A 56,609-nucleotide genomic window follows, 5' to 3' on the forward strand; every position below is an offset into this window, starting at 1 on the left:
CTGCTCCGGTTGAAACCCGGCCCGGCCACCAGATGGACGACAATGTCGATGATCTCGGGCACAAGGGTGACAAGGAAAAACTGGAACAGCCAGTCGATCCCAAGAAAAAGGCGCCCGACGGCGAACGGCACTGACAGCGATTTAAGTGCCTTGCAGGTGCCGATCCCCAATGCTAAACGGCGCTCGATGTGCCGGTATAGCTCAGTTGGTAGAGCACCTGATTTGTAATCAGGGGGTCACGGGTTCGAACCCTGTTGCCGGCACCACATCTCCCCATCACCGCGCATGATCCGCCCTTGAAAAACGGGGCGCAGAATTATTTTTGCGCGTGGGAGGCCCGTCGCGAGCGGCGCGGGGGCGTGGCGGGCGTTGTGGTGGAGAGGTTTGTCAGTGCGCGAAGCAGCGCCGCACTATTTTGCCCCAAGCCCCTGAAACCCCAGCGTTTCGGGCATTTTCTACCTTGCTGGGAAGGGGGCTACACAAGTAGGTACAAGCTGAATAGGCCGGATCGCCATCTCAACAGGCTGGACCAACGTGACCCCAACTCGTCTCACCCATCTTCAATCTCTGGAAGCGGAGAGCATTGAGATTTTGCGGGAGGTTGCGGCGAGCTTTGAGCGGCCGGTAATGATGTATTCCATCGGCAAGGACTCGAGCGTGCTGCTGCATCTGGCGCGCAAGGCGTTTTTCCCGAGCAAGATTCCGTTTCCGCTGCTGCACGTCGATACGACGTTCAAGTTCAAGGAAATGATCGCGTTTCGCGACAGGACGGCCGAAGAATATGGGTTTGATCTCATTACTCACACCAATGCGGATGGCGTCCGAGATGGCATCAATCCCTTCGACCATGGCTCCTCGCGCTATACCGACATCATGAAAACTGCGGCTTTGCGTCAGGCACTCAATGCCGGGCGCTATGATGCGGCGATCGGTGGCGCGCGGCGCGACGAGGAAAAGTCGCGGGCCAAGGAACGCGTTTTCTCCCATCGCAATGCCAGCCACGCCTGGGACCCGAAGAATCAGCGGCCGGAACTGTGGCGGACGTTCAATACGCGCCTCAATCCGGGCGAGAGCATGCGCGTCTTCCCGATCTCCAATTGGACCGAATTGGACGTCTGGACCTATATCTACGACCAGAACATTCCCATCGTGCCGCTCTATTTTGCCAAGCCTCGACCCGTGGTGGAGCGCTCGGGCACATTGATCATGGTGGACGACGAGCGTTTGCCGCTCGAGGCTGGCGAGGCGCCGCGCCTCGAGACCGTGCGCTTCCGCACCCTTGGTTGCTATCCGCTGACCGGCGCCATTCGTTCCGACGCGGCCGACCTGCCGTCGATCATCATGGAAATGCAGGCAAGCCGCACCTCCGAGCGCGAGGGCCGGCTAATCGACAGCGATTCCGTTGGCTCGATGGAAAAGAAGAAGCAGGAAGGCTATTTCTGAGTATGACCCTCGCCATGGCCACGCCCGATACCAATCTCGACCTCTGGCTCGCCCAGCAGACGGACAAGTCGCTCCTGCGCTTTCTGACCTGCGGCAGCGTCGATGACGGCAAATCGACCCTGATCGGCCGGTTGCTCTATGACAGCCAGCTTATTCTCGATGACCAATTGGCGAGCCTGAAGAAGGAAAGCCACAACCGCACGGTTGGCGACGAAGGCATCGACTTCTCGCTCCTCGTCGATGGTCTCGCGGCCGAACGCGAGCAGGGGATTACCATCGATGTGGCTTACCGGTTTTTCTCGACCGACAAGCGCAAGTTCATCGTCGCCGACACCCCCGGCCATGAGCAATATACCCGCAACATGGCGACTGGGGCCTCCAATGCCGACCTCGCGCTCTTGCTGGTCGATGCGCGGAAGGGCCTCCTTACACAAACCCGCCGGCACAGTTTCATTCTGTCGCTTGTCGGCGTGAAGCACGTGGTTCTCGTGGTCAACAAGATTGACCTTGTGGACTATGACCAGGCCATCTTTGACAAGATCGAAGCGGACTATCGCGAGTTCGCTAGGGATTTGGGTTTCCAGAGCCTTGCCGCCGTTCCGGTTTCGGCCCTGCGCGGCGACAATATCCTCGTCAATAGCGAACGCATGCCGTGGTTCACAGGCACGCCGCTCGTCCCCTATCTCGAAACCATTGAAGTGGCACAGGACAAGGCGGCGCAGCCGTTCCGCTTTCCGGTGCAATGGGTCAACCGTCCCAATCTCGATTTCCGCGGCTTTTCTGGCACCGTGGCCGCTGGCCAGGTGGCGGTTGGGGACGAGGTTCTGGTCGCCGCGTCGCGAAAGCCGGCAAGGGTTGCACGGGTCGTCACCATGGATGGCGACCTCGATAGTGCCATTGCCGGGCAGGCAGTGACGCTGGTTCTTGATCGCGAGATCGACGTGTCACGTGGCGATGTGCTGGCCCATCCTGGCGCGGTTCCGGAATTTTCCAACCAGTTCCAGGCGCGTTTGGTCTGGATGAATGACGAGCCGGCCTATCAGGGGCGGTCATATCTCCTCAAGGTTGGCTCGCAGACCGTTCCGGCGACGATCACCGACATAAAATTCCGCACCAATGTGAACACGCTCGAACACGTGGCGGCGAACAAGCTCGATCTCAACGAGGTCGGCACCGTTACGATCGCGACCGATCGCGCCATTGCCTTTGATCCCTATGCCGACAATCCGCTGACCGGCGGTTTTATTCTCATCGATCGGCTGTCCAATGCGACGCTGGCGGCCGGGACGATTTCGTTCGGCCTCCGCCGCGCGCAGAACCTGACCTACCAGTCCTTCGACGTGAACCGCCAGGTGCGCGCCGAGCAGAAGGGGCAGGAAGCGCAGATCGTCTGGTTCACCGGCCTTTCGGGCTCGGGCAAGTCCACCATCGCCAACCTCCTGGAAAAGCGCCTGACGGCGGAGGGGCGGCACTGCTACATCCTCGATGGCGACAATGTGCGCCACGGGCTCAACAAGGATCTGGGCTTTACCGAAGCCGCCCGCGTCGAAAACATTCGCCGCGTGGCTGAGGTCGCCAGGCTCATGGCCGACGCCGGGCTGATCGTCCTGGTATCCTTCATCTCGCCCTTCGAGAAAGAACGCCAACTGGCGCGCGAAATCGCCGGCGATATCCGCTTTACGGAAGTCTATGTCGATACTTCCCTCGCGGTGGCCGAACAGCGTGACCCCAAGGGCCTCTATGCCAAGGCGCGCCGCGGCGAGATCAAGAATTTCACCGGCATCGACAGCCCCTTCGAGGTACCGACCGCGCCTGATCTGACGCTGCATGGCGGTCAGGAAGAGCCTGCGGCCATGGCCGACAAGCTGCACGACTGGCTCAAAATCTGACGCCGTTTACCCGGCTCGTTCGGAGCTGGGCAGCGGCGCGAAATCGACCTGGTCGATATCGTTCAGGGTCTTCATAAGCAGGCCCTTGAAGATGGGCTCCGTTTCGTCGCGATGCGCGATGATATGGGGCGCGCCGTTTATGCTGCCGACAAGCGATGCCTTGATGGCCTGATCCACTTCCGGGCGCATGAGTTCAATGGCGCGCGCGCCCGGTCCCACGATCAGGATGTGCGAGGGGTCATAAATTGCCAGCATGCGGCTGAGGCCAAAACCGATGGCGCGGCCGGCAAGATTGAAGGCGTGGGTGGCGCTGCGATCGCCGGCTTCGGCGCGCTGCATCAGCATTTCATATTGCTGGGCCGGCACCGCCGGGGCAGGGGGCGCCGTCTCCGGCACCGAATAGGCATTGCGGAGCACCGCGTAGTCGGCTGCGTAGGCCTCGATGCAACCGCGCATGCCGCAGCGGCAAAGCGCGCCATTGGGGACATGGTTCATATGCCCGAACTCGGTGGCGCCCTCGTCGCCCCGGCCCATGATCTGCCCGCGGAATGTGACGCCCATGGCCACGGTCGAGCCAACGAAAACGGTCGCGACACTGGCTTCGTGGAGTGCTGGATCGAGCCAGCGGGCGCCTTCCGCGAGGAGGCGTCCGCGCTTGTGCAGCGTCACCGGCAGGTCGCGCGCATCTGAAAGCTCGGAGGCGAAGGGGGCACCCGCGAGATGCTGGATCGGCGACCAGCGCAGGCCACGTCCGTCGCGTTCCAGAATGCCCTGAACTGAAATGGCGACGCGTCGCAGCGTCTTTTTGGCCGCAGGCGTGCGCGCCAGCAAAGCATCGAGGCGGTCAGACAGAAACTGGCATGGCGCTAGGCCTGCAAAGGTGGTCGGGCTCAAATCGGTTTCGATGCGGTCCACCAGCACGCCACCATAGTCGATGAGCGAAAGCCGCGCCCGGTTGACGTCCAGCTCGAAAAGCGCGGCATGGGCGGCGTTGCGTGCAAAATTGACGAAGGTCGCCGGACGTCCACGCGTGCGGCCATCAGGCCGGTCGGCTATCAGCTCGGCCACGAGGCCCTGCGTGAGCAGGTCCGACATGATGGCGGTCATGCTGGCGTGGCTGAGGCCGGTGAGGCTTGCGAGAGCCGTGCGCGACTGAGCGCCCTGCATACGCAACGCACTCAGCACCAGTCCGCGGTTTTGTCGCCGGACGCTGTCGCTATCGCTGACGGTTCGCGTCAAGCACTCAACTCCCTCACTCCGCCCCCAAGACATCAAAGCTGCTGTCCCGACGCAACAAGGAATTTATTCGGAGCTCGAAATTGACGTTGACACGTCGCGATCCGACATGCGACTTCTTTTTTCGAGCATTGAAAATAATGCTCTAGTGCGTGCCGCTGGCCTAGGGATGTGAAGGCTGCGGATGGCATTTGGGCTCAAATGGCCCATTGGGAGGACATTGATGAATAAGCTCTTTGCAACGGTCTTGCTTGCCTCGACCGTGTTGACTGGTGCCGCCATGGCACAGGACCCCATCGTCGTGGGCGTTTCCTGGAACAATTTCCAGGAAGAACGCTGGAAAACCGATGAGGGCGCGATCAAGGCCGCTCTGGAAGCAGCTGGTGCGCAGTATATTTCGGCTGACGCTCAGTCGTCCGCCTCCAAGCAGCTCACCGATATCGAGAGCCTGATCAGCCAGGGTGCAACTGCACTGATCGTTCTGGCTCAGGATAGTGAAGCCATCGGGCCTGCCGTCGCCGCTGCCGTAGCCGAAGGCATTCCGGTGGTCGGTTATGACCGCCTGATCGAAAACCCCGATGCTTTCTACCTGACCTTCGACAACAAGGAAGTCGGGCGCATGCAGGCACAGGGCGTGTTCGCCGTGAAGCCTGAAGGCAACTATGTCTTCATCAAGGGCAACTCGGCCGATCCGAACGCCGACTTCCTGTTCGCCGGCCAGATGGAAGTCCTGAAAGCCGCCATCGATGCTGGCACCATCAAGAATGTCGGCGAAGCCTATACCGACAACTGGAACCCTGAAGTCGCCCAGGCGAACATGGAACAGTTCCTGACGGCGAATAACAACGAAGTCGATGCTGTCGTTGCGTCCAACGATGGCACGGCAGGCGGCGCCATCGCTGCGCTTGCCGCTCAGGGTCTTGCCGGTTCTGTGCCGGTTTCGGGCCAGGACGGCGACCATGCAGCTCTCAACCGCATTGCGCTCGGCACCCAGACCGTTTCGGTTTGGAAGGACGCTCGCGAACTGGGCAAAAGGGCTGCTGAGATCGCCGTTGAACTTTCGGGCGGTACGGCTCTCGACGGCGTCACCGGGGCGACCAAGTTCTCCGATGGCCCGAAGGGCGTCGAAATGAACGCTGTGCTGCTCCCGCCGATCCCGATCACCCAGGAAAACCTCGACGTCGTGATCGACGCTGGTTGGGTGACCAAGGATGTCGTGTGCCAGGGCGTTGCCGCTGGTACGGTTGCCGCCTGTAACTGAGCCCATTAAAGGCTAAACTGGTTGCCTAATCGCAACCGGACTGCGCCCCGGCCTCGTGCTGGGGCGCCGTTTCCACGGGAGACCTGAATGGCTGATCAGCCTGCCATTTCCACGCCGGCCCATCCGAGCACATTCACGCAGAATCCCATTCAGCGCTTCCTCATAGCGACTGAGGTGGATACTCGCCTCCTGGGCATGATTGGCGCATTGGCGGTCATCTGGATCGGCTTCAATATCTTTTCCGGCGGCCTGTTCCTGACCCCGCGCAACCTCTGGAACCTGTCGGTACAGACGGCTTCCGTGGCTGTGATGGTCACGGGCATGGTGCTGGTTATCGTCACCCGCAATATCGACCTGTCGGTGGGATCGATTCTGGGTGTCGTCGGCATGGTCATGGGCGTTATGCAAACGCAGATCCTGCCGGTACAGCTGGGCCTCGGCCTCGGTCATCCGCTGATCTGGAGCCTGTCGCTGCTGGCCGGTCTTGTCGTCGGCGTCGGGATCGGCGCGCTGCAGGGCACAATCATCGCCTATCTGCGCGTGCCGGCCTTCATTGTTACGCTTGGCGGCTATCTCGTCTGGCGCGGTGCTGCCTGGTGGGTAACCATGGGCCGCACCGTTGCGCCGATGGACCCGACTTTCCAGTTGATTGGCGGCGGACCAGCCGGTTCCATTGGCTTCACCTGGAGCTGGATCGTTGGCGCTGTCGCATGTGCGGCCATCATTGCCGGGCTTTATTTCGGGCGGCGACAGCGTCATCGCTTCAATTTCCCCCAGCGCCCGCTCTGGGCCGAAGCCTCGCTCGCCGTTCTTGGCTGTGGTACCACCATTGGCGCGATCTGGGTGGCGAATGCCTATCCCTGGCCGGTGCGTATTGCCGAGAATTATGCCAAGGCCAACGGCATCGCCGTGCCGGAGACTGGGCTATTCATCTCGCATGGTATTGCAGTGCCGGTGCTGATTGCCCTTGGGGTCGGGGTATTGATGACCTTCCTCACCACGCGAACGCGTTTCGGCCGTTACGTCTATGCCATGGGCGGCAATCCGGAGGCGGCTGAGCTGGCGGGTATCAATACGCGCTGGGTGACCGTCAAGATATTCATGCTGATGGGCGGTCTTTGTGCCGTCGCAGCCGCCATTTCGAGCGCGCGTCTCAATGCAGCGACCAATGCTCTCGGCACGCTAGACGAACTTTATGTGATCGCGGCGGCCGTTATCGGCGGCACGTCTTTGGCTGGCGGCGTTGGCACGATTGCCGGCGCACTGCTCGGCGCCGTGGTCATGCAATCGCTGCAATCCGGCATGGTGCTGATGGGGCTCGACAGCCCGCTTCAGTCCATCGTTGTCGGTATTGTTCTGGTTTTCGCGGTGTGGCTCGACACGCTTTACCGCCGGAATAAGCACTAGGAGTGCCCGTCATGCTGGATGCCAGCACACCCCTGGTCGAAATGACCGATATCTCCATCGCTTTCGGTGGTATCAAGGCCGTCGATCATGCCTCGATCAACCTTCACCGCGGTGAAGTTGTTGGTCTCCTCGGCCACAATGGTGCGGGAAAATCGACACTGATCAAGATATTGTCGGGCGCCTACAAGCGCGATGCCGGCGATATCAGGATCAACGGCGAACCTGCCTCCATCAGCAATCCGCGCGATGCCAAGGCCTATGGGATCGAGACGATCTACCAGCAGCTTGCAGTGGCCGACAATGTCGATGCCGCCGCCAATCTCTTTCTCGGCCGAGAACTGGTAACGCCGATCGGCACGCTGGACGATGCGGCCATGGAATCGCGCGCTCGCGAAGTGATGGGGCGTCTCAACCCCAATTTCCGCCGCTTCAAGGAGCCTGTGAAGGCTCTTTCCGGCGGGCAGCGCCAATCGGTGGCCATTGCCCGGGCCATCCTTTTCAATGCGCGCATCCTCGTCATGGACGAGCCAACCGCCGCATTGGGTCCGCAGGAAACCGCGCAGGTCGGGGAGCTGATCAAGCAGCTCAAATCCGAAGGCATCGGCATCTTCCTCATCAGTCACGATATCCACGACGTGTTTGATCTCGCGGACAGGCTCGTGGTGATGAAGAACGGCCAAGTTGTGGGCGAAGCGCGCACCAGCGATGTCACCAAGGACGAGGTCCTGGGCATGATCATTATGGGCAAGGTGCCGCCAGGGGCACAGCCGGGGCCGGGAGCCATCAACGGCTGAAGGCGTTTCCTCCGCGTCAGTTGGCGGAGGAAATAGTCAAATGCCGGAGAAGGCCAAACGGAATCTGCGCGCGGCGGCAGTGGGGCATGTCATGCCCCGGCACGCTCCATTCTATTTCGGTCTTCTGCTCGGCATGATCGGATTGGTCGTGTCATTGCTGATCGTGCCGAAATACGCGGTCAGCGTCGGTGCCAATTGCCTTTTCGCCGCCTATCTCGTCCTGACTTCGCTCAAACTGCCCTATCTGACGGCGGACTACCTGCACGAACACGCCCGCGAAGAGGATACGCCCGGCAAGGGCATCCTGCTCATTGTTCTCATTGTCGTCGCCGCTTCGGTGGTTTCGCTGTTCCTAGCGCTCAATCAGGACGGGGGCACGGATCTGGGCGAGATCGTCGCCAGCATTGCCTCGGTCATTCTGGGGTGGTTCACGGTGCAAGTCATGGGCGCACTGCACTACGCCTATGAATATTACCAGGTGCCGGACCGTCCGCGCAGCAAGAAGGTCGAGGGAGGACTCGACTTTCCGGGCGATGAAGCGCCTGATGGCACGGCTTTTCTCTATTTTTCCTTCACGGTCGGCACGTCGGTTGCGACCTCGGACACCAAGGTTTCGAGCAACGTCATGCGCCGTCAGGTCATGGTGCATCTGATCTTTTCGCACTTTTACAACACGATCCTCCTCGCCGCCGCAGTCAATGTGCTGCTTGGCGCCGGGCAGGGGTAAGGGGCCTCGAACGTCGCATAATCCCGTTGGCGCCTGAGAATTGAACGAAGCGTTTTCCAAAGCTTGGGGAAATTCATCGGGCCTCGACAATCCTGTTGCATCGCCCCAAGAGGTCAAATAGGTACAGACGCAGAGGCCGCGTGGCGGAGTGGTTACGCAGCGGATTGCAAATCCGTGCACTCCGGTTCGATTCCGGACGCGGCCTCCAATTTCCTTACATCTTGTATTTTGCCTGTTGGTCCATTGTCTTGGGGTCATGATTTCGGCCGCGTCGGGACAATCGCTGTCCGGCATGGCTTGCCAGTTGATCGGTCCATCTATATTCACGTCCAGCATATCAATGAGCTTCGGGCCGCTGGCTGATGGACGATTTTCGAAGCGCAAGAATGGCTATGATCGATAGCCAGTTGCGCAGCAGCGGAGTGACGGAGCGGCGGCTGCTTGCCGCTGTACTCGAGGTGCCGCGCGAGATTTTTGTCGCCGAGGGCCGCCGGTCTGTTGCCCATGTCGATGATTTGCAGCCACTGGCCGGCGGAAAGCGATTCATTCTGTCCCCGGCCCATTTTGGACGCATGGCGCAATTGGCTGAGATCACCGGCAGTGAGAGGGTCCTCGATGTCGGGGCGGCAAGCGGCTATTCGACTGCTGTGCTGGCCGGCGTTGGGCAACAGGTCGTTGGCATAGAGATCGATGCGGGCCTCGCCTCCCGGGCCAATGATCGTCTGGCTCAGCTCGGAATCGAGAATGCTCGGGTGCTCGCTGGAGGCGTCGAGGCTGCGGCAGGCCAGTTATTTGATGCCATCGTTGTTGAGGGCGCGGTCGATTCGCAGCCCGACGACTTGGTAGAACTTTTGGCACCCGGCGGGCGGCTGGTTGTTCCTATTCTGCGGCGTGGTGTTGCGGTCATCCATGTTTTCCGTAGGAACCCGGATGGCGTAATGTTCACGTCAGCGTTCGATGCAACCATGCCACGCTTGTGGAGCTGGGCGCAGAAGGACGATTTTGTGTTCTAGCGATCGATTTGTTGCCAAACGGCCACGAGTCGAAACGAAGCGTACGTGAAAATTTGGTAGGCATGGGTATGGCTGGTTGTAGACCCCATATGCCGGGCGTATTGGTAATAGGGTCGGAATGCGGGGTACCTATGGTAAATAAGTTCGTGACGGCGAGCGCGGTCGCCATTCTTTTGGCGCTGGGGGCGGCAGGCGGGGCACATGCCCAGTCGATCACCCAGGCGTTGACCGCTGCCTATGATCACGCGCCGGACCTGCAAGCGGCTTTGCTTGAAGCAAAGGCGTCTGCCGAGAACATCGCGCTGGCAAAATCGGCCAAATTGCCGACGATCGGAGCCTCGATTGGTGGCTCCGAAAGCTGGAGCCTCGTCGGTGGCCAGTTTTCCGGTGGTCCGACGATCACCACTGGCGTCTCCTACAACCAGACCATATTCGACAACTTCAAGACCGAAGCGCAGGTCGAGTCCGCACGCGCTGCGGCTGAGTTGTCCGAATATCAAATCCGCAATTCCGAGCAGAACGTGCTGCTCTCGGTCGTTCAGGCCTATATGAACGTCCTGAGCGGCCGCCAGCTCGTCGCTTTGCGTGAAGAGAACATTCGCTTCTTCCAGGCGCAGTTCCAGTCGGCGCAGGACCGTCTGGATGTGGGCGAGGGCACGCGCATCGATGTGGCCCAGGCCCAGGCCCGCCTTGCACAGGGCGAAGCCGCTTACCGCGCCGCGCTCAGCACGCTCGAAGTCAGCCAGGCGACGTTCCAGCGTCTGGTCGGCGTGCGGCCGCAGCAGCTGAATTCGGCGCATAATTATGCGCGCCTCATTCCGAACTCGCTGGATTCGGCTCTGGCCGAAGCCGAAGTCGGCCACCCGGCGATCATGATGTCCAAGGCGGCGATCCGTGCCGCTCAGGCGGGCACAGACGCCGCGGAAGCTTCCTTCGGGCCGACGGCTTCCGTAACGGGGCAGGTTGGCAGCCGCTGGACCAATGGCGGGATGACCGATGGCCTCAGCGGTTCGGTCGGTTTCCAGGTTACCGTGCCGATCTATGCCGGCGGCGCGATGGGCGCCAGCGTTCGCAAGGCCAATCTCGGCCAGATCAAGTCCGAGGTAGAAGCCATGTCTACCTATGACCAGGTCCGCGAGGCCGTCATTTCGGCATGGGCAGGCATCCAGAGCGCAGATGCGCAAATCCAGGCCGCCCAGGCTGCCGTGCAGGCGGGCACCACCGTGCTCGATGGCACGATCCAGGAGCGCGACCTCGGCACCAGCACCACGCTGGATGTGCTGAATTCGCAGGCGGAATTGACCAGCGCCAAGGAAGGGCTGATCAACGCGCAAACCTCGAAAGTGGTCGCGACCTTCTCGCTGCTCTCCGCCATGGGCCGGTTGACGGCGTCGAGCCTTGGCTTGCCGGTCACGGTGAAATCCGCGGTCAACTATACACAGGCCGTCGAGGACGTCTGGCAGGAACTGCGTTCCGTCGCCGAGTAACTTTTGCAATTAATCCAAGTCTTGTGGCCGGGCATGTCCCGGCCACAAGTTTTTGTGGAAGTCGTCCGTCAAGTCGTCCTGTGGATTCCTATACTCGACAGAACCGGTTAAGCTGTCGGTAACGAATCGGGTTGGGTGGCATGCGGAAGCCCTCTCGAGCGTCGCGCATGAGTTTAAGAGGCACTTATGAACAAGCCGGCCGCCAAAGAACCGTCCATGGACGAGATACTGTCTTCCATTAGGCAGATCATTGCCGATGACGACGAGAGTGCTGCGCCGCGCCGTCCTTCGCTGCAGGTTTCGCCTGACCCCATGGAAGCCGTGAGCTTTGGTGCGGATCAGGACAATGAACCGCTGGAGCTCTCGTCCGCGCAGATCGTGCCGGAAAACGAAGCCGCCGCGGATATGGGCTTTGATGCGCTGCTTGCCGACGCTCAGGCTGAAACCGCAGAGCCGAAAGAAGCTCCCGCCTTGGTGGTGCCCGATGACATCAGCTTCTCTCCGGCGGAGCCCGATGTCGGCATTGCCGAATTGCCGAGCTTCAATCCTGCGCCGAGCGCTGCCGAAGAGACCGAGGCAGAAGCCGAACCCGAATTTTCGCCCGAACCAGAAGTTGAGGCTGCCCCCGTGCTTTCTGCTGTCAGTATCGATGAAGACCGCTCCGTGGCCGAGTTTGCGCCGGAACCGACGCCGTTTTCCCGCCCGTCCGTCGCCGCTGCTTCGCCCATGCCTGATGCAACGCTGAGCGCCGACATTGCCGAGGGTCTGTTGGAGACAACGACCAAGGCAGCTATCCGCAGCTCCATCGACAAGCTGGGCGCTGCCGGCATTGGCATTGTGCCGTCGCCGGCGCTGGGCAATGCCAATCTGACCATCGAAACCATGGTTCGCGAGATGCTTCGCCCGATTCTGAAGGAATGGCTGGATGAAAATCTGCCTTCCGTCGTCGAGCGCATGGTGGAAAAGGAAATCTCGCGCGTTGCGCGCGGAGATTGATCCCAAGCTGAGGGGCAGGGTGCTTTTCCTGCCCCGCCGCAGTTGACCCTGCGGCGCGCTTTTGCTTGAAGTTGCCAACCCTGTTTGGGCCCGCCATGTTCTGCTTGGCGGGTCAATGTTGTTGCGAGTGACCTATGCTTGAAAAGACCTACGAACCCGCTGAAGTCGAAGACCGCATCTATACGGTCTGGACCGACAATGAGGCGTTTGCCGCGGGTAAGGGAGCAAAGCCGGGCGCGGAGACTTTTACCATCGTCATTCCGCCGCCCAACGTTACGGGCTCGCTGCATATCGGGCACGCGCTCAACAACACCATCCAGGACATTCTCATCCGCTTCAACCGCATGTTGAAGAAGGACGTGCTCTGGCAGCCGGGCACCGACCATGCCGGTATCGCCACCCAGATGATCGTCGAGCGTCAGCTTGCCGAAAAGCAGATGGACCGCCGGTCGATGGGCCGCGAAGCCTTTATCGACCGTGTTTGGGAATGGAAGTCCGAAAGCGGCGGCACCATCATGAACCAGCTCAAGCGCCTCGGCGCTTCGGCTGATTTCTCGCGTGAACGCTTTACCATGGGCGAGCGCGGGGCGGCGGACGACCAGATGGTGCGCGCCGTGACCAAGGTGTTTGTGGAGATGCACAAGCGCGATTTGATCTATCGCGCCAAGCGGTTGGTGAACTGGCATCCGGGCCTTGAAACCGCCATTTCCGATCTCGAAGTCGAGAATATCGAGATCAAGGGCCATATGTGGCACCTGCGCTATCCGCTGGCTGATGGTGTCACCTATCAGTTCCCGGTCAAGGACGAAGACGGCAATGTCATCGGGTCCGAGACGCGCGACTACATCATCGTCGCGACGACCCGGCCGGAGACCATGCTGGGCGACGTCGCCGTTGCCGTGCATCCAGAAGACGAGCGCTATCAGTCGCTGGTCGGCAAGTTCATCGAACTGCCGCTCGTCGGCCGCCGCATTCCGGTCGTGGCCGATGAATATGCCGATCCGACGCTTGGCACCGGCGCGGTGAAAATCACGCCTGCGCACGATTTCAACGACTTCGAAGTCGGCGCGCGCGCTGGTCTTGACCCGATCAACGTGTTCACGACCCGCGGTGCCATCATCGATGCCGAGTTCATTCCGGCGCAATATCGTGGCCTCGACCGGTTCGAAGCGCGCAAGGCTATCGTTGCGGATCTGACGGCACTCGCCGAAGAAAACGCGACACGCGGCCTTGATCATATCGAAGACAAGAAGATCATGGTGCCGCATGACGAGAAATCAAAACTCGTCGTCATCGAGCCGTTCCTGACCGACCAGTGGTGGGTCAAGGCCGACGTGCTGGCCCAGCCGGCACTCGCTTCGGTGCGCGAAGGCCGTACCAAGTTCGTGCCGCAGCAATACGAAAACACCTATTTCGCCTGGCTCGAAAACATCAAGCCGTGGTGCATTTCGCGTCAGCTCTGGTGGGGCCATCAGATTCCGGCTTGGTACGGTTTCGGACGGAGTGAAAACGGGGACTATCGCGAAGACGTGGACCCTGCGGCTTTCGTTGCCTATGACGCAGACGAGGCAATTGCGGCCGCCGGTAATTTCTATGGGCATCGTGTCCAGGTGGTCGATGATTTTGCCGCCGCCGTGCGTCTCTGGCAGGAAGCGTTGGACGCGGGGACGACAATGCCATTCATGCCGATTTGGCGCGATCCCGACGTGCTCGACACCTGGTTCTCTTCTGCCCTCTGGCCGTTCTCGACGCTTGGCTGGCCAGACGAAACGGCCGACCTCAAGCGCTACTATCCAACCGACGTGCTGGTCACAGGCTTCGACATCATCTTCTTCTGGGTTGCCCGCATGATGATGATGGGTCTGGAATTCCTCGACGAGGAGCCGTTCCATACCGTCTACATGCATGCCCTGGTCCGCGACGAAAAGGGCCAGAAGATGAGCAAGACCAAGGGCAATGTCATCGACCCCCTCAAGCTCGTCGATGAATATGGTGCCGATGCTACCCGCTTTACGCTGGCGGCCATGGCGGCGCAGGGCCGTGACCTGAAGCTCGCGATTTCGCGCGTCGAAGGCTATCGCAACTTCGTCACGAAGATCTGGAATGCAGCGCGCTTCCTCGAGATGAACGAATGCCGCCGCGTCGAGGGTTTTGATCCCAAAGCCAACAAGCTGCCGCTCAATCGCTGGATCGTCGGGTCCACGGCGCGCGCGCTCGCGACCGTTCGCCAGGGTATCGAGGATTACAAGTTCAACGAAGCTGCCAACAGTTCCTATGATTTCGTCTGGGGCACGTTCTGCGATTGGTATGTGGAATTTGCCAAGCCCGTGTTCAACGGCGAGGATGAAGCGGCAAAGGCCGAGACGCGGGCAACGGCGGCCTGGGCTCTCGATCAGATCCTGATCATGCTTCACCCGATGATGCCCTTCGTCACCGAAGAGCTGTGGGCGGAAACCGGCAAGGCCGGCCCGAAGCGCGATGACCTGCTTATCCTCACCGAGTGGCCGACCTATCAGGGCTTTGAAGATGCGGATGCTGATGCGGAATTGGCTTGGCTGATCGACGTCATTTCCAACGTTCGGTCCGTGCGCGCTGAAATGAACGTGCCGGCCGGAGCCAAACTCCAGCTGGTCGTGACCGGCGCGGGTGAGCAGACTTTGGCCCGCCTCGTGGCGGGTACGTCGCTGATCAGCCGGCTGGCACGGCTTGAGCAGATATCGCCGCAAAACCAGGTGCCGGGCGAATCGGCCCAGTTCGTCGTCGGTGATGCGACCTATGCCTTGCCACTGGCTGGCGTGATCGACATTGCTGTCGAAAAGGCGCGCCTTGAAAAGGAAGTGGGCAAGCTCGACGGTGAAATAGTCGGGATCGACAAGAAGCTTGGCAACGAGCAGTTCGTTTCGAAAGCGCCGGAAGAGGTGATCGAAGAACAGAAGGCCCGTCGTGAAGCTGCCATCGATCGGCGTCAGAAGATCCTCGAAGCCCTGAAACGTTTGAGCTGACAACATGGACGGCACGCCGAAGCAGCCAAGTGACCGCGCTCAGCATAACGGTCTCATAGGCGTCGGCGCCGTCCTTGTGTTTGATGGCGATGGCGGCATGAAGCGGTACGAACCGAGCGAAAGCCTGCCGGTCGTACCGCCTCGCGGCTTCAAGCTGGTCGTGGGCAATTCCAAGGCACCAGAGTTCAAGCTGTGGCTGCGCGGCGAGCTGGGCGAGTTCAATTCAGGGCTTCTTACGTCCCCAACTTCGCGAGCGCGATGCACCGTCATGGACGATCGGGCATTGGTGATGTTGCGTGTGGTTCGCCCGGGCGCTGCGCCGCATGATGTTGGTCGTCAGTTCCTGACATTGTGGATCGAACAAGGCCGCGTCATCATCGCGTCAGAGCTCAACATTCTGGATTTTTTGGGCATGTCGAAGTGGGAGCAACCCGTCCATGCTCCCGTTTCTCCGGCCGATCTGATTGCGCGCCTCGCACTCAGGGCGACCGACCGGCTGGAGCCGCTGATCGAAATGTTGGGCGACCGGCTCGATGAGGTCGAAGAAACGCTCATCACCCATCGCACGGAAAAGGCGCAAGACAATCTCGAGCATCTGCGCCGAACCCTTATCAACTTCCGCCGCCTCGTCTGGCCACAGCGGGACGCGCTGACCACGCTCGAAATCGAGGATCTGTCCTTCTTTTCGGACCGGGATCGATTGCGTCTGCGCGATGCGGCAATGCGCACGGCCCGCATCGGCGATGAATTGCAGGCCCTGTCCGAGCGGGCAGTGCTGGTCCATGAAGAGATCGTCGATGACCGGGCCGAACAGATGAACCGGACCATGCTGCTGCTGGCGGCGGTGACCGTGGTGTTCTCGCCGTTGACCCTCATCAGCGGCATGCTCGGCATGAATGTCTCGGGCATCCCCCTGGCCGACTCCGGCGGCGCGTTCTGGATCGTTTGCGGCATTCTGGTCGTGCTGGCCAGCGGACTGGTCTGGTGGATGCGCAAAAGCCATCTGTTTTAGGCGGCCGCCCCTCCCCAGCGGGGAGGGACGTTTGTGAAGATCCTAGATGCTGGCCTGCACCGCCTGGAGGCGAGCATAGTAGCCGTTCGCCGCTATCAGTTCATCATGCCGGCCTTCTTCCACGATCCCGTCCTCAGTGAGGACGAGGATGCGATCGGCATTGCGAACGGTCGTTAGCCGGTGCGCGATCACGAGGGTAGTGCGGCCCCGGGCGAGGGATTGCAGCGCCATTTGCACGGCGCGTTCGCTTTCATTGTCGAGGGCGCTGGTTGCTTCATCGAAAATGAGAATGGCCGGGTCCTTGAGGAAAGCCCGGGCGATGGTCAGGCGTTGCTTCTGCCCGCCGGATAGTTTGACGCCGCGCTGCCCCACGTCGGTGTCGTAGCCCCCAGGAAGTGCCATGATGAAGTCGTGGGCATTGGCTGCTTTCGCCGCCGCTATGACCTCGTCCTGGCTGGCCTCTGGGCGGCCATAGCGCAGGTTTTCGGCGACGGTGCCCGAGAACAGATAGGTGTCCTGCTGCACGACCCCGATCTGGCGGCGAAGAGAGGCCAGTTCGAAATCCCGGATATCCTCGCCATCCACGGTGATTTCACCGCTTTCGATCTCGTAAAAGCGCGGGATAAGGGCACAGAGCGTGCTCTTGCCGACACCAGAGGGACCAACCAGCGCCACGAACTCGCCCGGCGCAATATCCATGGTCAGGTTCGAGAAGACCGTCCGGCCATCGCCATAGCCGAAAGTGACGCCGTTGAAGCGGATATTGCCGCGGAAATGCGGGGCAGGGCGGGCGTGAGGTGCGTCCCTGATGTCAGGAACCTGCTCGAGGATTTCCATCACGCGGGTGAATCCAGTTGAGCCCTCCTGCCAGAGACGCACGATATTGGCGAGACGGTTTACAGGATCGACCAGCACACCGACGCAGAGCAGAAACGTCAGCAGGTCGGGCACCGACAGGTCTGCGGCGAGGATACGCAGGGCGCCGGCGGTGATTACGATGATCGTCACCAGATAGACGAAGACTTCCATGCCCACGAAGAACCAGGCCTCGCTCCGGTAGCCATCCTTGCGGCTTTCGACAAAGGTGCGGTTTTCCGCTTCGAACCGGGCCAGTTCAAAACCCTCATTGGCAAAGGATTGCACCACGCGAATGCCGCCCAGCGCATCCTCGACCCGCTCATTGACCGCGGCGATTTTCTCCCGGCTTCGTGCCATGGCCTTGTTCATGCGCCGGTTGAAGTAGAGTGCATAAACTACCGCAAACGGGAGAAGAATGGCGATATAACCCGTCAAGGTCGGATCAATGAAGAACAGCACGGCGAGGGCTCCGGCGAACTTCAGGAGGCCAATGGCGATATCCTCGGGCCCATGGTGGAACATCTCCCCAAGGGCAAAGGTGTCATTGGTGATGCGGCTCATGAGTTGCCCCACGCGGCTACGATCATAAAAACCGAAGGACAGCTTTTGGCAGTGCTCAAAAAGCTCGCGCCGCACATCGGCTTCGATGCGGGCGCCCATGGCGTGGCCCTGATAATCGACAAAGAACGTCGCTCCGGCCTGGGCAATGAGCACCAGCACCATGACGCCACCCATGGCGAATATCTGCGAGATGGCCTCGGCATGATCGCCGAGGATCAGCAGGCGCGTGGTCACATAATTGGCGCAGAGCGGCAAGGCGATGGCCGTGGCCGCGATCAACGCTGCGGAAGCCAGGTCCATGACCAGCAGGTGCCGGTAGGGCCGATAGTAGGAGACGAATTTACGAGCCCGCTCAAATCCGGGTCGCGCAAAGAAGTTGGAAAGAGTGTTGCGAAGAGAGCGGCTAGTGCTGTCCTGGCGTGCCTCGTCCGAAGGATTTTTCGAATGCATGAACGATCATGTCCTGATGGATTTCCGTGTGGTTGATCGGGAACAGGATCGCTTTCATGTCGAACTCCTTTGCATGCGCCGCAAAAAGCAGGCGAAGTATGGGTGCTTCGCGCCTCCTTCACAACGCCGTGTTCGCGCTATTTTGCTTCGCGGGTGACGTCTGTGACGAATTGGCAACAGCATGTGGGATTCACCGCGGCGTCGTCCGGCATAAAGAGTTTGGCGATGTTTCCCGCCACAATCTGATCTTAAACGAGATGGCTAGGCATTCGGGGGCGGGTGTCGGCAGTTCAGGGAGGAAACGCGAGGTTTCGTCCTGGGCCTGTCTGTGGCGCGCCAGACTGCTTGAAAATAGGCGGGAATCCGCCGGTTCTTGGTGAGCACGTGCACAAACAGGATACGACGAGTTCGAGCTATTTGAGTAGCCCAATGGCCGCCGCTATTGCCCTCGGGGATGTGATGTCCCCGGCTCAAATCCTGCCGCAATGGGAGTTTACCAAAACTTCACACTTCGCTTTTCCTCGAGCGGCATCGGGATCAAATTGGCCCCGCATGTCGATCGCACAGCAGATATTTGTAGCACCCGCCCAGGCCGTTATGGGCAAAAGGAGTAAGATGCGGAAATCGCCGGCTTTTTATCTGGCATCCGCGGTAACCGGACTTGCGCTGTCGGTTCTGACAGCAGCGATCCCCGCACAGGCACAGACAGCGGCCGAAGCGGCGCTCGATCTAGCCAATATGCTGGATGGCGCAGGCGGCGGCGTGTCTGGCGACGCCTATCTTTCCGCGCTTGAAAATGCCGCTGCGGCTGGCCAGCCAATGGCCATGTGGCAGCTCGGGACCATGTATGAAAATGGCGAGGGCGTCGCCAAGGACCCTGCAAAGGCCTTTGGATACTTTGCCCAGATCGCCAATCAGCATGCCGACGCGGCGCCGCGTGGCGTCGAATCTGATATCGTGGCGCAGTCTTTCGTGAAGATGGGTGACTACTATCGGCAGGGTGTGCCCGACGCCGGCATTCCGGCCGATATCGAGCGCTCGCATGCGCTGCTTCTCCACGCCGCCACCTATTTCGGTGATGCCGATGCGCAATACCGCGTTGGCCTACTTTATCTGCAGAATGAAGGTCTGGGCGTAAATCCCTTGCAGAGCGCCCGCTGGTTCTCCCTTGCCGCCCGCAAGGGCCACTGCCTGGCACAGGCTCGTCTCGGCGACCTGCTCTTCAATGGCATGGATGGCATCGAGGCCCAGCCGATCGAAGGCTTGATGTGGTTGAACCTGTCCCACGACCGGTGCAGTGGCACGGCCGATCAGGCGCAGGTCGACGAACTGCTCAATCGGGCATCCTCAATGGCCCGGCCAGAGGATCGTGCCAATGCAGCGGCGCTGGCCGAGTCCATCGCTCCGCAGTTTGCTGATTTCTGAAAAGCTTTGCCGCAGCGGCTTAACGCTGCGGCATCAAACCCTTAAAGGGTGAAGCAGTCGCCACCGTTCGACTTGACGTTCGAACAGATCGTATTGGCGTCCTGCAGCGAGTTCGCCGGTACGCGGACCCGATAGAAAATCCCGCGATCACCAAGATCAACGCGCTGGACTTCGAGGCTGGCACCGCCAAAGAGCGAACCGAAACGGGTGGCGATTTGCTGCGCTGTCTGGCGCGCGGCTTCCTCCGTCCGCTGGGACGACAATTGCACATAGGCGGGCGCAGAGTTGCCGGTTGGGGCCGCAGCAACCGGCTGGGGCTGTTCCACGGCAGGCGCTGCTGCCGGCAAGCTTTGCGCCGGCGCAGTCGCCACCGACGGAGCCGGCGTTGCCGCGACCGGAGCCGTCAGAACCGCTTGCGGCGCAAAATTTGCCGGACGGACGAGCGGCACAGGCGCCATCTTGCCGCCAACCGGCGCGCCGGTCAGATCGACAACCGGAACCGTCGAGCCGGGCTGCACGGGAACGACGGCGGGAGCTGTCTGAGCCGGCGCAGGTGTCGCTGCCGGCGCATTTGCAATGGCATTGGCAATGAGATCGGGCGTCGAGAAATCGGCGCCGGGCACTTCCGGTACGGAGGGACGATCGACAGGCAGCATCGCGGAACCGGCAAGACTGTCGCCGCCGCTCACTATGGTGCCATCCGGCCGCACGGTGACCGTACGAACCTTGCGGTTGACCAGACCTTCTTCACTGACGTCGGCGGACGCGACCTGGGTCACGGCTTCCACGTCGGATTGGTCACGCGAGACGATTTGTTCATCGGCGCCGGTATTTGCGCCAGAAATTTCGTTGAAGACCACAGACTGACTTGCCGTTTCCGGCGAGGGTGCGGGGACTTCCTTGGTCGGCGTCGTATCGGCGGCGACAAGCGGGGCAGGGCCTTCCGGCGTGCCACTGCCAAGGCCGAGGACCGTATAAAGCCCGACGGCGGCAACAGCCAGCAACAGCGTGGCAACAACGGGACCGGCGAGCGAACGCGTCAGACCAAGCGCTCGGCCGCGCGGCGCTCTGGGAGATTTTATGGGCTCTTCGGGCGGCAGTCTGGCCTCGATGGCCGGCTCTACCCATTCCACTCGGGCCCCGCTGGTCTCGGCTGCGGCCAGAATGGCCTCTTCTACCGAAGAGACGCGCGTTTTGTTCGGCGCTGGCGTTGCGACGGCGGCCGGTTGAGGCTCGCGCGGCGGCAAGGTGGGCGTTGCAAGACTACGCAAGGCCGGGCTCGGGGCAGGCGCCTGCTGCGTCCGCGCCGCAGGACCGATCAAGCGCTCGATCTCGTCGAGCGGGTCGGGCAAAGCTTGCGGCTTGGGCTGTTGCGGAGACACGACGGGGCTGTGACCGATATTGATCTCGGCCGGTTTGAGCTCGGGGACGACAAGCTCTTCCGGTTCGGGACGAGCTTCAGGCTTGTGCACTGCGCCCGAACCGAGCCCGAAAACCGGCGGAATACCGAAGGCGTCGGCTTCGCGCGGAAAGGTCTGGCCGCGGACCGCATCGGTCACGTCCAGCTCGTCGATCGGATCGTCCTGCCTTTGGGCATGGACTTCGGGTTCGTCGCCAACGGCCAACTCGGCCGCGATCAGGCTGGCAAGGCTGTCCTGGTCCAGTGCAGGCATATCTTCGGCCGGCGGCGCGGCGGGTTCTGCGCGCGCAAACACGGGAGCCGGCGGAGTAACCTCCTGCGGCGCTATGGCGATGGGCTCGACCGGCGTCGTCGGCGCTGGCTGATGGGCGGAGCGGGGCTCCGCGGCCGGGGTTTCATTTACGTTGGGCCTGAGGGCGCCGAAGGCTGGGGCAAACGCCGCAGGTTCCACGCGCTGCGGCGATTCCATCTTGGGCTGCGCCACCTGTGGCTTACGATCGAAATCGAAGACAAAGGGCTCAGGCGCAGAAGCATTGTCGCCCGGAATGCGTACCGGGCGGCTCGGTGCCTCGACTTCTTTTTGGGGAGCGGCCGCTGCAGGACTATCGCCGCCCGGTATCCGGACCGACACGGCCGGTTCGCTCTTGGGCTTGTCGCCCTGAGCATCCTCGGCCATGAGGCGAGCGAGTTCTGCGATCAGGTCGTCCGCGCTATCGGTCTGTCCTGCCATATGTTTCGGTTTCGCTGTCGTCATCGGCCAGCGCCCCTAGATTGCTGCAAGCGCTCCCTTAGGGAGTTTGCCGCGAGTTTTCACACTAATGCGCCCGAATTATGAAAGCTCTTCGGGAGCCGAAACACCCAGAATTCCAAGGCCATTGCGGATGACTTGCCGTACGGCATCCACAAGTGCGAGTCGCGCCAAAGTGAGCTTTGGATCGGCAGCGTTAACAAATCGTAACGAATGATCATCCTTGCCCTTCGCCCAGAAGCCGTGGAAGGCGGCCGCCAAGTCGTGAACATAGAATGCTATACGATGAGGCTCGTGCGCAATGGCCGCCGCCGACACCGTCCGCGGCCATGCGGCAAGCAGCCGGATTAGCTCGAGATCGGCAGGCGAGGTCAGCAGCTCGATCTCAGCATTCGCCAAGGCGGATGCGCTGAAATCGAGCCCCGGCACATCGCGTTCGGCCGTGCGGAAGATGGAACAAGCGCGCGCGTGGGCATACTGCACATAAAAGACCGGATTGTCCCGCGTCTGCTCTTTGACGACGGCGAAATCAAAGTCCATCGAGGCGTCATTGCGCCGGAAGAGCAGCATGAAACGTGTGGCGTCCACGCCCACTTCTTCGACGACATCGGAGAGCAGAACGAGATCGCCGGAGCGCTTCGACATCTTGAACGGTTCGCCGTTCTTCAGCAGCCGCACCAGCTGACAGATGCGGACGTCGATGTCGGCTTCGCCATGCGACACGGCTTTCACCGCGGCCTGCAAGCGCTTTACATAGCCCGAGTGATCGGCGCCGAGCACATTGACCATGTGCTTGAAGCCGCGGAGATATTTGTTGCGATGATAGGCGATATCGGCGGCAAAATAGGTATATGAGCCGTCGGACTTGACCAGTGCGCGGTCGGTATCGTCCCCAAAATCCTTGGCGCGGAACAGGGTCTGCTCGCGCTCTTCCCATTCTTCAGGGGCCTTGCCCTTGGGGGCTTCGAGGCGGCCCTGATAGACCATGCCTTCTTCGCGCAGCCAATCGAGGGTCGTCTGGATGTCGCCGCCCTGACCGTGCAGGGTGCGCTCGGAAAAGAATACGTCGTGGTGGATATTGAGTTGGGCCAGGTCGGCCTTGATCAGTTCCATCATCTCGGCCAGCGCGGCCTCGCGGGCAATGAGGACGGCTTCCTGCTCGGGCTTGTCGAGGAGCGAGGCGCCATACTTCGTGGCAAGTGCCTTGCCGACGGGAATGAGGTAGTCGCCCGGATAGAAGCCCGAGGGAATCTCGATGGTTTCGCCGAGCGCTTCGCGGTAACGGAGCAGCGTGGACTGGCCGAGAATGATGGTCTGGCCGCCAGTGTCGTTGATGTAAAATTCACGCGTCACGTCATAGCCGGAATAGGCCATGAGCAAAGCGAGGGCGTCGCCGAAAACGGCGCCGCGCGTGTGGCCGACATGCATTGGGCCAGTCGGATTGGCCGAGACATACTCGACATTGACCCGCTCGCCCTTGCCGAGGTTCGACTTGCCATAGGCGTCTTTCTGCTCGCCGATTGCCTTCAGCACTTTGTGCAGAATGGGCGCGGCAAGGCGGAAATTGATGAAGCCCGGACCTGCGATCTCGATGGAGGTTACGTCGGTATCAGCCTTGAAGCGTTCGACCAAAGCCGCAGCGACTTCGCGTGGATTTTTGCCGAGCGGCTTGGCGACGACCATGGCGGCATTGGTCGAAAGATCACCATGGGCGGGGTCTCGCGGGGGTTCCACCACAACGCGCGACAGCAGATCGGCGCCCAGTTCGGGGTGATCGGCAAGCAGAGCCTCGGTAACCCGAGTGGTGAAAAGTGCGAAGATATCCATGACAAACCCGCTGGAAATGCTGTGAGGCGGTTAGCGGAATTCCGGGCGAGCGTCAAACAAGCGCTGATGTTCGTCAAGCGCATATGGGTCGGTCATGCCCGCGATGAAGTCCGCAATGATGCGCGCGCGGGCGTTACTGTCGTCAGCGGCGCGCGCGGCATCGCCCCAGCGCCCGGGCATGTCCGCGCTCTCCATATAGGCGGCAAACAGCCGCTCGACGACGGTTTCGCTTTCGCGGACTGGCCGCATGACAGTCTCGTTGCGATAGACGCGCTCGTAGAGCACCTCTTTCAAACCCTTCTCCGCCTCTGCCATGGCCGGGGAGAAGGCGATCAGGGTTTTGCCCGCGGTCCGGACATCTTCGGCGCTGGCGGCGCCCAACTCGATTATGTTGGCAGCGCTCTGAGCGATGACATCTTCAATGGCGCGCGTAATCATGCGCCGCTGAACTTCGTGCGTCTGCCGTTTTGCCGCGACATCGGGATAGAGGCCCTCGACTTCCCGCACGATCGGGCCAGCCATAGGGGCATTCTCGAAATCGGCGAGTTGAACGAGACCGGCGCGGAGCGCGTCATCGATGTCGTGCGCATTGTAGGCGATGTCGTCGGCAATGGCGGCCACCTGGGCTTCAAGGCTGGCATGGCTTGCAAGCCGAAGGTCGGCGACCGCTGGAATATCGGCGACACCCGACGGCAGGCCTTCCTCGGCATAACGGCCGTAAGGGCGGCCATCGGTGTGAATCAATGGGCCATTGTGCTTCAAAATGCCTTCGAGCGTTTCCCAGGTTAGGTTAAGCCCGTCATGCTCGGCATAGCGATTTTCAAGCTGGGTAACGACGCGCAGCGCCTGAACGTTGTGATCGAACCCGCCATAGGGCGCCATCGCTCGATGCAAGGCGCGTTCGCCCGCGTGGCCAAATGGGGTGTGGCCGAGATCGTGGCTCAGTGCCACGGCCTCCGCCAGATCCTCGTTGAGCCTGATGGCTCGTGCGACCGAGCGCGCGATTTGGCTGACTTCGAGCGTGTGCGTCAGGCGATTGCGAAAATGCCGGCCTTCGTGATGCAGAAAAACCTGCGTCTTGTGCTGGAGCCGGCGGAAGGCGGTCGAATGGATGATCCGGTCGCGGTCGCGTTGAAATTCCGACCGCGTTGGGCTGGGCCCGGTGCCGTAGAGACGCCCCAGGGAATCTTCGGGCTTGCTCGCATAGGGCGCTGTTTCGCTCATCTTATCGTTCCAGGCCTTTGCAATGGCGCGTCATGCGCCTATCTTAGGGTCAGTGTTATGACATTACGACCGTACGGACACTTCAAATGACCGCTGCCGCCCTCGCCGAAACCCCTGCCGTGACATTGTCGGATCGCGCTGCAAAGCGCGTGTCTCGCATCCTATCGAAAGAGCAGACGGGAACCGTGCTGCGAATTTCGGTCGCCGGTGGCGGTTGTTCCGGTTTTCAGTACGAATACAATCTCGTGCAGGAGACTGCGAACGAGGATGACCTCGTGCTTCAAAAGGGTGATGCCACAGTGCTGATCGATTCGCTGAGCCTCGAATTCATGGGCGGCGCGGAAATCGACTATGTGGACGACCTGATCGGCCAGGCCTTTCAGATCAAGAACCCGAACGCGGTTGCATCCTGCGGCTGCGGAACGAGTTTCGCGGTCTAATTACACAATCTAGTAGATCTCTGGGAGGGGAATATGGGCGCGAGCGTCAACGCGGTCATGGATAATGCTGTCTCTGGCAACAAGATTGTCGGGGCCGAACTCGTCGTTTATCGCCACGGCAAAATTGCCCTGCGGCGAACTGCCGGCCACTTTGATCGCGAGGCAGGCGTGCCGATGATCGAGAATGCCATCTACCGGTTAGCCTCCGTCACCAAGCCGATCGTTGCCGCAACCGCGCTTGCGATGATCGACAAGGGTCTGCTTGCGCTCGACGACCTCGTGTCCGAACGCCTCGACTATTTTGCGCCCAAGCTCGATGACGGCTCACAGGCCCCGATCACCATTCACCACCTGCTGACCCACACGGCGGGCCTCGCCTATGGCTATGCGGACGCAGGTATTTCGACGGGGCTTGGGCCGACCGACAAGAATTTCAGGGAGAATTTCTCCCGCGTCGCCGCCCAGCCGCTGCTTTTCGCGCCGGGGCAGGGATGGAACTATTCGGTCGCGATCGATGTGTTGGGAGCAGTTCTGGCGCAGGTTCACGGGGGCACACTCGAAGATGCTGTCCGAACCCACGTGACAGGCCCGCTCGGTATGAACGAGACCGGTTTCTTTGTCGCACAAGCGTCCCGCCTGGCTCCGCCTTACGCCGACGGAAATCCCATACCCACGCCTATGACTGACCCGCAGACTATTTCGAACGAAAATGGCGGGCCGACGACCTTTTCTCCCTCTCGCATCTTTAGCGACAAGGCCTTCCAATCCGGGGGCGCCGGCATGGCTGGCACGCCGGAAGACATTGCGACGTTCTTGGAAACCCTGCGGCAGGGCGGCGGAGCAATTCTGAAACCTGAGACTGTTGCAGTGGCCTTTTCCAACCGGATCGGCAGCCTTCCCCGTGACGATCAGGGCCAGCGTTTTGGCTATTTTGGCGCTGTCATCGACGATCCTGTTGCGGCCAATTCGGCCTCTGCCAAGGGCACCGTCAATTGGGGCGGGGTTTATGGTCATTCCTGGCTTGTCGATCCTGCCAACGGTATTACGATAGTGTCGATGAGCAATACGGCGCTCGAAGGGTGCACGGGACGCTACCCGAAGGACCTCATTCGCGCCGTTTATGCTGACCTCAACTAGAGCCGGAGAGAGCCATGGCCTTGCGTATCGCCACCTGGAACATCAACGGCATCAAGGCCCGGCTTGAGCTGCTGGTTCGCTGGCTCGAAGAGGAAAAGCCCGACGTCGTGGGCCTTCAGGAGATCAAGACGGTCGACGAGGGCTTTCCGGTCGCCGAGATCGAGGCGCTTGGCTACAATGTGGTGACGCACGGCCAGAAGAGTTGGAACGGCGTTGCGCTCCTGTCCAAGCTGCCGTTTGACGAGGTGCATCGTGGCCTGCCGGGCGACGATGCCGATGAACAATCGCGGTTGATCGAGGGTGTTTTTTCGGTCGAAGGCGGCGTGGTCCGCATCTGCAATATCTATCTGCCGAACGGCAATCCGGTCGATACGGAGAAGTTTCCTTACAAACTGCGCTGGATGGATCGGCTCAACACCTTCGTCGCCGGCCGGCTGGCGCTCGAAGAGCCATTCGTCCTGATGGGGGACTTCAATCTCATTCCCGCGCCGATCGATGCGCATGACCCCGACGCATGGTGGGGCGACGCGCTCTATCGTCCGGAAAGCCTCGAAAAGTTCCGCATCTTGCGTAACCTCGGCATGACCGATGCCCTGCGTTCCATCACCGCCGAGCAGGTGTTCACCTTCTGGGATTTCCAGGCCGGTGCATGGCGCCGGAATGCCGGGATACGCATCGACCACCTGATGCTTTCGCCGCAGGCGGCGGACCGGCTTGACGATGTCACGGTGCATAAGGATGTTCGCGGCTGGGACAAGCCGAGTGACCACGTTCCGGTCGAAGGTGTGTTCAGCTTCTAGCGCCGCAACCGGCTCGCTTGACGCTGCGGCTTCGCGCCGCCAAGGATGCGGCATGATTTCTGCGCTGCGGTTTTCCTCATGAATGGTTCGCCGACCGATTGGCTCGACACTGACGCGCCGCCGGCGGGTGAGGTCCTGCATGTCGATGTGGACGGCTATGAAGGGCCGCTTGACCTGCTGCTGGACCTGGCGCGGCGGCAGAAGGTCGATCTGGCGGCGATTTCCATCCTCGCGCTGGCCGAGCAATATCTCGCCTTTATCGATCGGGTGCGCGAGCGGCGCATCGAAGTGGCGGCGGACTATCTGGTGATGGCCGCGTGGCTGGCCTATCTCAAGAGCCGCCTCATGGTGCCGCAGGCGCCGGATGACGATGAACCGTCCGGCGAAATGCTGGCCGCCATGTTGCAGTTCCGTCTCAAGCGGCTGGAGGCCATGCGCCTTGCTGCGAGCCGCCTGTTGGGCCGCCCGAGGCTTGGGCTGCAGATCTATTCGCGCGGCGCTCCCGAACCGCTGGAAATCGCGCGAAAATCCATCTGGGAGGCGAGCTATTACGAACTGCTCAAGGTCTATTCCGCCCAGCGCGAGCGTGGTGCAGTTACCGAATATCGCCCGCTTACGCGCACCGTTTGGTCGCTACAGGAGGCGCGAGACATTTTGCAGCGGCTGATCGGGGAAAGCGCTGAGTGGGTGGCAATGGATACCTATCTCGAACAATATCTCGCCCGATCCGATGAGCGAACGACCGTCCGGGCCTCGACCTTTGCCTCGAGCCTGGAACTGGTTCGCCAGGGCGAAATCGAGGTGCGGCAGAGCGAGACATTTGGCCCGATCCTGTTACGGCGCCGGAAGCGTGAACAGTTATGAGCGAAGAGGACGGATACGCAGACGTGCGGCAGCGGCAGCTGCGCATTCTCGAAGCATTGCTGTTCGCCTCGGCCGAGCCGCTATCGCTGGCCGAAATGTCGCCCTATGTAGGTGACGGCGCGAACCTGCCGGCGCTGATCGAAGAGCTGCGCGTGCTCTATGCCAATCGCGGCGTCAATCTGGTGCGCCGCGGCGAGCGCTGGGCATTTCGCACGGCCGAAGACCTCGGTTTCCTGCTGCGCCGCGAGGAAGAGGAAACGCGGCCGCTTTCCCGTGCCGCGCTCGAAACCCTCGCCATAATTGCCTATCATCAGCCAAGCACGCGGGCCGAAATCGAGGAAGTGCGCGGTGTCACGGTCGGCAAGGGCACGATGGATATCCTGATGGAAGCCGGCTGGGTGCGCATGCGGGGCAGGCGGCGCACGCCGGGCAGGCCCGTTACCTATGGCACGACGGATGCCTTTCTCGACCATTTTGGCCTCGAGCACCTGTCCGATCTGCCGGGGCTCGATGAACTCAAGGGGGCAGGGCTCCTGTCCTCCAGGCTCCCGCCATCGCAGCAAATTCCGCTGCCGTTCGATGGTGCCCTGCGGGAGGACGAAGACCCGCTTGAACCCGACGATCAGGGCGATGCGGTTGCCGACGAGGAGTAGTCAGGACGCGAGGTTGCCGCTTTCGTGAGTGCGCAAAATCAACACGTTCTTGTGTTTGCCCGCGATTGAACCTATTTCTCGCACATCTATCGCGTGTAACGCGTTCTGAAAGTCTAGGGAGATCACCATGCACGCGCCTTCCATTTGGGGCATTCTCGTTGTTGCCGTCGTCGTTATTCTACTTTTCGGCCGCGGGAAGATTTCCGGCATGATGGGTGAAGTTGCCTCGGGCATCAAAGCCTTCCAGAAGGGCATGAAGGACGACGACAAGCCGGCCGAACGTGTCACCACGACTGCTGAAGTCGATGCACGCGAGACCGAGCGCAAGGACGTCTGATCCTTCTCGGCCTGACTTAGCGGCCATGGGCCGCGCTCGGAGACTATCTTTATGCTCGGTCTAGGCTGGACAGAGATGCTGGTGATCGGCGTCGTTGCGCTGATCGTCATTGGCCCCAAGGACATGCCCGTCGTCATGGGACGCATCGGCAAGTTCGTGGGTCAAATCCGCCGTATGGGCAATGAGTTCCAGCGGGAAATCAATCGGACGACCGGACTTGATGAGGTGCGCAATCTGCGCAATTCCATCACCTCGCCGCTCAAGAAAACCGCCGAAGAGATCCGCAAGGAATTCAACACGATGACCCCGAGCGGCCCCCAGCCGAGCGGTGCCATCAAGCCGGCAGATCCCAAGGTGGAAAGCGTCGTCGACGAGCTTCGCAGCGCCGCGGGAATGCCTCCGGCGGAAAAGAAGTCGAGCGACGAATTGGCAGCCGACTATGGCTTCAAGGCCAGCGAGCCGGTGAAAGCCGCTAAGGTTGTGCGTGCGAAATCCGTTGCGGCGGCGCCGACTTCACCCGTCACGACGAGCGATCTTGCCCCGATCGAGCCGGCGAAAGCCAAGCCTTCGACTGCGAAAAAGACAGCACCCGCGACCAAAGCTGCTTCGGCCAAGACTGCTGCGACCAAGAAGCCTGCTGCCCCCAAGGTAGTGGCCACGACGGAAGTCGTTGCGCCCGCAAAGCCCGTGCGGAAGCCGCGAACCAAGGCCGCTGTCGCGGAGGTGGTTGCCGAGCCGGTCGCTCCCGTCAAGAAACCGCGTGCGCCTCGCAAGAAGCCGACTGACTCGGCAGAAACGAAATAACGATGGCCGACGCAAAGCAGCCGCAACTGGAAGACAAGAACAAGCCCGAGGTCGAAGACGAACTCGCTGGCAGCGAAGCGCCGCTTCTCGAACACCTTATCGAGCTGCGCAAGCGCCTCATAAATTGCGCCATTGCCATCGTCGTTCTGATGGTCGGGTGTTTCCTCGTCTCCAAGAATATTTTCGATATTCTCCTCGGGCCATATCGCGGCGTTTACGCCAGCGATCCCACGCACACGATCGAGCTTATCTATACCGCGCCCCAGGAACTGTTCTTTACCGAACTCAACCTGGCGTTTTTCGGCGCCATCTTCCTCGGCTTTCCGTTCCTTGCCTCGCAGATTTATCTCTTCATGGCGCCGGGGCTCTACAAGCACGAACGCAAGGCGCTGGTCCCCTATCTCATTGCGACGCCCGTGTTCTTCGTGCTGGGCGCGTTGATGGTCTATTTCACCGTGCTGCCCATGGCGCTGCATTTCTTTGCGGGCATGGAAACCGAGGAAATCAAGCTCGTGCCGCGCGTGTCCGAATATCTCGGCTTCGCCATGACGCTGATTTTGGCGTTCGGCATCTGCTTCCAGTTGCCGGTCGTGCTCACGCTTCTCGCGCAGATCGATCTCGTCAATGTCGAGATGCTCAAGAAGGGCCGTCGCTATGCCGTTGTCGGCATCCTGATCGTTGCCGCCTTGATCACGCCGCCGGACCCGATCTCCCAGATCGGGCTTGCCCTGCCGATGTACGCGCTTTACGAACTGGCGATCCTGTCGGTTCGGGTGGTGCAGAAGCGGCGCGAGGCCAAATTGGCTGCCGAGAACGCCGAGCTTTCCGGTTCATCTAGCGAATAGCTGCTCCGCGTTCTCTCGCGGGTGCAGCTTAGTTCTGCCCCGCGGCGCTGGCAGGCGCGCCCAGGGGCATCGACCCAGGGCCTGCGTCAAACCAGAGGCGGGCAAGGGCCCGTAAGAACCGATGTTCGATATCAAGTGGATCAGAGCCAACGCCGAAGCTTTCGACGCCGCCGTTTCCCGGCGCAAGAACGTTTCCGTGCGCTCCTCCGATCTTCTGGCGATCGATGATCGGCGCCGCGAGATCATCGTCCGCCTCAATGAAGCGCAGGAAAAGCGCAACGCGCTTTCCAAGCAGATCGGCCAGGCCAAGGCGCAGAAGGACGAAGCCAAGGCCCAGGAGCTGATGGCCGAAGTCGCGCGCCTCAAGGATTTCATCCCCACTGGCGAAGCCGAGGAACGCGCCGTTGAAACCGAACTGCGCGCCGCGCTGTCGGTCATTCCCAATCTGATGTTCGACGATGTGCCGCTGGGTGACGACGAAAGCGACAATGTCGAATATTTCGGCGCCAACGGCACGGCAGAAATCGCCGCAAGGCAGCGGCCGGCCAAGCCGTCCTTCAGCTTTGCGCCCAAAGAGCACTACGAAATCGGCGTAGCCGAAAAAGACATGGACTTCGAAGTGGCCGCCAAGCTTTCCGGCAGCCGCTTCGTGGTGCTGAAGGGTCAGATTGCACGCCTCGAACGCGCCCTCGGCCAGTTCATGCTCGACGTGCATACGACCGAGCACGGCTATCTCGAAGTGCAGCCGCCGCTGCTGGTGCGCGACGAAGCGCTGTTTGGCACCAACCAGTTGCCGAAATTCGAGGAAGACCTGTTCTTCACCCCCCATGGCGACTCGCGCCTGGCGCTGATCCCGACGGCGGAAGTGCCGCTCACCAATATGGTGCGCGACTCCATTCTTTCCGAAGAAGAACTGCCGCTGCGTTTCGCGGCGCTGACGCCCTGTTTCCGCTCTGAAGCAGGCTCGGCTGGCCGCGATACCCGCGGCATGCTGCGCCAGCATCAGTTCGACAAGGTCGAAATGGTGTCGATCACGACCCCGGAAGAATCGGTCAACGAGCACGAGCGCATGCTGTCCTGCGCCGAAACGGTGCTGCAGCGCCTCGGCCTCCACTATCGCGTCATGATGCTATGCACCGGAGATACCGGGTTCGGCGCCCGCAAGACCTATGACCTCGAAGTCTGGCTGCCGGGGCAGGATACCTATCGCGAGATTTCGTCCGTGTCCGTCTGCGGCGATTTCCAGGCCCGCCGCATGGAAGCGCGCTATCGCCCTTCCGGCGAAAAGCAGGCGCCGCGCTATGTGCACACGCTCAATGGTTCCGGCACCGCCGTTGGCCGTTGTCTCATCGCGGTGCTGGAAAACTATCAGCAGGAAGACGGCTCGGTGCTGATTCCGGAGGCCTTGCAGCCTTATATGGGCGGCCTCATCTCCATCGGAGGTAAGTGATCCATGCGCATCCTCATCACCAATGACGATGGTGTGGATGCGCCAGGGATCGCCATCATGGCCGATATCGCCGCCGCGCTTTCGGACGATGTCTGGATCGTGGCGCCCGATGGAAACCAGTCCGGGGCAGGGCACCGCTTCACGCTGGGCCGCGAACTATCCCTCGAACAGCGCGGTCCCCGGCGCTTTAGCGTGACCGGCGGGTCACCCGCCGATTGCGTCGTGGCAGGAATGACCCATCTGCTGGCCGACAAGCCGGCCGACCTCGTTCTCTCCGGCGTTAATGCCGGGCAGAATCTTGGCGACATCGTCAATTGCTCGGGTACCGCCGCCGGAGCGCGCGAAGGCGCGCTGCAAGGCGCAGTCGGAATCGCGATGAGTCAAGCGATCGACTACGAGAGAAGCCGCACGGTCGATTGGTCCAATTCGATTCGTTTCGGGACAGATGTCGTCCGGGCGATTCTTTCGGCGCGGGGGCAGGATGACGTTTTTTACAACGTGAACTTCCCAGTTTGTCCGCCGGGTGAGGTCGCTGGAATTACAGCCGTGCCGCACCAGCGCTTTTCACGCTCGGCCTTCCGCTACTATCCCAGCGACAGGGAAGGTGAGTTTTTTATCTCCATTCCTGAAACACCTATGCCCTTGGATCCAAATGCGGATTTCGAGGTTTTGCGTCGCAGGAACACGATTACGGTGACCCCTTTCGCGCTGCAGCAAACCGAAAAGATGGCGCTGGAACGGCTGTCAAATCTGCGCTTGTCCCCCGAGGCGTAATCTTAACCTTACCCATTCGACAACATGGCCCGTTCGATTTCACTCAAATCGCATCGGCTTTAAGGCCCCTTTTACCTTACCGGCCTAATCTCGATTCCAGTGTAAAGTACCTGCGTACGAGTTAGCCGATGCGTAAAAACCTGTCTGTCAGGGTGCCTAAAGGTGCGGTCGCCGTGGCTGGTCTGTTAGTAGCAGCCGTCGGCTTGTCCGGTTGTTCAAGTCTTGGATCGCGAGCGTTTGGCGATTCTACGACGACCGGCTCAGTCGCCCAGTCATCCGCACCTGCCACGCTGAACCAGCCCATGCCAGCCTCGCTTGGAGCGCCTGCCACCGTGCAGGTCGCCGAGCAGCGGTTTCTGCCGCCGGCGCCGATTGGTTCTGCCTGGGGCGCCTCTCCCGTTCAATCCGCGTCGCCCGTTCAGCCGGGCTTCACGCAGCCAGCCGGCGCGGTTTCGCCGATTGGTATGGGGGCGAGTGCGCCCTCGGTTCGATCCCAGGATCTTCCTGTACTGAGTTCATCCGCTTCCATGGGAACCCCGCAAGCCATGCCCGCCATGCAGACTTCGGCCTCCGTGCCGTCTATGCCACCTGCCGTTGCCCTCGGTTCGCTTCCGAGCTCCAACGCTGCATTGCCTGTCAACAACAGCGTGCCGAGCGCTGCGCCCGCCGCGGTGCCGGCAACGGGCGGCGCCTATACGCACACCATCGCTGGTGGCGAGTCGCTCTATACGATCGCCCGCCGCTATGAGGTGACCACCCAGGCGCTGGTGCAGGCGAACGGCCTCTCCTCGCCCGACAAGATCGTCGTCGGGCAGGCGCTGATCATTCCGGGTCGCCCGGATCTGGTTCGTACGCCGCAGACACCAGCGCAGGCGCCGGTTCAGTTGGCCAGCGCCACACCGGTCCTCGGCGCCGCTCCTGCGCCTCTGGGTCGCCCTCAGGCTACGCCCCAGCCGGTCGCTGTCGCCCCTGCGGCAACTCCGGCGCCGGTTGCTGCTCCTGTCGCCACTCCCGCGCCAACTCAGGTCGCAACGGCCCCCGCTGCCGAGCCTGTCGCCTCCGGCAATGACAAGTTCCGCTGGCCGGTTAGCGGTCGCGTCATCACCGACTTTGCCGCCTCGCGTGGCACGGGCATAAATATCGACGTGCCCGAAGGCTCGACGGTCAAGGCCGCTGAAAATGGCACCGTCATCTATGTCGGCTCCGGCGTCGAAGGGTATGGCAACCTGATCCTCATTCGCCACGCCAATGGCTACGTGTCTGCCTATGCGCATCTCAACGGCATGAACGTTGCCAAGGGTGCAGCGGTCAATCGTGGCGACGCCATCGGCACAGTCGGCATGAGCGGTTCGGTTTCGAAGCCCCAGCTGCATTTCGAACTGCGCAAGGGCGCAACGCCGGTCGATCCAGTGCCGCTGCTGGCAAGCTGAGATCCGCAAGGAAATTGAAAGGGCCGGTGCAATGCGCCGGCCCTCTTCGTTCGTCCAACTTGCAATCGGTATTAGACCACCTTGCCCTGTTCGCCGGCTAAGCTGCGGATCAATTGGATCGCGACGCGGCCAGATCGGGAGCCACGGGTGGCGGCCCATTCGATGGCGCGAGCGCGCAGCGTCTCGTCTTCGAGCGCCAGCCCATAATAATCGGCATAGCCGCGAACCATGGCGAGGTAGGTGTCTTGATCGGAATTGTGGAACCCAAGCCAGAGCCCGAAGCGGTCTGATAGCGACACTTTTTCTTCCACAGCTTCGCTCGGATTGATCGCCGTGGAGCGTTCATTCTCGATCATGTCGCGCGGCATAAGGTGGCGGCGGTTCGAGGTGGCATAGAAGAGCACATTGTCCGGACGCCCTTCGAGGCCGCCGTCGAGAATGGTCTTGAGCGATTTGTAGCTCGTCTCGCCGCTATCGAAGCTGAGGTCGTCGCAGAAGATGATGAAGCGCGCCGGATGGCCCGAAATGGCCCGCATGAGCTGGGGCAGGGTATCGAGGTCTTCGCGTGCGATTTCGATCAGAACCAACGGCTCGAAACCGTCCCGCGCGCCGATATCGGCGTGAATGGCCTTGACCAGTGAGCTCTTGCCCATGCCGCGGGCGCCCCAGAGCAGGGCGTTATTGGCACCATGGCCACGGGCAAATTGCTCGGTATTCCTAAGAAGAACATCACGGACGTGATCGATGCCACGCAGCATATCGAGCGGCACGCGACTGACCTTTGGTACCGGCAGCAAGGCCTCGGACTCGCCCTGCCAATGGTAGGCGTCGGCTGCACCAAGCTCGAAAGTGGCCATTTCACCGGTGGTTGTTTCCAGCGCCTCGGCAATTGCCTCGAGAGCCGTAGCAATACGGCCAAGATAGTCTTTGGTTTTCACCGGTTCAGTCCTTCAATTCAAGCGCGGCATTGTGTTCCGTGAATGGCTTTGCAATCACAAGGGGCCAAATGTATAGTCCGCGCGATTTTGGCCGGGGTGCAAGTGCACAGGACCCCATTCGCGTCCAGTCTGCAGCCTTGGCTGTGTGGCGCTCTTCTCCCCCAAACAAGAAGAATCATAGGAGTTCGCCTGATGTTTGTAACGCCCGCTTTTGCGCAGGATGCAGCCGCACCCGCCACGGGAGGAGGTTTTTCCGATATTCTGATCCAGTTGATGCCGATCGTTCTGCTGGTTCTGATTTTCTGGCTCCTGATCTTCCGTCCGCAGCAGAAGCGCCTCAAAGCACAACAGGCTATGCTCTCGGCTATTCGCCGTGGCGATACTGTGGTGACCACCGGCGGCATCGTCGGCAAGGTGACCAAGGCCGTTGATGGCGAAGATCTGGAAGTGGAAATCTCCCAGGGCGTTAAGGTCAAGCTCGTGCGCGGCATGATTGCCGATGTGCGCTCCAAGGCCGAGCCGGTCAACGACAACAAGCCGGCCTAAGCCGGACCATTTCAGCCGGAGCCCGAAAGGCTCCGGCTTTCTGACTCTTTGAAGCCGCATGTCTTGGTCCCGAAACCGGTACCTACCTTCGCCAGACATGCTCTAGGACGCCGTTTCATGAACCAGTCGCCGTTCCGCGTAGCAATCATTCTGTTCGTCGCGATCGCGGGTATTCTGTTTGCAGCCCCCAATTTCTTGCCTCAGCAAGTGCGGGATGCGCTCCCTGGATGGCTGCCCCAGCCGGGCCTGGTTCTTGGTCTCGACTTGCAGGGCGGTTCGCACCTGCTGCTCGAAGTCGATCGGGCGGGCATTGTCGCGCAGCGCCTCAGCGATGTGCGCCGCGACGCACGCAACGTGCTGGCCAATCAGAACGGCATCGGCAACATCATCACGACGGATGAAGCCAATAACGCAATCTATATCGAGCTGACCGATCCGACCCAGAAAGAGCAGGCACTGACTGCCCTTCAGGGGATTCAGAACACCGTCAATAATTCGCTGTTCTCCGGCGGCACCGGTATTCAGGAACTGGCATTCGGCGAGCGGCCGGACGGCCGGATTTCTATTTCTTTGACGCCCGAGGGCATTACGCAGCGCATGAGCTCGCTCGTCGCGCAGTCCATCGAAGTCATTCGTAGCCGTATCGACGAACTCGGTACGACCGAACCGACCATCCAACGCCAGGGTGATACCCGCGTCATGGTGCAGGTGCCGGGCTTTGGCGATTCTACCCGTCTCAAGAACATCATCTCGCAGACCGCTCGCCTGACGTTCCACTTGGTCTATCCCGGCCTGACCGCGAACCAGGCCGAGGCGCAGGGCCTGCCGGCCGGCACAATGATTCTGCCGAGCCAGGACGGCGGACGCGAGCTGCTCTATGAAGATGTCGCCCTGGGCGGCGAATCTCTCGTTGATGCGCAGCCGTCTTACGATTCCCAGCGCGGCATTCCGGTCGTCAGCTTCAAGTTCGACACACGCGGCGCCGTCACTTTCAGCGAACTGACCTCGGCCAATGTCGGTCAGCGCTTTGCGATCGTACTCGACAATACCGTCATCACCGCTCCGGTCATCCAGCAGCCAATCACCGGCGGCTCGGGTCAGATCAGTGGCAGCTTTACGACCGCTTCGGCCAATGACCTTGCGGTGCTGCTGCGTGCCGGCGCGCTACCGGCGAGCCTCAACGTCATCGAAGAGCGTACGGTCGACGCCAGCCTTGGTGCCGACTCCATTCAGGCCGGCCTCACCGCTGGTATCGTGGCGTCGGTTCTGGTCGTGACCTTCATGGTTATCGCCTATGGCGTTTGGGGCATCTTCGCCAACGTCTCGCTGGTGCTTAACGTTGTCCTGATCTTTGCCGCGCTCTCGACGCTGGGATCGACACTGACACTGCCCGGTATTGCCGGTATCGTCCTGACCATCGGTATGGCCGTGGACGCCAACGTGCTGATCTACGAGCGAATGCGAGAAGAGCAGCGAGCAGGGCGTACGCCCTTACAGGCCATCAATGCCGGCTTCGAGCGCGCCTGGGGCACGATCGTCGACTCGCATCTGACCCAGCTCGTGGCTGCCGTGGTGCTCTACTTCATGGGCTCGGGCCCGGTGCAGGGCTTTGCCGTTACTCTTGGCCTCGGCATCCTGACTTCGCTCTTCACGTCCTACACGGTCACCTCCTATCAAGTGAACCTGTGGTACAAGCGCGTTCGTCCCAAAGAGCTGAAAATCCAGCATTTCCGCTTCATTCCGGACGGCACCAAGATCCCGTTCATGAAGATCTCGCGCTATGTGATTGCGCTTTCGATCGTCATGTCCGTCATCTCGATCGGCGCAGCCTATTTCAAGGGCTTCAACCTCGGCATCGACTTTGTCGGCGGCACCGCGATCGAAGTGCAGCATACGGGCGGCCCTGCCGACGCTGGCCAGGTTCGCGAATTGCTGGATGGTCTCAACCTCGGCGAAATTCAGGTTCAGGGCTTCGGTACGCCCGAGGATCTGCTGGTTCGCGTGCAGGCACAGGAAGGTGGACAGGCGGCCGACCAGGTTGCGGTGCAGAAGGTTCAGGACGCTCTTGCCGGGGACAATTACTCGGTCAGGCGCACTGAGGCCGTTAGTGGTACGGTGTCGGGCGAACTGGCCTGGACCGGCACCATGGCCGTCATCATCGCCCTCATCTGTATCCTGATCTATATCTGGTTCCGTTTCGAGTGGCAGTTCGCTCTCGCGGCCGTGACGACGACGTCGCACGATATCATCATGACCATTGGTCTGTTCTCGATCACCGGGCTGGAGTTCAATCTCAGTTCCATTGCGGCGGTGCTGACGCTTGTCGGTCTATCGCTCAACGAAACCGTGGTCGTTTCCGACCGTATCCGCGAAAACTTGTTGAAATACAGGAAGATGCCACTGCCTGAGCTGATCGATCTATCGATCAACCAGACCATCGTGCGTACCTCGCTCACCCAGTTCACCGTGCTTCTGGCCCTCGTGCCGCTGGTGCTGTTCGGCGGCGAAGCCCTGCGCAGCTTCACCATCGCCATGACCTTCGGCTCGCTCGTCGGCATGTATTCGTCGGTGATCGTCAACGGCCCGATCCTGATCAATTTCGGCCTCAAGCAGAAGACCGACGAAGAGCTCGCGGCCAAAAAGGAAAAATCGTCGGATGGCGCTTCCGTCTGACCCCATTTCGACTGGCGCGGGCCGTTTCCCGCGCCAGGTCGGCATCGATGCCTATGGCAATGGCGGCTTTCGCTTTGCAGATATGTCCCATCGCGGCTCGCTGCTGTGCCTGCCATCGGGCATGCTGGGCTGGGATGTTGCTTCGCCTGCAGAGCTGACGCTTAAGAGCCTGCAGCCGGTGCTGGAGCTGGCCGATCAGCTCGATGTGCTGTTGATCGGTCTTGGCATGGACATCGCGTTGATCGATCCTGCCATTCGGCAGGCCTTTCGTGACCACAAGGTGATCATCGAGGCCGTAGGCACAGGCGGAGCGGTGCGCACCTATAATGTGTTGCTTGCCGAAGAAAGGGCCATCGCGGGCGCTTTCATCGCTGTCGAGAATGCCCGCTGATGTCTGCCGATAGTTTTGCTCACGCCGCTCAGACACTGCGCGAGAGCGATAGGGATCGCTACCTGTCGACGCTTGCTTTGCCAGCGACGGCGCGGGATGGCGTCACGGCGATTCTGGCCTTCAATGCCGATGTCGCCGGCATTCGCGAGCGCGTTTCTGGACCGGCTCCGGGCGAAATTCGCCTGCAATGGTGGAACGATGCGTTGACGGGCGATGGCCATGGTGCGGTTCGGCAAAACCCGCTGGCTGACGCATTGCTGACGACGCTCGATCGCTATGCCTTGCCGTCGGGCACTTTGCAGCGGCTCATCGGGGCGCGGCGCTTTGATCTTTATGACGATCCCATGCCTGATCTCGAGACGTTCGAAGGCTATGCCGGCGAGACGGCGTCTACGCTGCTGCAGCTTTCGGCTATGATTCTCAACGAGGGACTGCCGGTGGAGCCGGGCGATGCCGCGGGCCATCTTGGCGTTGCCCAGGCGATGGTGGGGCATTTGCGGGCGTTCGGCCATGTCGCGTCGCAAGGGCGCATCGTGTTGCCATGGTCGATTTTTCAGGCGAATGGCGTCCGCGAAGGAGAAATCTTCGCAGGTACCGACAGCGAGGGATTGCACGAGGCGCTTGGACAGATTGCCGAGCTGGCCGAGGGGCACCTCAGGAAGGCTCGTGAAGCCATTGCAGCGCTGCCGAGCGGATTGCGGCCGGCCTTTGCCATTCTCCCGGTGGTCGAAGCGCAGTTGCGCCTTTGGAACCGGCATCGCGGTTCGCCCTTTGCGGCACCGGCGGATGAGGCTGATTGGCGCAAGATCGGCCGGATCGGCTGGTGGGCGCTTGGGAACCGCTAAGCTTCGGAAATCGCGACGAATTCGCCGGTAAGGCGGCCCGCGAGCTTGCCTTCGTACAGGAGCTCTGCGGTGACCGTGAGCCGCGCCCGGCCGCGCCTTTGGTAGGTCTGGAGGAAGGTCGGCCAACCAGAATCATCAAGGCTGGCCGAGGCTTGAGCAAGGCCAGATATCGGCAGGAGATATTCGGTCGCGGTTCGATGGATCACCAATTGGCTGGCGATGCCTTCCGCTTCAAGTTTGAGATGCATGACCGACCAGGCGGCGAGGAGAGCGAGCGTGGCCGCGCTGCCGCCGAACATGGTGCCGTGCATGTTGATGTTTGGCGCGAGGGGCGCTTGGAGGAGAACGTGTTCGGCGCTGGCTTCCAGGACCTCCACGGCCATGGCCCGGGAAAGCGGGATATGGTCGTGGAGATAGGAGCGCAGTGCCTCGGGAGTCACTGCCAGACTTTCAGGTCTTCCAGCGCGCGGCTGGTGATGGCCCGACGCTTGGCCATGGTCTTTTCTGGGCCGCGCCAGCGCTTTACATCGTCGGGCTTGGTGATGGTCACTTCCGGGAAGAGGCCGAAATTGACGTTCATCGGCTGGAAGCTGCGGGCGCCGCTATAGCTTTCGGCTTCGATGTGACCGCCGGTGACGTGGCCGATCAGGGCACCGAGCGCCGTGGTGATTGGCGGCAGGGGCATGGTTTCACCGCGGGCTTCGGCGGCGGTCAGGCGACCAGTGATGAGGCCGACAGCGGCACTTTCGACATAGCCTTCAACGCCCGTAACCTGGCCGGCGAAGCGGATGCGCGGGTCGGCCTTGAGGCGCATGTCGGGGCCCAAGACCTTGGGGGAATTGATGAAAGTGTTGCGGTGCAACCCGCCGAGGCGCGCGAACTGGGCGTTGGCCAAGCCGGGGATCATGCGGAAGATTTCGGCCTGGATGCCGTAGCGCATCTTGGTCTGGAAGCCGACCATGTTCCAGAGCGAACCCAGGGCATTGTCCTGGCGGAGCTGGACGATGGCATAGGGTTTCACGGTCGGATTGCGCGGATTGGTGAGGCCGACCGGTTTCATCGGGCCGTGGCGCAGGGTTTCCGGGCCGCGCTCGGCCATGACTTCGATGGGCAGGCAACCGTCGAAATAGGGGACCTTTTCCCAGTCCTTGAACTCGTGCAGCGGCGCGGTTTTGAGTGCTTCTACAAAGGCATAGTACTGATCGCGGTCCATCGGCAGGTTGAGATAGTCCGCGCCGGTGCCACCGGGGCCGACCTTGTCGTAGCGCGACTGCTTCCAGGCGATGTCGTGGTCGACGCTGTCGTAATGCACGATCGGCGCGATGGCGTCGAAGAAGGCGAGGGAGTCTTCGCCGGTCTTGGCGAGGATCGCCTCGGTCAGCGCGGGCGAGGTGAGAGGGCCGGTGGCGATGATGACATGGCGCCAATCTTCCGGCGGCCAGCCATTCAGCTCTTCGCGCACGATCGTGATTCGTGGATGATTTTCAATGGCTTGCGTGACACCGGCAGAGAATCCGTGGCGATCGACGGCGAGCGCGCCACCTGCCGGCAGCTTGTGCTCGTCGGCCATGCGCATGATGATCGAGCCGCAGCGGCGCATCTCTTCGTGAAGAAGGCCAACGGCGTTCTGCTCGTGATCGTCGGAGCGGAAACTGTTGGAACAGACGAGCTCGGCGAAGTCCTCGGTCGAGTGCGCGTCTGTGCCTCTGACGCCGCGCATTTCGTGCACGATGACGGTTGCGCCTGCTTCGGCGGCCTGCCAGGCGGCTTCGGAGCCTGCGAGGCCCCCGCCGATGATATGAATGGGTTCGTTTGACATGGCTGGCAAATACCAAGCGCCATGCGGCCACGCAACTGGAAGCCCATCACGGGACAAAGAATAGCTTAGATTGGGCGGGCGGGGATAAGTTTGCCAATGCGAGGCGCCCGGAAACGAAAACACCCGCGTCTCAGAGAGATGCGGGCGTTCGGTCTTTTACTTCGGAAGTATTCGCGCTGTAAGACTTAGAGCGAATTGGCATGATCGCGAGCAATGCGATTGATTTCGGTACGGTTGATGCCGAGATCGTTCAGCTGGCGATTGTCGAGAGCAGCAAGTTCACGAACCGTCTGCTGGTAAGCGGCCCACTTCTTGAAGGTTTTACGAATGTCCATTTGAGTTCTCCTGTCGTTTGCAAGGAGAGATATAGTCGAGACCAACCCCAGCGAGCAGATAGAGATTAGTCAAAGAAGCCATGCAATTTGCGCAGGGCGCGGCGGGGTGTCGTTAAGGCTCGGTTAAGGTGAGTGCCAAAAGCATGGCCGCCGGACGGCAATCCGGCGGCCACTTGTACTATTGAGGCTGGAAAGAGATCAGCGATCGAAGAGCGATCGCGTCATCTTGGAAAAGTCTGGGCCGGAAATGCCCAGTAAGTCGGCATCTCGCGTCGAGGGAACGTCCATCTCCCGCAACGTCTGCTTGATGTCGACCAGGCGCTTGATGCGCCAGACGGCACGTACAAACATGGGTCTATTCCAGTATGTCTGGTGGCTGCACATTGAAGATCGGCTGATTTGCGGGCGCGCGCCATGGGGCAAATAGCAGGCGCGGCATGCGTGCGGCGCATGGTAATTTCATCGATCTGACGCGTGACAGTGATGTGACGGGGTAACAGTCTGCGCCGAACGGGCATTTTCGGGTTAGCAGACTGTTAGCATCGAGTGTCGCGTTGAGGCGAATTGGTTGGACGTTCCGGACAAATCGGCGGGATCTGTGGCGTGGGGGAATAGGGTGTGGGTCGGGTAGCAGACTGTTACCGTTGAGTGTCCCGCTTAGGGGAATGCGTTATCCGGGGGCGTGGGAACACCCCCACCCATCCTCCCCCATCAAGGGGGAGGTGTTGCACCGGGTTTGTGAGAGGCTTTGGGGCCAACCGAGAGCGGGTGGCCTACTCCGCCGCTCTCGTCGTGTAGTGCGGTCTGCGGTCCATGACTTCCTTGAGGAAGTGGCCGGTGTGGGAGCGGGTGTTGGAGGCGACTTCTTCGGGGGTGCCAATGGCGACCACTTCGCCGCCGCCGTCGCCGCCTTCGGGGCCCATGTCGATGATCCAGTCGGCGGTCTTGATGACTTCGAGATTGTGCTCGATGACGATGACGGAGTTGCCGCCTTCGACGAGTTCGTGGAGCACTTCGAGAAGTTTCGCCACATCGTGGAAGTGAAGACCGGTGGTTGGCTCGTCGAGCATGTAGAGCGTGCGGCCGGTGGCGCGCTTGGAAAGCTCCTTGGAGAGTTTTACGCGCTGGGCCTCGCCGCCTGACAACGTGGTCGCCGGCTGGCCGACTTTGACATATCCGAGGCCGACGCGCTGGAGGGTGGCGAACTTGTCGCGGATGACCGGAACGGCCGAGAAGAACTCGACGCCTTCATCGATGGTCATGTCGAGGACGTCCGAGATCGACTTGCCCTTGAACTGGACTTCCAGCGTTTCGCGATTGTAGCGCTTGCCCTTGCAGACGTCGCAGGTGACGTAGACATCGGGCAGGAAGTGCATTTCGATCTTGAGGACGCCATCGCCCTCGCACTTCTCGCAGCGACCACCCTTGACGTTGAAGGAGAAACGGCCCGGCCCATAACCGCGCGCTTTCGCTTCGGGGAGGCCCGAGAACCATTCGCGCAGGGGCGTGAAGGCGCCGGTATAGGTGGCCGGATTGGATCGCGGGGTACGGCCAATGGGCGACTGGTCGATGTCGATGACCTTGTCGAGGAATTCGAGGCCGGTGAGCGATTCATGCGGGGCAGGGACCACGCGGGCGCCGTTCAGGCGGCGGGCGATGGCCTGGTACATGGTGTCGATCATCAGGGTCGACTTGCCGCCGCCGGAAACGCCGGTGATGGCGACGAAGAGACCGAGCGGCACATCGACCGAAACGTTCTTGAGATTGTTGCCGGTCGCGCCTTTGATCGAGAGAGCCTTGCCCTTCTTGCCCTGGCGGCGCTCGGCCGGAATGGGAATGCCCATGCGGCCCGAGAGATATTTGCCGGTGAGGGAATCGGGGTGATTGAGAATGTCCTCGGGTGAGCCTTCGGCGACGATATTGCCGCCGTGGATGCCGGCACCGGGGCCGATGTCGAGGACATAGTCGGCGGTCAGGATCGCGTCTTCGTCGTGTTCAACGACGATGACGGTATTGCCGAGGTCGCGGAGGCGACGCAGGGTATCGAGGAGGCGCGCATTATCGCGCTGGTGAAGGCCGATGGAGGGCTCGTCGAGCACATAGAGCACGCCGGTGAGGCCCGAGCCGATCTGGCTGGCGAGGCGAATGCGCTGGCTTTCACCGCCCGACAGGGTGCCGGAATTGCGCGACATGGAGAGATATTCAAGGCCCACATCGTTGAGGAAGTTCAGGCGCTCGCGGATTTCCTTGAGGATGCGCTCGCCGATCTGGCTCTGGGTCGGCGAGAGCTTGTCGGACAGATCGACAAACCACTGCGAGGCGACCTTGATCGACATTTCGCTGACCTTGCCGATGTGGAGGCCATCGATCTTCACCGCCAGCGTTTCGGGCTTCAAGCGATAACCGCCGCAGGCCACGCACGGCTTGGCCGACATGTACTTTTCGATCTCTTCGCGCATGCCGGCGCTTTCGGTTTCCTTGTAGCGGCGCTCAAGGTTGCCGATGACGCCTTCGAAAACCTTTGAGGTCTTGTACTGGCGCAGGCCATCGTCATAGACGAAATCGATCTTGGTCTTGTCGGTGCCATAGAGAACGGCGTGCTGCACGTCGAAAGGCAGCTCGTTCCAGGCGGTGCCGGTAGAGGCGCCGTAATGTTTTACGACGGCTTGCAGGGTCTGCTGGTAATAAGGCGCTGACGTTTTCGACCAGGGCAAGATGGCGCCGTCGCGCAGCGACAGGCTCGCGTCGGGGACGATCTGATCGGGATCGATCTTCTGTTCGGTGCCGAGGCCATCGCAGACCGGACAGGCGCCGAAGGGATTGTTGAACGAGAAAAGGCGCGGCTCGATTTCGGCAATGGTGAAGCCGGAAACCGGGCAGGCGAATTTTTCCGAGAAGGTGATCTGGCGGGCGGTGCCGTCTTCGTTCTTTTCGTCGGCAAATTCGACGAGGGCGATACCTTCGGCCAGCTTTAGCGCTGTTTCAAAACTTTCGGCGAGGCGGCCGGCAATATCCTTCGACACGACGACGCGATCGACCACGACTTCGATGTCGTGCTTGAACTTTTTGTCGAGCGCCGGAGCGTCTTCGATTTCGTGATATTCGCCGTCGATCTTCACGCGCTGAAAGCCTTTGCGCATCAGATCGCCGAGTTCCTTCTTGTACTCGCCCTTGCGGCCGCGCGCGATGGGGGCCAGCAGATAGAGGCGGGTGCCTTCGGGCAGTTCCAGAGTGCGATCGACCATCTGGCTGACGGTCTGGCTCTCGATGGGCAGACCCGTGGCCGGGGAATAGGGAATGCCGACGCGCGCGAACAGTAGGCGCAGGTAATCGTAAATCTCGGTGACCGTGCCAACCGTAGAGCGCGGGTTACGCGAGGTGGTTTTCTGCTCAATGGAAATGGCGGGCGAGAGGCCTTCGATGTGTTCGACATCGGGCTTCTGCATCATTTCGAGGAACTGGCGCGCGTAAGCCGAGAGCGACTCCACATAGCGGCGCTGACCTTCGGCATAGATGGTGTCGAACGCCAGGGACGATTTGCCCGAACCCGAGAGCCCGGTCATGACGATGAGGCTGTCGCGCGGCAGCTTGACGTCGATGCCCTTCAAATTGTGCTCGCGGGCACCGCGGACGATGATTTCGCGGTTTTGGCTGGGCGTAGGCTTCATTGTTCACGTCCGTGGCTTGTCGCGCCGATGAAAGGCACAGCAGCAATGGGGTCAAGGGGGGCTGAAGAGCCCATGAGATAGGCGTTGCTCGGCCCAACCGCAAGCGCCGGCCATGCATGGCTCACCAGCGTCATTGTAACCTTAGCGTGTCCGGAAGGGCTTTCAAAAACACCTTTGTTGCTCATGAACATTTGCAGAACATTTTAAATTCAGTCAAGTGGCTGATGACATGGTCAGACCATGCCAGGCGGTGAAAAGGGCGACGATGACGAAGAGCGCGCCGGCGCTGCGGCCGATCCAGATGGTGGCGGACGGGTTGCCGACAAGCGCATCGCGGCCACGGCCCGCGGCGAGGGCGAGCGCGCCATAGACGACGCCTTGCATGAGTACGGTGATGACGCCGAGGGCCAGGGCCTGGCTCCAGGCCGGGCCGAATTCGGGGCGCACGAACTGGGGGAAGACGGCGAGGACGAAAAGATAGGCTTTTGGATTGAGGAGGCACGTGATGGTGCCCTGGCGGAAGGCGGCCCATTCGGTGCGCGTGGTGGCGCGGCCGATGCCGGAGACGGTGATCGAACTGCGCAGAAGCGTGTAGCCGATCCAGGCCATATAGGCCGCGCCGGCCAGCACCATGGCCTGAAACAGCATGGTCGGCAGCTGGGAGAGGACGCCGACGGCCACTGTGCCGAAGAGGGTGTGGACGGCGCCGCCGAGCATGACGCCGCCCAAGGCGGCAAAGCCCAGGCGCCGGCCGCCGGTCAGGGCATTGGCGAGGATATAAAACATGTCCATGCCCGGCACGACGATGATGCCGAAGACGAGGAGCGTATAGAGCCAGAGCGCCTGTGCGTAATCCATGGTGGTTCCCGAGTGTGGGAATGGCAATGGACGAGGGCTGCTGACAGGGGGAGTCAGGAGTGATGGTGGGGGCGGCCGGGGAGCCGGGAAATTAGAACGGCGGACGTGGGGTGTTCGCCCTTCCACCGGCTGTCACCCCGGGCCTGACCCGGGGGCCATCTTGGGATCTCAGGATGGGCCCCGGCCTTCGCCGGGGTGACAATCGAGGGTGGCGGCAGAGGGGGTAAGTTGCGCTGGGGTGGGCGTAGAGGGGCCCTAGACTTTTTCGACGTCGCCGCCGGCGTCGACCCAATCTTTGAAGCCGCCGAGATTGTAGACGTTTTTATAGCCCATCTGATGCAGGGTTACGCCGCTGAGGGCGGAGCGGCCGCCGGAGGCGCAGTGGAGGATCACCGGGCGATCGGCGCTGAGATTGGCGTCGTGATATTGCGAAGTGGGATCGGCGCGGAATTCGAGCATGCCGCGGGGGATGTTGACCGAGCCGGGGATCTTGCCCTGGGCGGCCAATTCGGCGGAATCGCGCACATCGACGATGACGGCGTTTTGTTCGCGGACCATGCGCTTGGCTTCGTCGGCGGAAATCCTGGGCACTTCACCATTGGCTGCGGCGAGCATGTCTTTGACATTGGCGGGCATAGCGGCACCTCCTTGATTTATGGGCGGAGCTTACGCCTGGGGAGCGCCGGAAGCGAGGCCGGCTTGGCTATTTGTGATCGGGGCGGGCAGGGAGCGGGTTCACCTCTCGGATGGGTTCTTGACACTGGGCTCACAAGAACATAAAGAGAACATGTAAGGAAGTGTTTACAATTCGGAACAGGCTCGCTTTATGCTGCGCGTCACTGTGGAGGGGCGCCGCGTTTCGGGCGGCAAAGCCTGAGCCACACACGAGAGCGTCCCGCGACCGCAACAGACCGGGACTGAATTTTTTTAAAGGACAGGCGCCATGGCAGGCAGCGTGAACAAGGTCATTCTGGTTGGCAATCTGGGCAATGAGCCCGAGGTGCGCAACCTCCCCAGCGGCGGCAAGGTGGTGAACCTTTCGGTGGCGACATCGGAACGCTGGCGCGATCGCAATACCGGTGAACAGCGCGAAAAGACCGAATGGCACCGCGTGGTGATCTTCTCGGAAGGTCTCGCCAAGGTTGCCGAGCAATATCTGCGCAAGGGCAGCAAGGTCTATATCGAAGGCCAGTTGCAGACCCGCAAATGGCAGGACCAGTCCGGCGCGGACAAATATTCGACCGAAATCGTGCTGCAGGGTTTTAATGCCTCGATGGTGCTGCTCGATGGCCGCGGCGAAGGCGGCGGCGACAGCGCGGGCGGCGGCTTCCGGGGCAATGACGAGGGCGGTTTCCGCGGCGTCAGCAATAATGCAGGCGGGGGTGGCGGGGCGCGCCGTCCTTCATCCAATGCGCCGGCGTTCGAATCCGGCGGGCTCGACGACGACATTCCGTTCTGAGTTTTTTGAGTTACCGAGGGCCGCTGCTGCGGCCCTTTTCTTTTTCAGGCGGTCTCTTGGCTGCGGGGGGCCGAGGGGCGGGAGAGGACATACCAGGCGCAGCCGCCCATGATGGCGGCGACGAGGAGGAAGAGCCACCAGGCGGGGTGGACGGCGAACAGGAAAATAAGAAAACCGGCGGCCATGCCGGTGCAGGCCATGAGTTTGGCGCGCGGGGAAATGACGCCGTGCCGGCGCCAATTGACGATGGTCGGGCCGAGCGTGGCATGGCCGAGCAGCCAGCTTTCGAGGCGCCGTGAGGATTTCGAAAAGCACCAGGCGGCGAGAATGAGGAAGATCGTCGTCGGCATCAGCGGCACGAAGATGCCGATAATGCCGGTGATCAGCAGGAGGAGGCCGAGGACAAGATAGAGAAAGCGAACCAGCCGGTTGCGGGCGAGGGGCGATTGCGGCTCGCTCATTGGTCGGTATCCAGCCAGATGGTGACCGGCCCGTCATTGACGAGCGCAACCTTCATGTCGGCGCCGAAGATGCCATTGGCGACGGGCAGGCCAGTGGCGGCGAGGGCGGCGGAGAATTTTTCGTAGAGATCGCGGCCACGTTCGGGCGGCGCCGCGCGGGAAAAGCCGGGGCGATTGCCCTTGGTATCGGCGGCGAGAGTGAACTGGCTGACGACGAGGGCCGAGCCGCCGATGTCGAGGACGGAACGGTTCATCCTGCCGTCTGCGTCGTTGAAAATGCGCAGTTTTGCGATTTTCTGGGCCAGCCACGGGGCGAGGTCGTCGGTGTCGCCCTCCATGGCGCAGACGAGCACGAGAAGACCGGAGCCGATCTGGCCGGTGATCGCGCTATCGACGGTGACGGAGGCGGATTGAACGCGCTGGACGAGGGCTCGCATGGCTCTCCTTTAGCGGTCAATCATTGAGTTTTGTAGTCATAAAATGATGGCAGGGCTCTTGGGGTGAGCCGGGGTGCTGGGCGCGCGGAGGTTTGAGCGACAAGGGTCTGCCGAAGCGAAAAAGGCGGCCAGGGGCCGCCTTTTGAGAGGTAGTCTGCGCGACTTAGCGTGCGAACGGGACGTCGGCGCGGAGGCTGTCGCCGGATTCGACGTAGACGACTTCGAAGGCCACGCTGATGGCGTCGCCGTTGAGGGCGATCTGGGCGGAGATGTTCATCTCCTTGCCCTCTTCGTCGGGGGTGCGGTCCTTGAGATTGAAGACAAGGCCGCCACCGCGCTTCTGGCCGACGGCGATGCCGCTAAAAGTGGCGTTGGAGGTCATGGCCGCTTCGTAGCGCCTGGCGGCGTCGACATAGGCGATGGTGCCGGCGACGGACAGATTGGTGCCCGCGAGGGTGCAGCGGCCGGAGTAATTGACCTTGTCGGAATTGCCCTGGGTCAGCGACAGGCGGCAGACGACGGATTCGGTCGAGGCGCCGACCAGCGTGCCGCGGCCCCGCCATTCACCGATATAGGATTTGAGAAGGGTAACCTCGGCGGGGCCGGCGAAAGCAGGCGCCGCGGTGAAGCCGGCCGAGAGAAGGAGACCTGCCAGTGCTGCGGCACGGGTCAGGGGTCCGAGAAAGGTCATAGTGCAAAGCCTCCGAATGTCACACCAAGCCCCCGGCTGGTTATCGACGTTGAATATCAAATCTCGCCAGATTCGGCGTCGTGTTTTCGTTATGCCATCCACGCTTGGTCCGGAAACCTGGGCTCAGGCAGTGAGGTGTAGTTTTTCGGCGCGGAGTTGTGATGTCCTCCGACTGGACGGCCCAACTGTAGTGCGCAGGTTCAGATGGCAATCGGAACCTTGCGGAACTGGCCCGGGCCTGTTCGCATAAGTGTTTGATGTTTAAAGTTTTTGTTAGTTTTGGCAGCGACATCGGGAATAAGCAGCGCGCAACTTCAAATGGCATCGTGTGCCATACCACGCCCTCCCGGAGTGGTTGGCGGCTGTCGAAGGCTCACCTTGCACCATCTTCTAAATGCGCATAAAATCAAAGGGATAAAGCTCATCTAGCTGGTCAAGCGTTGTGACTTCGGCCCTTGTTCTGGGAATTGTCTTCCCAGAACCAAAACTAGGCGCCAGAGGTGTAGAATATCATCCAACGCATTGATTTTTCTTGCGTAATCATGAGCCAGCCAGCCGAGTTGGGCTCACTGACCGGGAAATATGCCCGGCGGGGTCTCAGCTGGCCGGCTTAGGCCGAAAACCGGGGTCGCCAGCCTCTTTTTGTCGCTAGCGAGCTGCCGCTTTCTTCCAATTGCAATGCTATTTCTGCTGCCATCTGAAGTTGCGCGCGTTGCCATCTGAAGTTTCGCATTACACCAACTACCTGCTGCTTGTCGTCCCCAACTCTGCCTTGATATCTCAAGATGGGCCCCGGCCTTCGCCGGGGTGACAATCGAGCTTGGGGAGACGAAGGGAAGAAGTCTCACGCAGTTTTGGGGTCGGGCGCCTCGCCTTCGGTGCCGCCTTCGCGGGTGATGGTGTCGCCCATGGGGTCGTCGGGGGTGGCGTCGTGGTCGGCGGTGCGGACGCGGATATTGCCGAGTTTGTGGAAGAATTTGCCGCCGGCCATGAGCAGGGCAGGCAGGATGAAGAGATCGCCGAGGATGGCCAGCGCCAGGGTGATGACGAAGAGCGAGCCGAAGAGGGCCACCTGCGGCAGTTCGGAGAACATGATGATGGCCGTGCCGGCGCACAGAATGATGGTGGTGGCGACGATGGCTCCGCCGATGCGGAGGAGCGTGTGTTTTACCGCGTCTTCATGGGTTCGGCCTTCCTCGCGTCGGCCGTGTAGGTAGTGCGAGAGGAAATGCACGGTGTCGTCGACGGCGATGCCGAAGGCGATGGTGAGCGCGATCACCGTGGTCAATTGGAGGCCGGCGCCGGAATACCAGAGCCAGGCCTCGGTGCCGAGGATGGGGAAGAGATTGGGGATGGCTGAGGCGAGAGCGACGCGGAAGGACTGGAAGGCAAAGCCGATCAGCCCGAGATTGACGATGACACTGAGGGTCAGGTCGAGTTGCAGGCCGCGCACGATGTCGTCGGTGGCGAAGGTTGTCAGGACGCGGAAACCGCCGACTTCGGCATCGGGAATGCCGGCGGCGGTCAGTTCGTTTTCGACGCGATGGACGAGGTCTTTGAGGACATCGCTATCGATAATGGTGGGCATGAAGCCGGTGACGAGGGCTTGCGAGCCGTCATCGGTAACGAAACGGCGGCGCATGAAGGGACCGACAGCGTCGAGCACCTCGCCGCGGGTGAAGCCGGTATCGGTGTAATTGGTCATGCTCGCGGCGGAGATGACCTTGTTCTCGCCCAGCTCCTTTTCGAGCAGTTCGTGCACGAGCTTGATGCGCTGGAAATCGACCTCGCCGACATCGGGATTGTGCTCGATGAGGGGGACGCGAATGTAGAGCGGGGCGACGCCGCCGACGCCTTCATCGATGTTTTCGGCGGCGGTGAGGGCGGTCGACTCCGTGGCGACGAAATCTTCGAAGGAGAAGCGTGGCTGGATGAGGAAATAGGGGATCAGCAGCAGGAGCGTGGTGACGATGCCGGCAATGGCGATGGGGCGGCCGAAGCGGCTGGCGAGGAACCAGCTGAGGGGCAAGGGTGCGGTAAGGATCATGCTCGACTTGGGCGGGGCCTTGAAGCCGAGGCGCACGGCCAGTTTCAGCAGCAGCGGCTGGAAGGTCATGGTGCAGGCAAAGAGCAGGAACGAGCCCATGGCGCCGGCCATGGAGAATTCGCGCACGCCCTGGCCGGGGGTCAGCGAGAGCGAGGCGAAGCTGACCATGGAAATGAGCATGGTGAGCGCCGTCGCCGGGCCGACGAGTTTTATGGTCGCATCGACCGCCTTGTTAGGCTCCATGCCGTCGCGCCAATAGGCGAGCCAATTGAAGGTGAAAAACATCGACTCGGCAAAGGAGATCACCAGCACCAGCGTCGTGACGATGATGGTGAGGAAGGAGAACGAGCCGAAGAATAGGAGGATGATGCCCATGGACCACATGACCGCAAGGAACGGGGTGGCCGCGACGATCAGCGCGCCGGCGATGGAGCGGAGGGCGAGGAGGGCGATCAGGGAGCCGAGGGCGAAGCCGTAGACGGTGAATTTCACCTGATCGTCCACGGCGGCATTGAGCATTTCTGTGGTCCAGACCGGCGGGCCGGTGATCTCGATGGAGATATCATCGGACTGGAAGGGGGCGATGGTTTCGCGGAGGTTCGCGATCATGGCCTTGGCGCCGCGCTCTTTCACCACGTCCTGATTGGGGAACATGATGAGCACCACGCCATTGAGATCGGGCGTGATCAGATTGCGCATCATGGGATCGTTTTGCTGCAGATCCATCAAGGCGAAGGCGACTTCGTCGGCGGTTTTGAGGCCCTCGGGCACGGCGGGCTCGGAGCCGCCATTGAGCGAGGGTTTTCTCAGGGTGAACGGCGACATGGTGCCGACGGCGAAGTCGTTGAGTTCAAGCTCGAAGGCGAGGCTGCGGACCTGCTCGATGATTTCGGGCTCGGCGAGTTTTTCCGAATTTACGAGGACGTAGAGGTCGTTTTCGAAGGTGCCGAAGGTTTCGGAAAGGTGCTCGTAGGCATCGTAGTAGTGGCCGGAATGGGCGTAGACGCGCAACAGGTCGCCGTCGACATTGGCCTTGGGAATCTGGGTGAAGCAGAGGACCGAAAAGAGCAGGACGCCGAGCGCCATGAGGCGCGGATAGCGGACCGTGGTTAGACCCAGATGCTCAAGCCCGAAGCCGATGGAGCGATCATAGGTGAGGCGGGCGAGGACACGCTTGAACCAGGAAGGAGAAGACACGGGAACCCCGACTCCGCAAATGAGGCGACAATCAGGTGGAATCTCTATGTGTTTCGCCCGGGTGCGTCCAGCGGTCGCAGGGGGCGATGTGTATGGAGCGCGGGGCTGTTGGGTGCCATTTGTGTGGCTTGCCCCGAGTGCGTCATCCCCCTCCGGCTGTCATCCCGGCGAAGGCCGGGATCCATCTTGATATCTCAGGATGGGCCCCGGCCTTCGCCGGGGTGACAATCGAGGTTGGGGAGACTTCAGAGACTAAACGAACAGTTAGAGGCCAAGCGCTGCCTTGTTGGCTGACAGGAAGTCGGCGAACGTGGTGGGTTTGCGGCCGGAATAGCGTTCGACGACGTCGGTGACGACGCCGTGGAAGCCGGTGACGGCGTCGCGCTGAAAGGCGACGAGGGCGGCGGCGAAGCCTTCGGGAATGCCGGCGGCGGCGATGCCCTTGGTGAGGTCGGCGGGCGTCAGGGAGATGACGTCGATCTTCTTGCCGCTGAGCTGGCTGAAGAGTGCGGCGCGTTCGACATTGGTTACGGGAGCCGGGCCGGTGACGTCTTCGATGGTCTTGCCTTCGGCCGAGAGCAGGGCGCCGGCGGCGGTGCGGGCGGTGTCGGCGCGGGTGACATAGGCGGTGCCGCGATCCCCGATCAGGCCGAAGAGCTGGCCCGAGGAGACGACGTGGGCGCCGTCCATCAGGACGTTTTCGGCATACATATGATTGCGCAGGATGGTGAAATCGAGACCGCTGGCGGCGATGGCGACTTCGGTCCAGAAGTGCTCAGGCGCGAGGCCCGCATCGGCATTGGGGCGGGCGGCGGGGGCCGAGGTATAGACGATGTGCTTTACGCCGGCAGTCTTGGCGGCATCGACGATGGCCTGCTGCTGGGTGGCGCGACGGCCGACGGCATCGGTGCTGATGATGAGGAGACGGTCGACGCCGGCAAGGGCGGCGGGCAGGGTCGCGGCATCGTCAAAGTCGAGCTTGCGGACTTCGGCGCCCTTGGCGGCCAGATCCTGGAGCTTGGAGGGGTCACGCGTGCCAGCGATAACCTTGGTGGCGCCGCGGGCCAGCAGCTCTTCGGCCGCGATGCGGCCAAAATTGCCGGAAGCGCCCGATACCAGCAGGGTCGAATTGATGAATTTGCTCATTGTACTCTCCATTCCATGGCGTCGCAGTTCGAACCGACTTGTCCGCCCCATCGGCAGAGAGTAAGTATCGAAAGGAGAGTGCCATCTAGGCGCCCCCGCGGCGGTTGAAAAGGAGGCACTTTTTCGGGTGAAGATTACCTTGAGGTAAGTGCATGCTGGACGGACAGGATATGGCCGCCGTTTATGTCGAACGCTGGAACGCCGCGGCAGGCGCGGGGCCGGACGAACCGTGCCCGGTGCGCAATGTACTCGACAAGATCGGCGACAAGTGGAGCATGCTGCTGGTCATGACTCTCGCAGGCGGACCGCGGCGGTTCAACGAACTGCATCGCGAAGTGCCTGATATTTCCCAGAAGATGCTGACGCAGACGCTGCGCGATCTGCAGCGCGATGGGCTGGTGGGACGGCAGGTTTTCGACACCAAGCCGCCGTCCGTCGAATATCGGCTGACGCCATTGGGGCATTCGCTGATCGTGCCGTTTGGGCAGTTGATCGAATGGGCCAATCGCAGCTTTGACAAGATCGATGCCGCGCGGGTCGCTTACGACACGCGGGATTGAGGCGATCAGAATTTCAGGCGGTCGATGGTCATGGTCCAGCCGGCGAGCATGCCGGAGGACATCCATTCGGCGGTTTGCGGCTCGGTGAGTTGGTCGGGGAGTTCGACGCGGAAAATCATCTGGGTGCCTTCGCCGATCTCGTGAAAGAGGATGCTGACCTGAGGGCCCAGGGCGAGATTGTCGGGGTCGATCTTGGGCCAGCCATCGACGGCACCCCAGGCGTAGACGAGCTTTTTGTCCGGCTCGATCTCGCGAAAAATGCCGCCGGTCATGTAGCGGGTTTCGGTATTGACGATCATTTCCAGCCGCCACGCACCACCGACGCGGAGATCGACCGTGATGGGGAGGTCGCTGGTAAAGCCCGGATTCATGAACCAGCCGAGGTTTTCAGGCGTGGTCCAGGCCGAAAAGACCATGGACGGTGGCGCTTCGAAGGTGCGTGTGAGGGTGAAACCCCGGCCGAGGGAAAAGGTGGGGGCGGTCATGGCTGGTTCTCCTCTTTGGCCTTGGCGGCCATCATGGTTTTGAGCTGCGCATCGAGCGCGTCGAAGCGCTCGGAGAAAAATTCGCGATAGGTGGCGAGCCAGATGTCGGCCTGTTCGAGCGGGGCTGCATTGAGCCGGCACGGGCGGAACTGCGCCGACTTTTCGCGCGTGATGAGGCCGGCAGCCTCGAGCACTTTCAGATGGCGGGAGACCGTGGGCAGCGCGAGCGCGAAGGGCTCGGCCAGTTCGGTGACCGTGGCGGGGCCGGCCGCCAGGCGGGCCAGCATGGCGCGGCGGGTGGGGTCAGCGAGGGCGGCGAATGTTTGGGTCAGGTGATCTTGCATTTTTGTATTTAGCTAATCATGCAAATAAGATGCGCCTCTGGGGTGGGGGAGTCAAGTGGCGCGGGCGGGGGCGGGCTGCTAGGCTCCTGGCGACAGGGGGCGATATGCGTCGATTTTTGATTGTGGGCGTCGGCCTGCTGGTCGTAGTGGCCGGGCTGATTGGCGGGGGCTGGCTTTGGGCGCGGCCGGATCAGCCGGCGGCGTTTTATCGCTCGGCTGTGGCCGAGGGGGCGCCGGGGACTTTGCTGGCGGTCGAGCCCTATGATCTCGATGTGCCGGAGGGCGCGCGGGCATGGCGCATCCTTTATATGACGACGCGGATCGATGGGACACCGGCGGTGGCCAGCGCCGTGGTGATGGTGCCGGAGGCGGCGAATGGGCCGCTGCTGCCGGTTGCCTGGGCGCATGGGACCAATGGTACGGCGCCGGGTTGTGCGCCTTCGGTTGTGGGGCCGTTCAACAATGTGCCGGCGGTTGCCGCGCTATTGGCGGAGGGCTGGGCCTATGTGGGGACCGACTATGTCGGGCTCGGCACCGAGGGCGGGCATGCCTATCTCGTGGGGGAGGATGCGGCGCGGGCGGTGCTCGATTCTGTGCGGGCGGCGGCGCAGATGGTGGAGGCGGATATTTCGCCACGGACGGTCGTCTGGGGGCATTCGCAGGGTGGTCATTCGGCGCTATGGACCGGGATGATTGCGGAACGCTATGCGCCCGATGTCGCGGTGCTCGGGATTGCGGCGCAGGCGCCGGCGAGTGATTTGCCGGCCCTGGTCGAGGGGGCGCAGGATGGGTTGTTCGGGAAGATCGTTTCGAGCTTCCTGCTCTATGCCTATGCGCAGACCTATGACGATGTGCATGTCGAAGACTATGTGAGCGGCTATCGCGGGCCGCTGTTGCGGGACATTGCCGGGCGCTGCGCCGTGGACGCGCGGGCGCTGTTTTCGATGGCGGAACTGGCGCTGATGCCGGGCGATCTGTTTTCGACAATGCCGGAGGGGACGCCGCTCGGCAGGCGGCTTGAGGAGAATATTCCGGTGGGGCCGTTCGATATGCCGGTTTTCATTGCGCAGGGGATGGCAGACGAGATCGTATTGGAGCCGGTGCAGACGGCCTTCGCGGCGCGGCTTTGTGCGGATGGTACGAACCTGATTTACCGGCGCTATGAGGGGCTTGAGCACGTCTCGCTGGTGGCGCCGGATTCGCTTCTGACCGGGGGCCTCATCGACTGGACGCGGGCCCGCTTTGCCGGGGAGGCGAGCGAACCGGATTGCGCGGGATGACGCCACGGCGCTCTCCACAGCCTATTGGGGTGGAAATTGGCCTTTTGAGCCGAAATAGACTACATGTTGGGCAAGAATAACCAACGTAGAATCACAACGTGACAGATACGCCAGA

The 56,609-nt window shown here is 61.4% G+C and carries 52 protein-coding genes and 2 tRNA genes (1 of these 54 only partly in view); 34 read left to right on the forward strand and 20 right to left on the reverse strand.

All coding sequences use genetic code 11. The annotated features are described in order from the left end of the window. The 4 genes from ASD83_RS20845 to cysN all read left to right on the forward strand — a co-directional run. Positions 1-134 carry the 3' portion of a hypothetical protein gene (locus ASD83_RS20845; RefSeq protein WP_156385695.1) on the forward strand. Its footprint begins 22 nt before the window's first position, so the window shows 134 of its 156 coding nt (coding positions 23-156); the start codon falls outside the window, past its left edge; its stop codon occupies positions 132-134. 56 nt (positions 135-190) lie between these two features. After that, positions 191-266: transfer RNA gene (locus ASD83_RS02195), tRNA-Thr, on the forward strand. A gap of 268 nt (positions 267-534) precedes the next feature. Continuing rightward, positions 535-1,443: a sulfate adenylyltransferase subunit CysD gene (gene cysD, locus ASD83_RS02200; protein WP_056307526.1), complete on the forward strand. Its 909-nt coding sequence runs from the start codon at positions 535-537 to the stop codon at positions 1,441-1,443. 2 nt (positions 1,444-1,445) lie between these two features. After that, on the forward strand, positions 1,446-3,332 hold the full coding sequence (cysN, locus tag ASD83_RS02205; protein WP_056307527.1) for a sulfate adenylyltransferase subunit CysN: 1,887 nt from the start codon (positions 1,446-1,448) through the stop codon (positions 3,330-3,332). A gap of 6 nt (positions 3,333-3,338) precedes the next feature. Here the strand turns inward: cysN and ASD83_RS02210 are convergent, their stop codons facing one another. After that, on the reverse strand, positions 3,339-4,571 hold the full coding sequence (locus tag ASD83_RS02210; protein WP_162249110.1) for an ROK family transcriptional regulator: 1,233 nt from the start codon (positions 4,569-4,571) through the stop codon (positions 3,339-3,341). Between the two features lie 220 nt (positions 4,572-4,791). On the opposite strand from ASD83_RS02210, the gene xylF reads away from it, so the two are divergent. From xylF to ASD83_RS02260, 10 genes are all read left to right on the forward strand, one after another. Then, on the forward strand, positions 4,792-5,829 hold the full coding sequence (xylF, locus tag ASD83_RS02215; protein ID WP_056307530.1) for a D-xylose ABC transporter substrate-binding protein: 1,038 nt from the start codon (positions 4,792-4,794) through the stop codon (positions 5,827-5,829). Positions 5,830-5,916: 87 nt separating this feature from the next. After that, a complete protein-coding gene (locus ASD83_RS02220) occupies positions 5,917-7,236 on the forward strand; it encodes a sugar ABC transporter permease (RefSeq protein ID WP_056307532.1) in 1,320 nt (439 codons plus the stop codon). A gap of 11 nt (positions 7,237-7,247) precedes the next feature. Then, a complete protein-coding gene (locus ASD83_RS02225; protein WP_056307534.1) occupies positions 7,248-8,030 on the forward strand; it encodes an ATP-binding cassette domain-containing protein in 783 nt (260 codons plus the stop codon). Positions 8,031-8,070: 40 nt separating this feature from the next. Next, positions 8,071-8,757 (forward strand): DUF1345 domain-containing protein, encoded by a 687-nt coding sequence (locus tag ASD83_RS02230; protein WP_056307536.1) that lies wholly within the window; start codon positions 8,071-8,073, stop codon positions 8,755-8,757. A 134-nt stretch (positions 8,758-8,891) separates the two neighbouring features. Next, positions 8,892-8,965: transfer RNA gene (locus ASD83_RS02235), tRNA-Cys, on the forward strand. Between the two features lie 178 nt (positions 8,966-9,143). Then, positions 9,144-9,770 carry a protein-L-isoaspartate O-methyltransferase family protein gene (locus tag ASD83_RS02240; protein ID WP_056307538.1) on the forward strand — a complete coding sequence of 209 codons (627 nt, stop codon included), beginning with the start codon at positions 9,144-9,146 and terminating at the stop codon, positions 9,768-9,770. A gap of 131 nt (positions 9,771-9,901) precedes the next feature. Further along, the gene (locus ASD83_RS02245; protein ID WP_056307540.1) at positions 9,902-11,257 is read left to right on the forward strand and encodes a TolC family outer membrane protein; all 1,356 of its coding nucleotides are present in this window, start codon (positions 9,902-9,904) and stop codon (positions 11,255-11,257) included. Between the two features lie 186 nt (positions 11,258-11,443). Then, a complete protein-coding gene (locus tag ASD83_RS21435; RefSeq protein WP_056307542.1) occupies positions 11,444-12,253 on the forward strand; it encodes a DUF2497 domain-containing protein in 810 nt (269 codons plus the stop codon). Between the two features lie 134 nt (positions 12,254-12,387). Then, complete coding sequence (locus ASD83_RS02255) at positions 12,388-15,255, forward strand: valine--tRNA ligase (protein ID WP_056307544.1); 2,868 nt, start codon at positions 12,388-12,390, stop codon at positions 15,253-15,255. Positions 15,256-15,259: 4 nt separating this feature from the next. Next, a complete protein-coding gene (locus ASD83_RS02260) occupies positions 15,260-16,267 on the forward strand; it encodes a CorA family divalent cation transporter (protein ID WP_056307546.1) in 1,008 nt (335 codons plus the stop codon). Between the two features lie 42 nt (positions 16,268-16,309). Here ASD83_RS02260 and ASD83_RS02265 read toward each other — a convergent pair whose 3' ends face one another. Next, entirely contained in the window at positions 16,310-17,986 is a 1,677-nt protein-coding gene (locus ASD83_RS02265) for an ABC transporter ATP-binding protein (RefSeq protein WP_056307548.1), read from the reverse strand. A 148-nt stretch (positions 17,987-18,134) separates the two neighbouring features. Here ASD83_RS02265 and ASD83_RS20855 point away from each other — a divergent pair, with 148 nt between their 5' ends. Both ASD83_RS20855 and ASD83_RS02270 read left to right on the forward strand, forming a co-directional pair. Then, a complete protein-coding gene (locus ASD83_RS20855; protein WP_156385697.1) occupies positions 18,135-18,293 on the forward strand; it encodes a hypothetical protein in 159 nt (52 codons plus the stop codon). Between the two features lie 458 nt (positions 18,294-18,751). Then, entirely contained in the window at positions 18,752-19,561 is an 810-nt protein-coding gene (locus ASD83_RS02270; RefSeq protein WP_162249112.1) for a tetratricopeptide repeat protein, read from the forward strand. A gap of 41 nt (positions 19,562-19,602) precedes the next feature. Here the strand turns inward: ASD83_RS02270 and ASD83_RS02275 are convergent, their stop codons facing one another. From ASD83_RS02275 to ASD83_RS02285, 3 genes are all read right to left on the reverse strand, one after another. Next, complete coding sequence (locus ASD83_RS02275) at positions 19,603-21,735, reverse strand: SPOR domain-containing protein (RefSeq protein ID WP_082560908.1); 2,133 nt, start codon at positions 21,733-21,735, stop codon at positions 19,603-19,605. 75 nt (positions 21,736-21,810) lie between these two features. Beyond that, the gene (gene argS, locus ASD83_RS02280; protein WP_056307554.1) at positions 21,811-23,556 is read right to left on the reverse strand and encodes an arginine--tRNA ligase; all 1,746 of its coding nucleotides are present in this window, start codon (positions 23,554-23,556) and stop codon (positions 21,811-21,813) included. A gap of 30 nt (positions 23,557-23,586) precedes the next feature. Beyond that, the gene (locus tag ASD83_RS02285; RefSeq protein WP_056307555.1) at positions 23,587-24,780 is read right to left on the reverse strand and encodes a deoxyguanosinetriphosphate triphosphohydrolase; all 1,194 of its coding nucleotides are present in this window, start codon (positions 24,778-24,780) and stop codon (positions 23,587-23,589) included. Between the two features lie 86 nt (positions 24,781-24,866). Here ASD83_RS02285 and erpA point away from each other — a divergent pair, with 86 nt between their 5' ends. The 11 genes from erpA (at position 24,867) to ASD83_RS02340 (ending at position 34,314) form a co-directional block, all read left to right on the forward strand. After that, on the forward strand, positions 24,867-25,220 hold the full coding sequence (gene erpA, locus ASD83_RS02290) for an iron-sulfur cluster insertion protein ErpA (protein ID WP_056307557.1): 354 nt from the start codon (positions 24,867-24,869) through the stop codon (positions 25,218-25,220). A gap of 33 nt (positions 25,221-25,253) precedes the next feature. After that, complete coding sequence (locus ASD83_RS02295) at positions 25,254-26,357, forward strand: serine hydrolase domain-containing protein (protein WP_056307559.1); 1,104 nt, start codon at positions 25,254-25,256, stop codon at positions 26,355-26,357. A 20-nt stretch (positions 26,358-26,377) separates the two neighbouring features. After that, positions 26,378-27,157 carry an exodeoxyribonuclease III gene (xth, locus tag ASD83_RS02300; RefSeq protein WP_056309796.1) on the forward strand — a complete coding sequence of 260 codons (780 nt, stop codon included), beginning with the start codon at positions 26,378-26,380 and terminating at the stop codon, positions 27,155-27,157. A 78-nt stretch (positions 27,158-27,235) separates the two neighbouring features. Further along, positions 27,236-28,021: a segregation and condensation protein A gene (locus ASD83_RS02305; RefSeq protein WP_056309797.1), complete on the forward strand. Its 786-nt coding sequence runs from the start codon at positions 27,236-27,238 to the stop codon at positions 28,019-28,021. Next, a complete protein-coding gene (scpB, locus tag ASD83_RS02310; RefSeq protein ID WP_056307561.1) occupies positions 28,018-28,674 on the forward strand; it encodes an SMC-Scp complex subunit ScpB in 657 nt (218 codons plus the stop codon). Before ASD83_RS02305 ends, scpB begins: the two co-directional genes overlap by 4 nt. A gap of 127 nt (positions 28,675-28,801) precedes the next feature. Continuing rightward, on the forward strand, positions 28,802-29,011 hold the full coding sequence (locus tag ASD83_RS02315) for a twin-arginine translocase TatA/TatE family subunit (protein ID WP_056307563.1): 210 nt from the start codon (positions 28,802-28,804) through the stop codon (positions 29,009-29,011). Between the two features lie 51 nt (positions 29,012-29,062). Next, complete coding sequence (gene tatB, locus ASD83_RS02320; protein WP_082560909.1) at positions 29,063-29,815, forward strand: Sec-independent protein translocase protein TatB; 753 nt, start codon at positions 29,063-29,065, stop codon at positions 29,813-29,815. A gap of 2 nt (positions 29,816-29,817) precedes the next feature. Beyond that, positions 29,818-30,660: a twin-arginine translocase subunit TatC gene (gene tatC, locus ASD83_RS02325; RefSeq protein ID WP_056307567.1), complete on the forward strand. Its 843-nt coding sequence runs from the start codon at positions 29,818-29,820 to the stop codon at positions 30,658-30,660. A gap of 121 nt (positions 30,661-30,781) precedes the next feature. After that, positions 30,782-32,110, forward strand: coding sequence for a serine--tRNA ligase (gene serS / locus ASD83_RS02330; protein ID WP_056307569.1), 1,329 nt, complete (start codon positions 30,782-30,784; stop codon positions 32,108-32,110). A gap of 3 nt (positions 32,111-32,113) precedes the next feature. After that, positions 32,114-32,884 carry a 5'/3'-nucleotidase SurE gene (gene surE, locus ASD83_RS02335; RefSeq protein ID WP_056307571.1) on the forward strand — a complete coding sequence of 257 codons (771 nt, stop codon included), beginning with the start codon at positions 32,114-32,116 and terminating at the stop codon, positions 32,882-32,884. A 302-nt stretch (positions 32,885-33,186) separates the two neighbouring features. Continuing rightward, a complete protein-coding gene (locus ASD83_RS02340) occupies positions 33,187-34,314 on the forward strand; it encodes a peptidoglycan DD-metalloendopeptidase family protein (protein ID WP_162249113.1) in 1,128 nt (375 codons plus the stop codon). A gap of 71 nt (positions 34,315-34,385) precedes the next feature. Here ASD83_RS02340 and ASD83_RS02345 read toward each other — a convergent pair whose 3' ends face one another. Continuing rightward, on the reverse strand, positions 34,386-35,252 hold the full coding sequence (locus ASD83_RS02345) for an ATP-binding protein (RefSeq protein ID WP_056307575.1): 867 nt from the start codon (positions 35,250-35,252) through the stop codon (positions 34,386-34,388). A 192-nt stretch (positions 35,253-35,444) separates the two neighbouring features. Between ASD83_RS02345 and yajC the strand changes: the two genes are divergently transcribed. From yajC to ASD83_RS02365, 4 genes are all read left to right on the forward strand, one after another. Next, positions 35,445-35,798 carry a preprotein translocase subunit YajC gene (gene yajC / locus ASD83_RS02350; RefSeq protein WP_056307577.1) on the forward strand — a complete coding sequence of 118 codons (354 nt, stop codon included), beginning with the start codon at positions 35,445-35,447 and terminating at the stop codon, positions 35,796-35,798. 117 nt (positions 35,799-35,915) lie between these two features. Continuing rightward, entirely contained in the window at positions 35,916-38,471 is a 2,556-nt protein-coding gene (secD, locus tag ASD83_RS02355; protein ID WP_056307579.1) for a protein translocase subunit SecD, read from the forward strand. Next, positions 38,455-38,862 carry an Mth938-like domain-containing protein gene (locus tag ASD83_RS02360; RefSeq protein ID WP_056307581.1) on the forward strand — a complete coding sequence of 136 codons (408 nt, stop codon included), beginning with the start codon at positions 38,455-38,457 and terminating at the stop codon, positions 38,860-38,862. The genes secD and ASD83_RS02360 overlap by 17 nt, the downstream gene beginning before the upstream one ends. Next, positions 38,862-39,707 carry a phytoene/squalene synthase family protein gene (locus ASD83_RS02365; RefSeq protein WP_056307583.1) on the forward strand — a complete coding sequence of 282 codons (846 nt, stop codon included), beginning with the start codon at positions 38,862-38,864 and terminating at the stop codon, positions 39,705-39,707. The genes ASD83_RS02360 and ASD83_RS02365 overlap by 1 nt, the downstream gene beginning before the upstream one ends. On the opposite strand, the gene ASD83_RS02370 is transcribed toward ASD83_RS02365, so the two are convergent. The 7 genes from ASD83_RS02370 to ASD83_RS02390 all read right to left on the reverse strand — a co-directional run bounded on the left by ASD83_RS02370 (position 39,704) and on the right by ASD83_RS02390 (position 47,023). Further along, entirely contained in the window at positions 39,704-40,147 is a 444-nt protein-coding gene (locus ASD83_RS02370; RefSeq protein ID WP_056307585.1) for a YiiD C-terminal domain-containing protein, read from the reverse strand. The two genes, ASD83_RS02365 and ASD83_RS02370, sit on opposite strands and share 4 nt — an antisense overlap. Further along, the gene (gene trmFO, locus ASD83_RS02375) at positions 40,144-41,526 is read right to left on the reverse strand and encodes a methylenetetrahydrofolate--tRNA-(uracil(54)-C(5))-methyltransferase (FADH(2)-oxidizing) TrmFO (protein ID WP_056307587.1); all 1,383 of its coding nucleotides are present in this window, start codon (positions 41,524-41,526) and stop codon (positions 40,144-40,146) included. Before trmFO ends, ASD83_RS02370 begins: the two co-directional genes overlap by 4 nt. A 185-nt stretch (positions 41,527-41,711) precedes the next feature. Next, positions 41,712-41,861 carry a DUF1127 domain-containing protein gene (locus tag ASD83_RS20570; RefSeq protein ID WP_082560911.1) on the reverse strand — a complete coding sequence of 50 codons (150 nt, stop codon included), beginning with the start codon at positions 41,859-41,861 and terminating at the stop codon, positions 41,712-41,714. A 198-nt stretch (positions 41,862-42,059) separates the two neighbouring features. After that, entirely contained in the window at positions 42,060-42,212 is a 153-nt protein-coding gene (locus ASD83_RS20860; RefSeq protein WP_156385701.1) for a hypothetical protein, read from the reverse strand. A 422-nt stretch (positions 42,213-42,634) separates the two neighbouring features. Further along, a complete protein-coding gene (gene uvrA / locus ASD83_RS02380; RefSeq protein ID WP_056307589.1) occupies positions 42,635-45,529 on the reverse strand; it encodes an excinuclease ABC subunit UvrA in 2,895 nt (964 codons plus the stop codon). A 213-nt stretch (positions 45,530-45,742) separates the two neighbouring features. Then, positions 45,743-46,387: a LysE family translocator gene (locus ASD83_RS02385; protein ID WP_056307590.1), complete on the reverse strand. Its 645-nt coding sequence runs from the start codon at positions 46,385-46,387 to the stop codon at positions 45,743-45,745. Positions 46,388-46,642: 255 nt separating this feature from the next. Beyond that, positions 46,643-47,023 (reverse strand): rhodanese-like domain-containing protein, encoded by a 381-nt coding sequence (locus tag ASD83_RS02390; RefSeq protein ID WP_056307592.1) that lies wholly within the window; start codon positions 47,021-47,023, stop codon positions 46,643-46,645. A 307-nt stretch (positions 47,024-47,330) separates the two neighbouring features. On the opposite strand from ASD83_RS02390, the gene ssb reads away from it, so the two are divergent. Further along, the gene (ssb, locus tag ASD83_RS02395; protein WP_056307594.1) at positions 47,331-47,846 is read left to right on the forward strand and encodes a single-stranded DNA-binding protein; all 516 of its coding nucleotides are present in this window, start codon (positions 47,331-47,333) and stop codon (positions 47,844-47,846) included. A gap of 44 nt (positions 47,847-47,890) precedes the next feature. Here the strand turns inward: ssb and ASD83_RS02400 are convergent, their stop codons facing one another. From ASD83_RS02400 to ASD83_RS02420, 5 genes are all read right to left on the reverse strand, one after another. Then, a complete protein-coding gene (locus ASD83_RS02400; RefSeq protein ID WP_056307596.1) occupies positions 47,891-48,307 on the reverse strand; it encodes a YbaN family protein in 417 nt (138 codons plus the stop codon). Next, complete coding sequence (gene dtd, locus ASD83_RS02405; RefSeq protein WP_056307598.1) at positions 48,304-48,744, reverse strand: D-aminoacyl-tRNA deacylase; 441 nt, start codon at positions 48,742-48,744, stop codon at positions 48,304-48,306. The genes ASD83_RS02400 and dtd overlap by 4 nt, the downstream gene beginning before the upstream one ends. A 163-nt stretch (positions 48,745-48,907) precedes the next feature. Next, positions 48,908-49,435 carry a hypothetical protein gene (locus ASD83_RS02410; protein ID WP_056307600.1) on the reverse strand — a complete coding sequence of 176 codons (528 nt, stop codon included), beginning with the start codon at positions 49,433-49,435 and terminating at the stop codon, positions 48,908-48,910. An 844-nt stretch (positions 49,436-50,279) separates the two neighbouring features. Continuing rightward, positions 50,280-52,679: an efflux RND transporter permease subunit gene (locus ASD83_RS02415; RefSeq protein ID WP_056307602.1), complete on the reverse strand. Its 2,400-nt coding sequence runs from the start codon at positions 52,677-52,679 to the stop codon at positions 50,280-50,282. Between the two features lie 264 nt (positions 52,680-52,943). After that, positions 52,944-53,825, reverse strand: a complete 882-nt coding sequence (locus tag ASD83_RS02420; RefSeq protein ID WP_056307604.1) for an SDR family oxidoreductase — start codon at positions 53,823-53,825, stop codon at positions 52,944-52,946. 152 nt (positions 53,826-53,977) lie between these two features. Between ASD83_RS02420 and ASD83_RS02425 the strand changes: the two genes are divergently transcribed. Continuing rightward, on the forward strand, positions 53,978-54,385 hold the full coding sequence (locus tag ASD83_RS02425) for a winged helix-turn-helix transcriptional regulator (RefSeq protein ID WP_413813477.1): 408 nt from the start codon (positions 53,978-53,980) through the stop codon (positions 54,383-54,385). A gap of 5 nt (positions 54,386-54,390) precedes the next feature. Here ASD83_RS02425 and ASD83_RS02430 read toward each other — a convergent pair whose 3' ends face one another. Next, complete coding sequence (locus ASD83_RS02430) at positions 54,391-54,870, reverse strand: SRPBCC family protein (protein ID WP_056307606.1); 480 nt, start codon at positions 54,868-54,870, stop codon at positions 54,391-54,393. Then, positions 54,867-55,214 carry an ArsR/SmtB family transcription factor gene (locus ASD83_RS02435; RefSeq protein WP_056307608.1) on the reverse strand — a complete coding sequence of 116 codons (348 nt, stop codon included), beginning with the start codon at positions 55,212-55,214 and terminating at the stop codon, positions 54,867-54,869. Before ASD83_RS02435 ends, ASD83_RS02430 begins: the two co-directional genes overlap by 4 nt. Before the next feature lie 104 nt (positions 55,215-55,318). On the opposite strand from ASD83_RS02435, the gene ASD83_RS02440 reads away from it, so the two are divergent. Next, a complete protein-coding gene (locus tag ASD83_RS02440) occupies positions 55,319-56,494 on the forward strand; it encodes a lipase family protein (RefSeq protein ID WP_162249114.1) in 1,176 nt (391 codons plus the stop codon). Positions 56,495-56,609 lie beyond the last annotated feature (115 nt).

It is taken from the genome of Devosia sp. Root685 (genome assembly GCF_001427875.1).
Lineage (GTDB): Bacteria > Pseudomonadota > Alphaproteobacteria > Rhizobiales > Devosiaceae > Devosia.

What these genes read in the sequence shown, in the direction of transcription:
- ASD83_RS02315 (WP_056307563.1), top strand. Translation starts at nt 28,802, where the DNA reads ATGCACGCGCCTTCCATTTGGGGCATTCTCGTTGTTGCCGTCGTCGTT.
- dtd (WP_056307598.1), bottom strand. Translation starts at nt 48,744, where the DNA reads ATGCGAGCCCTCGTCCAGCGCGTTCAATCCGCCTCCGTCACCGTCGAT.
- ASD83_RS02275 (WP_082560908.1), bottom strand. Translation starts at nt 21,735, where the DNA reads ATGACGACAGCGAAACCGAAACATATGGCAGGACAGACCGATAGCGCG.
- ssb (WP_056307594.1), top strand. Translation starts at nt 47,331, where the DNA reads ATGGCAGGCAGCGTGAACAAGGTCATTCTGGTTGGCAATCTGGGCAAT.
- ASD83_RS02230 (WP_056307536.1), top strand. Translation starts at nt 8,071, where the DNA reads ATGCCGGAGAAGGCCAAACGGAATCTGCGCGCGGCGGCAGTGGGGCAT.
- ASD83_RS21435 (WP_056307542.1), top strand. Translation starts at nt 11,444, where the DNA reads ATGAACAAGCCGGCCGCCAAAGAACCGTCCATGGACGAGATACTGTCT.
- cysN (WP_056307527.1), top strand. Translation starts at nt 1,446, where the DNA reads ATGACCCTCGCCATGGCCACGCCCGATACCAATCTCGACCTCTGGCTC.
- ASD83_RS02400 (WP_056307596.1), bottom strand. Translation starts at nt 48,307, where the DNA reads ATGAGCGAGCCGCAATCGCCCCTCGCCCGCAACCGGCTGGTTCGCTTT.
- ASD83_RS02425 (WP_413813477.1), top strand. Translation starts at nt 53,978, where the DNA reads ATGCTGGACGGACAGGATATGGCCGCCGTTTATGTCGAACGCTGGAAC.
- ASD83_RS02305 (WP_056309797.1), top strand. Translation starts at nt 27,236, where the DNA reads ATGAATGGTTCGCCGACCGATTGGCTCGACACTGACGCGCCGCCGGCG.
- trmFO (WP_056307587.1), bottom strand. Translation starts at nt 41,526, where the DNA reads ATGTCAAACGAACCCATTCATATCATCGGCGGGGGCCTCGCAGGCTCC.
- ASD83_RS02385 (WP_056307590.1), bottom strand. Translation starts at nt 46,387, where the DNA reads ATGGATTACGCACAGGCGCTCTGGCTCTATACGCTCCTCGTCTTCGGC.
- ASD83_RS02410 (WP_056307600.1), bottom strand. Translation starts at nt 49,435, where the DNA reads ATGACCTTTCTCGGACCCCTGACCCGTGCCGCAGCACTGGCAGGTCTC.
- ASD83_RS02390 (WP_056307592.1), bottom strand. Translation starts at nt 47,023, where the DNA reads ATGCCCGCCAATGTCAAAGACATGCTCGCCGCAGCCAATGGTGAAGTG.
- ASD83_RS02245 (WP_056307540.1), top strand. Translation starts at nt 9,902, where the DNA reads ATGGTAAATAAGTTCGTGACGGCGAGCGCGGTCGCCATTCTTTTGGCG.
- ASD83_RS02420 (WP_056307604.1), bottom strand. Translation starts at nt 53,825, where the DNA reads ATGAGCAAATTCATCAATTCGACCCTGCTGGTATCGGGCGCTTCCGGC.
- secD (WP_056307579.1), top strand. Translation starts at nt 35,916, where the DNA reads ATGAACCAGTCGCCGTTCCGCGTAGCAATCATTCTGTTCGTCGCGATC.
- ASD83_RS02360 (WP_056307581.1), top strand. Translation starts at nt 38,455, where the DNA reads ATGGCGCTTCCGTCTGACCCCATTTCGACTGGCGCGGGCCGTTTCCCG.
- ASD83_RS02430 (WP_056307606.1), bottom strand. Translation starts at nt 54,870, where the DNA reads ATGACCGCCCCCACCTTTTCCCTCGGCCGGGGTTTCACCCTCACACGC.
- ASD83_RS02340 (WP_162249113.1), top strand. Translation starts at nt 33,187, where the DNA reads ATGCCAGCCTCGCTTGGAGCGCCTGCCACCGTGCAGGTCGCCGAGCAG.
- ASD83_RS02440 (WP_162249114.1), top strand. Translation starts at nt 55,319, where the DNA reads ATGCGTCGATTTTTGATTGTGGGCGTCGGCCTGCTGGTCGTAGTGGCC.
- ASD83_RS02220 (WP_056307532.1), top strand. Translation starts at nt 5,917, where the DNA reads ATGGCTGATCAGCCTGCCATTTCCACGCCGGCCCATCCGAGCACATTC.
- scpB (WP_056307561.1), top strand. Translation starts at nt 28,018, where the DNA reads ATGAGCGAAGAGGACGGATACGCAGACGTGCGGCAGCGGCAGCTGCGC.
- surE (WP_056307571.1), top strand. Translation starts at nt 32,114, where the DNA reads ATGCGCATCCTCATCACCAATGACGATGGTGTGGATGCGCCAGGGATC.
- ASD83_RS02435 (WP_056307608.1), bottom strand. Translation starts at nt 55,214, where the DNA reads ATGCAAGATCACCTGACCCAAACATTCGCCGCCCTCGCTGACCCCACC.
- yajC (WP_056307577.1), top strand. Translation starts at nt 35,445, where the DNA reads ATGTTTGTAACGCCCGCTTTTGCGCAGGATGCAGCCGCACCCGCCACG.
- ASD83_RS02225 (WP_056307534.1), top strand. Translation starts at nt 7,248, where the DNA reads ATGCTGGATGCCAGCACACCCCTGGTCGAAATGACCGATATCTCCATC.
- tatB (WP_082560909.1), top strand. Translation starts at nt 29,063, where the DNA reads ATGCTCGGTCTAGGCTGGACAGAGATGCTGGTGATCGGCGTCGTTGCG.
- ASD83_RS02285 (WP_056307555.1), bottom strand. Translation starts at nt 24,780, where the DNA reads ATGAGCGAAACAGCGCCCTATGCGAGCAAGCCCGAAGATTCCCTGGGG.
- ASD83_RS20570 (WP_082560911.1), bottom strand. Translation starts at nt 41,861, where the DNA reads ATGGACATTCGTAAAACCTTCAAGAAGTGGGCCGCTTACCAGCAGACG.
- ASD83_RS02270 (WP_162249112.1), top strand. Translation starts at nt 18,752, where the DNA reads ATGCGGAAATCGCCGGCTTTTTATCTGGCATCCGCGGTAACCGGACTT.
- serS (WP_056307569.1), top strand. Translation starts at nt 30,782, where the DNA reads ATGTTCGATATCAAGTGGATCAGAGCCAACGCCGAAGCTTTCGACGCC.
- tatC (WP_056307567.1), top strand. Translation starts at nt 29,818, where the DNA reads ATGGCCGACGCAAAGCAGCCGCAACTGGAAGACAAGAACAAGCCCGAG.
- erpA (WP_056307557.1), top strand. Translation starts at nt 24,867, where the DNA reads ATGACCGCTGCCGCCCTCGCCGAAACCCCTGCCGTGACATTGTCGGAT.
- xylF (WP_056307530.1), top strand. Translation starts at nt 4,792, where the DNA reads ATGAATAAGCTCTTTGCAACGGTCTTGCTTGCCTCGACCGTGTTGACT.
- ASD83_RS20860 (WP_156385701.1), bottom strand. Translation starts at nt 42,212, where the DNA reads ATGTTTGTACGTGCCGTCTGGCGCATCAAGCGCCTGGTCGACATCAAG.
- ASD83_RS02295 (WP_056307559.1), top strand. Translation starts at nt 25,254, where the DNA reads ATGGGCGCGAGCGTCAACGCGGTCATGGATAATGCTGTCTCTGGCAAC.
- ASD83_RS02255 (WP_056307544.1), top strand. Translation starts at nt 12,388, where the DNA reads ATGCTTGAAAAGACCTACGAACCCGCTGAAGTCGAAGACCGCATCTAT.
- argS (WP_056307554.1), bottom strand. Translation starts at nt 23,556, where the DNA reads ATGGATATCTTCGCACTTTTCACCACTCGGGTTACCGAGGCTCTGCTT.
- ASD83_RS02365 (WP_056307583.1), top strand. Translation starts at nt 38,862, where the DNA reads ATGTCTGCCGATAGTTTTGCTCACGCCGCTCAGACACTGCGCGAGAGC.
- ASD83_RS02260 (WP_056307546.1), top strand. Translation starts at nt 15,260, where the DNA reads ATGGACGGCACGCCGAAGCAGCCAAGTGACCGCGCTCAGCATAACGGT.
- uvrA (WP_056307589.1), bottom strand. Translation starts at nt 45,529, where the DNA reads ATGAAGCCTACGCCCAGCCAAAACCGCGAAATCATCGTCCGCGGTGCC.
- ASD83_RS20855 (WP_156385697.1), top strand. Translation starts at nt 18,135, where the DNA reads ATGAACGATCATGTCCTGATGGATTTCCGTGTGGTTGATCGGGAACAG.
- ASD83_RS02265 (WP_056307548.1), bottom strand. Translation starts at nt 17,986, where the DNA reads ATGGACCTGGCTTCCGCAGCGTTGATCGCGGCCACGGCCATCGCCTTG.
- ASD83_RS02240 (WP_056307538.1), top strand. Translation starts at nt 9,144, where the DNA reads ATGGCTATGATCGATAGCCAGTTGCGCAGCAGCGGAGTGACGGAGCGG.